This is a genomic window from Enterococcus silesiacus (assembly GCF_001886225.1).
Taxonomy (GTDB): Bacteria; Bacillota; Bacilli; order Lactobacillales; family Enterococcaceae; genus Enterococcus_L; species Enterococcus_L silesiacus.
The window spans coordinates 57,672-115,342 of sequence record NZ_JXLC01000002.1 but is presented as its reverse complement, the minus strand read 5'-3'; the positions used below and the strand labels follow the sequence as shown (position 1 = coordinate 115,342).

Sequence of the window (57,671 nt, the reverse complement as noted above, 5' to 3'; positions counted from 1 at the left end):
TAAAATGTCTGAATAGTGCAAGACATTTTATAGAACTTGAAGTCTGTTTATTTCTTCTTATGCTTTTTCATCTCAGGAAAGCTCCCTGTACTTTTAAAGATTCGCTGCTCATCTTCATTGGCAAAACGCCCCAACACAGAATGTGTAGGAATGATATTCATAAACGCATTCTCATCCACTTCATAAACGATCTGCTCCAAATCATATAATTCATAACGTGTGATTACCATCATGATCATCCGTCCTTCGACACCAGAATAACCACCCATTGACGGCAGCAGCGTCATCCCTCGAATCATTTGTTTTGAAATTGCTTGCGTCACGATTTCTGGTTGAACTGTTACGATCATTGCTGTTATCTTTTGATGACTTGTATGAATTGTATCGACAACTTGAGTCATACAATAAATAGAAATAATCGTATATAACGCGCTTTCCCAATCAAAAACAAATCCTGCAATTGCCACAATAATTCCATTTAGCATAAACATATAATTTCCAACTGTTTTCCCAGTTGTTTTTGACAGAACCAATGAAATAACATCCATTCCGCCAGTTGTAAAGCCCATCTTAAGTGACAGCCCTGCTCCGATCCCAATCAATACACCTCCAGCAATGGCATTCATCAAAGGATTGGTCGTAATCACTTCGATCGGAATCAAGATCGTTGTTAAAGAAACCCAAGCAACATTTAAAAAGCTGTAAATCGTTGATTCTTTGCCAAGTTTCATAAAACCTAAAATAAAAATAGGAATGTTTAATAATAAAATAAAAAGACCTGTATCCATTGTAATCCCAAGATGCGTATACAATAACGTTGCAATGACTTGCGCAACACCATTCATTCCAGCTGAAAAAACTTTTGCCGGAATCAAAAAAAAGTTCAAGCTGATTGCTACTAAAATTCCAGTAACAAAAATGACAGCAAACTTTTTCAATGTTTCACTTTTTTTATATGAAATAACCCATTTGCTCATCCGAAACCTCCCAATCTTCTGGAAAGCCATAACTATTCTTTCCAGCTCCTATGTTTTATTATCTACCATAGAATCCCTCGCATTAGAATAACAGGTCACTTAAAAAAAGAAAAGAAAAAAAGCCGCAAATGAGGATTATTTTATTCTACTATTTTGACCGTACAAACAATCTGATGATTCAAGTGCAACGCTCTTTTTTCAAATTATTTTTATACTTGTTTCTTCCCAATTTAATGGTACTATGAAAGTAAGAAATAATGAGAGGAGATTAGCAAATGGCAGCAAAAGAAGCAAGCTTTGATGTAACATCTGAAATGAATATGGAAGAAGTCAAAAACTCGATCCAGATTGCCCTAAAAGAAATCAAGAATCGCTTTGACTTTAAAGGATCGATCGCAGATATAAAAGTAGAAAACAATAAATTAGTGGTGGTCGCAGAAGATGATTACAAGATCGAGCAAGTAAAGGATGTCTTGTTCAGCAAGCTAGTCAAACGAGCAGTTCCTATCAAAAATATCCACTTTTCAACAAGTGAAAAAGCACTTGGCGGTTCTGCCCGTCAATATGGCGATTTGATCAGTGGCATCGACAAAGATAACGCTAAAAAAATCAACGTTGCCATCAAAAACTCTGGGATCAAAGTGAAATCACAGATTCAAGAAGATCAAATCAGAGTAACCGGAAAAAGTCGTGATGATTTACAAAAAGTAATTACCTTACTTAGAAATTTAGATTTACCTGTTGAATTACAATTCACGAATTTCCGTTAATAAAAAGTATAACTAGTCGAAAAAATTGCTTTCTCAACTAGTTATACTTTTTTTATTCACTTAAAAAATTGACCAATTCTTGCTGATTTTTCCCACTATTTAACCCTACAATCAATCTAATTCGAGCTTTAGGTCCATTTAACCCTCTAGAAAAAACAATACCCATTTTCTTTAAATTAACGCCGCCGCCTTCATAGTCATAAATATCCTCAGCGATCCCATTAGAACAGCGGGAAACTAAAACAATAGGCATCTTTCTGGCTAAAAGTTTCTCTAATGCAGGTAATGTCTCTGGTGGAAGATTTCCAGCGCCTAATGCTTCGATTACAATACCATCTGTCCGATCATTGTCGACTAAATCAAATAAACTACCGTCCATACCAGCGTAGGCTTTGATTACATAAACCTCCCCCGCTACTTTTTGAATATCACAGACTTCCTGAGGACAAACTTCACTTGCAAAAAAAGTTCGTTCTTTGGCAATCATGCCGATTGGGCCGAAAGTCGGTGTGCGGAACGTTGCAACATTTGTCGTATGAGTTTTCGTCACATAACGAGCTGTATGAATTTCATCATTCATCACAACAAGTACACCTTTACCATATGATTCATCTGAACAAGCAGTCCAGACTGCACTAATAAAATTATATAAGCCATCTGTTCCGATTTCATTACTTGACCGCATTGCACCAGTTAAAACGATAGGAATGTTATTTTCTAACGTAATATCTAAAAAGTAGGCTGTTTCTTCCAATGTATCTGTTCCATGAGTGATGACTACACCATCAATATCTTCAGTATAGGCTTTTTGGATACGTTGCTTTAATGCTAGCATTCGTTCTAACGTCATATGAGGAGAAGGAATGTTGAAAATTGGTTCAACGATTAAATTTACTTTTCCTGCTAATAATTCTTCTTGGTTCAACAATGGATTCAAGTGATTCGTTGTTACATTCCCATCTGCTTCTTTTGACATCGAAATCGTGCCGCCCGTATGTAACACTAGGATTGTTTTCATTTTTAGTCTCCTATCATTTCTTATTCAGATAATTTTATTGCTATTTCCGCTCAAAAAAGAGCCGATAAACAAAACGTCGGCTTTTTTTAATCATTCTATTCACTTAAAAACATACTAATCACTACTTGTTCTAGTATACCAGTAAGAACTGTTTTTTCCTATCAACATCTTTTTCAGTTTCATTGCCAAAATTGCTGCAATAGCCGTTTTGTTTGTTCCGTTGAATAAGCAGTTTGAACCTGATTCCAATGCGGCGGAAAAATACGCTGAACTGGTCTCGATGAAAAACGTTGATCTAACAGCAAGACTATTCCCTTATCATCTGTGTCTCTAATAACTCTTCCTGCTGCTTGTAAGACTTTATTCATTCCAGGAATTTGGTAAGCAAATTGAAAGCCTTGCTGATTTTCTTGATCATAATAGCCTTTGATCAGTTCTTGTTCATGATTGATTTGCGGCAACCCTACGCCAACAATTGCGGTACCGATTAAGCGGCTGCCTTTTAAATCAATCCCTTCTGAAAAAATCCCACCTAAGACACAAAAACCAACCAATGTTTCTGACGGTTCCAAGACAAAGTCTGCTAAAAAAGCTTCCCTTTCTGCTTCATTCATCATACTTGCTTGGATCTTCGTTTTCACCTGAGGATTCCTTTGCCGAAACAGATCATAAATAATATCCATATAAGAATAGGAAGGAAAAAACACAAAATAATTACCAGCTTTTTGCTGGACCATATTCGTCAGACTTTCAATAATTTTTTCATAACTATTTTCACGTTCTTTGTAAGTTGTCTGAATATATTTTTCAATCACTAATAATTGATTTTCTTTTGGGAAAGGACTCGGGATACGATAACGTAAACTTTCCTCTCCCCCACCTAAAATTTTTTGATAATAATCCAGTGGTGTCAAACTTGCCGAAAATAAAATACTAGCCTTCCCCTTATCTAACTTTTGTTGCAAAAGATAGCTCGGGTCGATGCAAAATTGTTTGACTGTAATATCATGATTCTGACAATTCACATAGGTACAATAATGATCATCGTACCCTTCACTAATTTTAGTATAATTCAATAAATCAAAATAAACTGCCAAGATTTGATTTATTTCAGTATGCTCCTGATTTTCCGGAAGCCATTCTTTGATTTTTTCAGCCAAGGAATACGCTACTTTAACCAAAGAATCAATTGGTGCATTCTGATGGATAAATTCTTTCCCTTCCTCATCGCAAACTTGTTTGATTTTGTCAAATTCTTTTTCGATTTTGTTAAGTGCCCGAATCAATTTTGTCTGCTTTTTATCAAGGGCTTTTTTTAAAGATGATACTTTACTTTTAGACAAAACAGCAGAATACATTTCTCGCGATCGATTTACTAAATTATGGACTTCATCTACTAAAAATATATTCTCTTTAACTTCTGTCTGCTCCTCAAAAAAGCGTCTTAAATAAACAACAGGATCAAATAAGTAATTATAGTCACAAATCACTAAATCACACCATAAGCTCACATCTAAAGATAGTTCAAAAGGGCATAAGGTATGCTTACGTGCGTAGCGTTCGATAACTTCGCGAGTAAATTGATTTTCATTATTTAACAAATCCCAGAGACCTTCATTCAGCCGATCATAATAACCATTGGCAAAGGGACATGCTTCTGGCGTACAATTTCGTTCTGTTAGGAAACATATTTTATCTTTGGCCGTTAAGGTAACACTTTTCAGCTGCAGTTCTTTTTGTTTCATTGCTTCCACGGCATCTTCCGCTACTTGACGAGTGATTGTTTTGGCAGTTAAATAGAAGGCTCTTTCTGCTTGCTCTTCACCGATTGCCTTTAATGTTGGAAATAACGTCGAAATCGTTTTACCTGTTCCCGTCGGTGCTTCGACAAATAATTTTTGATCACTTACTATCGTTTTATAGACTGCAACAGCCAATTCCCTTTGGCCAGTTCGATAATCACCATAGGGAAAAGGTAATTTTTGCAATGATCGATTCCGAATCTGACGCCAATTGGCTTTAAAAATCAGCCATTGTTCATACTTTTGAGTCAGATCATCAAAAAATTCTTTTAGCTCTTTTTTGGTAAATTCCTTTTCTTTTCGGGTAATTTCTTCGGTCGTTGTTTGATAATAGGTCAATTGTAATGTGATTTCTTCCAACTCTTCCTGTTGGCAATAAATATGTCCATAGCACATCACTTGATACCAATACATGTCTATTTGTTCTTCTAACAACTCTGAAAAAGCTGGCTCAGATGTTTTGATTTCATCGATTACTGTCCGTTTTTGGTCATCAATAAAAATGCCATCTGCTCGACCTTCGATTATGTATGTTTGTTGATTCAATTCTATGTCAATGGCTAATTTAATCTCTTTTTGATAATTCTCACCAGCTGTTTTTTGTAGCTTCCGATGAATTTTAGCACCTTCCAACGCAGTATGCTCACTACCTGTATAACGGGCATCAATGCTGCCTCTGCGTAAAATAAACTCCACTAATCTGCGGACTGCGATTCTTTGCGTGCTTTGCATGTTCAATCCCACCTATCATGTTTCTATTATAGAACATACATTCGTAAATTGAAAGTAGTGAGAACAACATAACATAAACTAAACAGATCTAACTCTTCTGTGACAATACCCAAATTCAAAAAATGAAATCTAATCAAGGTAAAAAGACTCTTGATCAGATTTCATCTTTTTATATGCTTTTTAGCCTATAAGATATAGACATATCACGTCGAATAATCACTATTTATTTTGACATACTCGTAACTTAGATCACAACCGATCACTTCAAAGTTTTCTGAACCTTGATGCAAATCTACGGTTAGATAGATATCTTCACTTTGTTCGATGTATTCACTGATTTGGCTAACATTTTGTTTTTCTTCTTTATTATTTGAAAAAATCGGATACATTCCATAATAAATTTCTACTTTATTCTGATCAAAAACCAAGCCGTCTGTTTTACCAAGAGCCATTGCAATTCGCCCCCAATTAGGGTCGTTACCAAATAATGCTGTTTTCACTAAAGGCGAGTTAATGATCGATTTTCCAGCTTGCTTTGCTTGTTTCTTTGTTTCAGCATTTTTAACTGTAACGAACATTGTTTTTGTCGCACCCTCTGCGTCTTTTACCACGTCTATTGCTAATTCTCTACAGAGTTGATTCAGTGCTTCTTGTACTTGTTCTTTTTCGACCTCATAATGACCACTGGCTAAAAATGCCACAGTATCGCTTGTACTTGTATCCGTATCGATGCTGATTGTGTTGAAAGATTGGTCGACAGTTTCTCTCAACATAGAGTAAATGTCTTCTTTCTCAACCTTTGCATCTGTCAAAACATAAGCCAACATTGTCGCCATATTCGGTTCGATCATTCCTGAGCCTTTGACGATTCCTAAAAGAGTTGCATCCCCAATTTTTAAACTACGAACTTTGATTCGCTGATCCGTAGTTAAAATAGCCTGTGCAAAATCAGTATAGGTTTCGTTCAGCTCGATCGGTTCCGTTTTTAAAAATCCCTCAATGACATCGATCGGTAATTGCGGCCCGATCATCCCTGTAGAAGAAGGTAGGATATCTTCCTTTTTGATCGTCAATTTATCTGATAAAGATTCTAAAATTCTATATTCATTTTCTCTACCTATCCTCCCAGTTGCAACATTAGCAATACCACTCGTCACTACAACTGCTTGCAATTCAGCATTTTTTACATGATCTTTTCCGATTGGTATGCATTCACCACAAAATGTATTCTTCGTGAAAACGGCTGCTGCATGACAAACTTCTTCAGCCACGATCAAACCAAAATCTTTTCTTTTTTTCTTGATACCAACATGTGTCCCGTAAAATTTAAATCCCTTTGGCACATCTTCATACTTCACCATCAATAACACCTTCCTATAGATAATTAACTTACCTTCAATAAAGAACTTGGTTTCCCGATTTTATAAAAGTATAAAGCAAAGGACGAAGTTAGTCAATGGATTTTATATCAAAAACAAGCATTAAAAAGGTTTTTTATACAAAATAAAAGACTTTTTCCGTATAATAACGCATTTTAATATTATTTTTATACAAAAAAAAACCCAGATTTCTCTGGGTGCTTTATACTCGATCAATTGATTAATTATTTTTACCAAAGATACGTAAGAACGCTAAGAATAAGTTAATAAAATCAAGGTACAATTGTAATGCAAAGAAAACGGCAATTCCAGTTCCAGCTTGTCCACCCGTTTCATTGTACACTTGGCGGATTCTTTGATTATCATAGGCTGTGATTCCTGCAAAAATCAACACCATCAAAATTGAAATGAAAAATGAAACTGCACCACTACGTAGGAAAAAGAAATTAATCACCATTGCAATAATAATTCCGATCAATGCGCTATACGCCGCATGTCCCATTGCTGATAGATCTTTCTTCGTAAACATTCCAACGAGTGACATCGCCCCAAACGTTGCAGCAGCACTGACAAACGCGCTTACCACAGTTGCTTGAGCGTACATTAGCAAGGTTGCAGATATTGTCACACCATTTAAAATGGAATAAACTAAAAATCCACTAACAGCTAAACTTGGATTCTTTTGAGCTTTTAGTCCTAAGAATAAAACTAAGCCAATTTGTAGAATCCATAATCCGAAAAATAACGCTGTTGAATGTAATAAGGTAACCAAAACGATCGGGTAAACTGTTAGAATCAGGTATGACACTAGCGCACTAACGCCAATTCCCATCGCTAAAAACGCATAAATTTTTGAATAAAACTTATTCAAGCCAACATTTACTACTGCTCCATTATTCATCTATATCTCCTTCTTTCTCCTCTAGTTCTGCTAAGGTCACTTGAGGGGGTTGCACCATTACGACTGCATCAAGTACTCGATCTTCTTCTTCATTCACAACTTCAATCGAAATCGTCACAACATCTTTCATCTTATCTACCTTGATCACTTCAAATTGAAACGTCAGTGTTTCATAATGAAAAACAGGTTCCACGAAGTTTACTGAAAAATTGACCACATGAGAGCCTGGTCCTGGTAAATGTTTTGAAATTGCACTGGTGATGATCCCCATCAACATGATCGAGGGAACGATCGGTTTGCTGTATTCTGTTTTTTGGGCATAATCATGTTGGATATATAAGGGATTGGCATCGTTGGTTAAGCCCAAATAAAGAAGTAAATCTTTATCTTCGATCGATTCGGTTAAAGACAGCGAATCGCCTTCCTCAATATCTTCGATGGTTTTGCCTAATTTTCTCGGTTTTCCGATATTCAAATTAGTACACCTCCACTAATGATAAGATAATTGTACCAAAATGACGACAAAAGGCAAGTTAAAAAGAAGAGGCTTCAACAAATCCTAAAAATAGATTGTTGAGGCTTCTTCTTCAAGTTTATTAATTGCTAGTATGTTTATTTATAAAACACTTCTTGTTGTATTACTTAACAACGTTTCATAAGCTTGTTCAAATTTTTGAACATCACCAGCACCCATAAAGACCATTACAGCATTTTCGTGATCTAATAGTGGAGAGACATTCTCTTCTTTGATAACTTGTCCGCCTTTTTGGATTTTATTGCCTAAATCTTCGATTTTAACATCGCCTTGTTGTTCTCTTGCAGAACCAAAGATATCACAAAGATAAACCGCATCCGCTAAATCCAACGCTTCAGCAAAGTCATCCATCAACGCAATCGTACGTGTAAAAGTATGTGGTTGGAAAACTGCGATGATTTCTTTATCTGGATACTTTTGACGGGCACCATCAATCGTAGCAATAATTTCTGTTGGGTGGTGTGCATAATCATCTACAATGATCATATCTGAAACTTTTTTCTCAGTAAAACGGCGTTTCACACCTTCAAAAGTCAACATTTCTTCTGCTACTTTTTTCATATCCAACTTTTCAAAGTAAGCAACAGCAATCACACCTAATGCATTCATAATATTGTGTTGGCCAAAGGCAGGTAACACAAAGTGTCCCACAAATGTATCCTGATGATAGACATCAAAAGAAGAACCTTGTGTTGTCCGTTTGATATTTTTAGCTTGAATATCATCATCATCTGCTAAACCATAATAATAAACGGGTACATCCGTTTTTAGCTGACGCAGATATTTATCATCACCATAGGCAAAAATTCCTTTTTTGACTTGTTTCGCCATTGTTTGGAACGCGGAAAAAACATCTTCAATACTCTTAAAATAATCAGGATGATCAAAATCGATATTCGTCATGATCGCATAATCTGGAGAATAAGCTAGAAAATGGCGACGATATTCACAAGCCTCGAAAGCAAAAAACTCAGCGTTGGGATCACCATGGCCTGTGCCATCACCGATCAAATAACTTGTTGGCGCGATGCCAGTCAATACATGAGAAAGTAATCCTGTTGTACTTGTCTTTCCATGAGAGCCAGTTACAGCAACGCTTGTATATGGTTGAATAAAACGTCCAATAAAATCGTGATATCGAATGATTTCAGCACCTAATTCTTTCGCGCGTACCAATTCTTCATGTGTGTCAGGAAAAGCATTTCCTGCAATAACGATCATATCTTTTGTAATATTATCAGCATTAAAAGGTAAGATAGTGATACCAGCTTTTTCTAAATCACGTTGAGTGAAAAAATATTCATCTACATCTGAGCCTTGCACATGATATCCTTTTTCAAATAATACAAGCGCCAACGAGCTCATTCCTGAACCTTTGATTCCAACAAAATGATGTAATTTACTTTCTTGATTGCTCATTTTAATCCTCTTCTCTTATATCCTATATAAAAAATAATGTTCTACTTCGTTCATTCGTACGTTCCTCATTATCATATAAAAATTGAAAATAATCAACCCATAATGACCCTGCTTTAAAGAGATCCTATAAATCTTTCTTGTGTGTACAAAGTAAGAAGCGAAGTAAAATTTATTTTTTGTTTTATTTCTTCTATTTCTATCTACTAAATACTGTTGTATAGACATTCACAACGTTATGGTATCGACGTAAAACCTACGCTCTGTTAGAAAAAATCAACGCTCTTTTTTCTAATGAAATCCCCTTATTATTTTAATCTTTCTAAAAAGATAACATTTCAGCGCTGTCTATACCACTTTTTAGCAAGGCCAGTGAAGGCCCGATTATTTAACGCATTTCCATGAAGATTTTAGGCGAAAAAAACAGTAAGTATTTTAAGAAAAATACTTACTGTTCTCAAGTTCCATACTAGAATCTTCAATAATTCCGCTTAGCGGCTTATCAAGGATGCTTTTCTTTTTTTCTTGCTCAGCTTCTGCTACTTTTTGACCGTAGGCCGTTTGAGTCTTCGCATTTTGTTTCGCAGTTTTCAATTCTTTTCTAGAGCGAGGTAACGTGTGACTGATATCCTCTTCTTTTCCGAAACGCTCCATATCAGGCTTAATCTGTTGATATTGACGTCTTGTTACAGGAATCTCTGGTGAGTCTTTTGGGATGTTAAACTTTTTAACGGTTGGATCTTCGTTCCCTTTTACTTGAAAAGCAGCTGGTTCATCATCAAAAAGTAAGTATGAACTTTTTTCCTTTTTCATCGCCGTTGCTAATTCTTGCTCTGTCAAAGCAGGCGTCGTGGTTTCTGGAATGACAGAAGCCGGAATATATTTCGGCACAAAATAGGAACGAGTATCATACGTAAAATCTTTTGAGAATGCTGCTTTATTTTGTTTAGAAGCCTGATTAGAACCAAATCCGTAAGCACTTCTTTTTGGCATATCGCCAAATAAATTATTTTTTTGCTTTGGGGACGTTGGTTTATTATGCGTCATCATATAATTTGGCAGATTAGATTTATGACGCGCTAACTCTGCCATCTGTTCTTGACTATGAGAAACGTGTTGGCTATTTGTTTGTGTGGGTTGTTTTTTCAGCACTGGTTGAACCGTGATTGGATCTATGACTGGCGCACTCTGTTGTACTTGTGTTCCTGATTTAGTGATCATCGGGTCTTCTTGAAACAGTGTTCGTTTATTTTCAGGAGTTAATTTCACACCTAAATCATCGTCATAAGCTGGAAAACGAAAATGTTTTCTTTTGATTTGAGTTGGGTTTTCCATTCGAGTCATTCCTTTATTCTACTTTCTGTCAATTCTACCATAAATCTGTGGAATTCTAAACAAATTACCTTACTTTTTCTGTTTTCTTGATACAATTTTAGGTAAACATTTCGTTTTCTGTAAAAATGAGCCGTTGAAACAAAGTTACTGCTTCGTTTCAACGGCTCATAACATGCTTATTTCTAAGGGTAAATACGATTTAATAGACGTGGGAATGGACTTGCTTCACGAACATGTTCGATTCCAGCCAACCAAGTCACCGTACGTTCTAAACCTAAACCAAAACCTGAATGAGGAACAGAACCATAACGACGTAGATCTAAATACCAAGAATATTCTTTTTCATCTAGATTATGGTTACGAATTTGCTCTAACAAGTAATCATGGTCAATGGCTCTTTCAGAACCGCCGATGATTTCGCCATAGCCTTCTGGCGCGATCATATCCGCACAAATCACGACATCGTCACGAGTTGGATGTGGTTTCATGTAGAACGCTTTGATTGCTTTTGGATAATTTAAAATAAAGACTGGACGGTCAAATGAATTGGCAATAAATGTTTCATGTGGTGAGCCAAAATCATCGCCCCACTCAATATCATCAAACCCGTTTTTCTTCAATAACTCAACTGCTTCATCATAAGAAATACGTGGGAATGGTAGTTGTGTATATTTTTTCAAGACTTCTCTATTTCGTTCTAACACATCTAAAGCATGGTCGCAATTGTCCAATACACTTTGAACTAAGAAAGCCACGTATTGTTCTTGCACCTCTAAACTTTCTTCTTGGTGCATAAAAGCCATTTCTGGTTCGATCATCCAAAACTCGATCAAGTGACGACGTGTTTTAGATTTTTCTGCTCTAAAGGTTGGGCCGAATGAGAACACTTTACCAAAAGCTAACGCTGCCGCTTCCATATATAATTGTCCACTTTGAGATAGATAAGCTTTTTGATCAAAATAGTTTGTCTCAAATAAATCAGTCGTGCCTTCAGCTGTGCTTGCAGTTAAGATTGGTGGATCGATTTTAACAAAATTATTGTTGTTGAAAAACTCGTACGTTGCACGAATAATTTCGTTACGGATTTGCATGATTGCATGTTGACGTGAAGAACGTAACCATAAATGACGGTGATCCATCAAAAAGTCAGTTCCGTGTTCTTTTGGTGTAATTGGGTAGTCATGACTTTCACCAATCACTTCAATCCCTGTTACACCAATTTCATAACCGAATTTTGAACGGCTGTCTTCTCTAATTTCACCTGTGATCCAAACAGAGGTTTCTTGTGTTAGGCTTTTCGCTAATTGGAAGACTTCTTCCGGTACTTCACTTTTCACTACAATTCCTTGAAAATAAGCTGTTCCATCACGTAATTGTAAAAAAGCAATCTTTCCGCTTGAACGTTTATTGGCGATCCAAGCCCCTATTTTGACTGTTTCCCCTACATGATTTTTTGAATCAATAATTTGAATTTGTTCCACGATTGTCTCTCCATTCATCTATTCTTTTACCTATCCCGAATTAAGTCATTTATTTAGTTGATTTGCTTTCGATAAATGCGGCAATCCGCTTGACTGCTTCTTTTAATGTGTCTAAATCAGTTGCATAGCTGATCCGCACATTTTCTGGAGCCCCAAAACCAGCACCTGTTACCAGTGCGACTTGTGCTTCTGCTAATAAATCATCTACCCATTTAGTCACGTCGGTATAGCCGCACATCGTTAACGTTTCTTTGATATTAGGAAACAGATAAAATGCGCCATGCGGTTTTTCCATTTTGAATCCTGGCAATGCGGCAAATAAAGGATAGATTTCATTTAAACGGGCTTCAAATGCCTGTCTCATGATCTCAACCGTGTCTTGTCCGCCTACTAAAGCTTCGATTGCCGCATATTGACTAACTGCGGTTGGATTACTTGTCGATTGTGACGCAATATCATTCATCGCAGAAATAATCGTTTCATCTCCGACGGCATAGCCGATTCGCCAGCCTGTCATTGCATAGCTTTTAGAAACACCATTAATAATAATTGTATGCTTTCTGATTGCCTCAGATAATGTTGCCATCGGTGTAAAGGTCGCGCCATTGTAGATAAGTCGACCGTAAATATCATCTGATACGATCAAAATATCATTTGCGACGGCCCACTCACCAATTTTGCGTAATTCATCTTCAGAATAGATCATTCCTGTAGGATTGGAAGGAGAATTTAAAATCAATAATTTCGTCTTAGCCGTTTTTGCTTCTTCCAATTGTTCCACAGTCACTTTAAACTCTTTTTCCTGAGCACATGAGATAAAGACAGGCACGCCTTCAGCTAACTTGACTTGTTCCCCATAGCTCACCCAATAAGGAACTGGAATGATCACTTCATCATTGGGATTCAATACTGCTTGAAAAAGAAGATACAACGCAAATTTAGCCCCATCTGTAACAATCACATTGTTTGCTTGATAGTTTAATTGATAATACGTTTCAATATATTTTACAACAGCTTCACGAAGTTCCTTGATACCAGCTGAAGGCGTATAATAGCTGGCCTTGCCACTTTCGATGGCTTGGATTGCTGCTTGCTGGATATTTTTAGGCGTCGTAAAATCCGGTTCACCTACAGTTAAACTCAACACATCTTTCCCTGCCGCTTTTAATGCATTAGCCTTCGCCGATGCTGCAAGGGTGACTGAGGGTTCTAATTTTTGTGCACGTCTTGATATGTTCATACTCTCACTCCTCATTTTTTATCAGATACTAGGACAAGCGTATTTAACTCCTAGTAATTCAACGGAGTAACGTCCTTTCCTGACCCTATTTATCCTTGTTTCATCAAGTAACTAAACATCAGTATGATTATTTTTATAAGTCTGTCTCGTCAGACATTCTTAATGATCATGATTTCCTCAGCCTTTTCAAATGATAACAGATAATAATTCAGTGAACTATCTTCGTTTTTAGTAACGACTTCCCATGTTGGTTTATCGTTATATAGACCTAAGCTGATTTTTTGAATATTTGACTCTTTATAATCGGTTTCAATAATCTGACGAATATGCCCTTCTTCCACACCATCCTTTTGATTCAGGACTGTCACCTTTTCTCCTGCTTTCGGGATGATTACAGCTAGCTCTTCTCCTTTATCGTTTTTACCAGTTACGCTAAAATAGGTTTCTTTTCTAGTAAACCAATAAAAGTTGTCAACCGACTCTAGCTGTGCATATTCTTTCGCGATTTCTGTGGCTTCTTTCTTCGCTTGTGTTCTTGGCTGCGTGGAGCGAATATAGAAAATAGTCATCACTACAATGATCACTAATAAAGCCGCAATGACACCTATTAGGATCTTAGTATTTCTTGTTTCCTTTTGGTCTTCTTGTTCTTGCAATCGCCTCGCCCTTTCCAAACTTACTGGCTACCATTATAGCAGAAAATCACTTTAATTTAATAGATAGTAGATAAATTTATTTATTTAAAAATTCTTTTAGCTCTAAAGCTATTGCCTCTAATGACTCTTCTTTCACAGATAACTCTTTTGGCAATGCTTTTAACATACGTTTTCCATATTTTGCAGTTACTAGTCGTCTGTCTAAAACAATCAGTGCACCTTTATCACTGTCAGAGCGAATCAAGCGACCTAACGCTTGGCGTAAACGTAAAGCTGCTTTAGGCAGTGCTTCATGAGTAAATGGGTTGACACCTTTTTCTTCAAGATAGTCGTAGCGAGCTTTGACAAAAGGACGTTTAGGATTTTCAAATGGCAAGCGTGTCACGATCAAAAGCGACAGCGCTTCTCCTGGTAAATCGACCCCTTCCCAAAAACTGTCAGCGCCTAGCAAAATACTATTTTTTGAATGAGCAAAGCGTTTTAAGATTTTTTCCCGACTCCCACTGATTCCCTGTGCTAACAGTTCTCTACCAGCGTTTAGAAATTGCGGATGTAAACGATAATAAACACTGGATAAAATATCATGTGAGGTAAATAAAACCAACATCGAACGATCTTGCTGTTGTGATAATTCTTGGATTACAGCTGCGATATACGCAGCAAATTCTGCAGCATCAGCCTGACTGATTGCAATGGCTTCAGTTGGTATATATAAGCGCGCGTTTTCCTCATAGTTATATGGGTCAGGTAATGTTTTAAACGAAACGTTCGTCAACCCAAGTTTATTTGGCAAATACTTTTTATCATTACCGAATTTCAATGTTCCACCCGTATACAAAATCCGCTGATAACGGTCATACCAAGTGGTCTCAGATAAAATACTTGCCTCTAGATCGTTGATTGCAAGCAAGCCATATCCTTGAGGCGTAGTACTATATTCTTTGATCCACCTTGGCTCCCATCTATTGACGTAAATATCAAAACATTCATAAAGGAATGCGATCCGTTCAAAAAATTGTAGTAAACTAACGAATATAATCCGCTCAGATGCTGTATACTTTTCCAATTCAGCAACAATCGACAGTTGCAATCTGGTTTGGATTTCCTGCATCTCTGTCAAAAGAATTTCGATCTTTTGAATCGAAGTTTCTCCATTTAACGACAAATGATCAAAAACTGGCTTCGTTAGCAGCATTGCTTCTAAATGTGATCGCTTCTCATCTTTGAACAACTGATTTATTTCATAAAACAAATCGCTAAACTCCTCAATCAAATCATTTAAAGCATTAGAATAAATCCGTAACAGCCGCTGTTCTTGCGTTTTAGTGTCAAAAATTTGATTGATTTGATCAAAGAGCTGATCTTCTTCCAAATAAAGCGCTGCTTGTTTTTTAAATGACACATAATTGAACTGACGATTGGCAATTTTCCCAGCGATCTCAGGCAAATGATGGGCTTCATCAATAATCAAATAGGAGCTCTTAGGCAAGAGCGGAATTTCTCTAAGGGTTTCTTGTGCTAAAAAAGCATGATTGACGATCAATACATTACTTTGTCGAACCTTTTTATAGAGAAAACGGACAAAATCTTCTTGGTACAAAGAATCTTGATCAGACAAAAAATCAATCCCACGATGCGCGACATCACGCCAAAAAATATGGTTAAAGTTCGTTAATTGTAATTCATCAAGATCCCCTGTCTCCGTTTCCACTAACCAAACTAAAACACCCATCTGGTACAAGGCATATTGTTTTTGCTGTACCGGATTTTTCAATGTAGCTTTAAACCGCTGCAGATCGATATAATGGCGATGACTTTTAATAATTACAGCGTTGATTGGCTTAGGACTAATTTGATTCGCTAACGGAATATCTTTTTCGGTCAATTGATTTTGCAAGACGATAGACACTGTGCTAATGATAACTGGATTGTCAGGCGTGGCTAAATAGCTAAGTGGAAATAAATAGCCTAAAGTTTTTCCAGTTCCAGTCGCCGCCTCAATAAATAAATTTTTATGTTCATCATTTGTGAAATGATCATACACTAAATTCATCATCCGGCTTTGTTCTGACCGGTAACCGATCACATCAGCAAAAACTTTTTCTTTGGCCTTTTTCTTTTGTGGAAAAACTGGGTTCCCATATAATTTTTCTTCAAATAGCGGAACTTCTTTTTTTCTTAAGGCTATTCCTGAAACAACATGCTGCTCTTTTGCCAAAGGCTGGATATCTTGCTTCATTTCTTCATATATGTGATGGATATAAGAGCTTGTATCCATTCCAGTTTGCTGACTCAATCGATCAATCGACTCCATTGTGATCAGCGGTAAGCGACGCATTTTAGCTTCAATCAGCAATAAAAGTTCTGCCGTTACTTGTGCATCACTATCAGCCTGGTGAGGATTATCATGGATCAACCCTAAGCTTTCAGCTAAGTCGCCTAAACGGAAACTTTTTTCTGTCGGCAGGAAAATCTGAGCTAACTCCACCGTATCAATGCCGGGAATCTTTAATTTAGGTGTGCCGCACCGCAGCAATTCCTGTGTTAAAAAGGAATAATCAAAATAGATATTATGAGCAACGAATATGGTATCAGCTAATAGGTTATAAATCGTTAAGGCCACATCTTCAAAATAAGGTGCTTTATGCACACGAGAATTACTAATACCTGTAAGTTGCTGTATCTGCTTAGAGATGGCCTGATTCGGATTGATATCAGTCGCAAAACGGGAAATGATTTTTCCTTCTTGGATCAATACACAGCCGAATTGAATAATCCGGTCAACCGTTGGATCGGTCCCAGTTGTTTCTAGATCAACTACTGCGTAGGTCTGTTTTTTCCTCATGGGCTTCCCGCCTTTCCTCTATCCTTGAAAATTATACTACAAAACCGAAGTTTTTTTTAGTCTTAGTTTGAAAGCCTGTCAGGTAGAGGTAATTTTGTTGTTGTTTTGACATACTCTTGTTCTTTTTAGGTGCGAATGCGAACTGCCTTTTCTACTCAATAAAAAAGGAGTCATTCTCTATTGTTTAGCAGAATAATTCCTTTAATTTGTATAGTCGGTTATTCTTATGAACAACGCTCAAACTATTTATTTGTCGATATTCTAATTCAAACGATTCCTCATTCTAAGCTACTGAACTTATCTTGTTATGAGATTTCTTCAAAACTCATATTCCTAACTCTTTCTGATCGTTTGTAAGAGAAGCTTACTCCTCTGTATTGAACAACACTCTTATTAATTCGTCGTACTTCTTAGGTTGATCATTACTACCATAAATCGACTTCGCCTCGCCATCTTTATATTTAATAGTTAACGACCATTGGTAGCCATCCATTATATCCTTATTAACATACTTTTCTTTCCAATTAGAAATCCTCATTTTGTTAATTTTCCCCTCAAATTTCCTTATATCACTGATTCTGTAAATTTCGAAATCACTCTCTGGAATATTCTCGATTTTATTCGGTACTCCACTTCTACTATAATCATTATTAATAAATATTTTTTTGGTAGCGTCTTCTATGTTTACTTCAACCGCTTTGGATAGTACACCAAAACTTGAAGTCATATATGAAATTTCTTTGATTTCTTTCCTTTCTTCCCTATTAGTACACCCTGAAAACAGCACAATAACTGCTAACATCACTATATACCTATACTTTTTCATTATTCCTCCCTTTTAGATGTTAGTTCTTCTGCTATATCAATACCTATACTTTTGAGCTTAGATTCCATTTCTTCCCCTAAATTTGGCAATGTTATTAGTGCAGTCATCTTCTAATCTTCTCCTTAAATCAACGAAAGAACGTTTAATTTATTACTTACTATTTTTCTTTTTCAATACTGTCTATTGGTACAGTAAATTCAATATAGTTAAACGGTCCAGATCCACCGCCATTAAATTCTAAATCATAATTATATCGAATAGTAATACTATCACCAATTTCAATCAATTCTCCGATGGTAAAGCTGCTCTTATAATACCCTTTTTCTCCTTTTGAAGCTGGTTTAGATTCGATTCCCCCTTGGCCTTGTTTGAAGTTTTTATTTTTACTATTGACCATCCAAATCTCCCCACCTTGCATATCAAAGGCTTCTGGAAAGTTCCTATTTTCAAATTCAAACTCTATTGTAATATAATTATATTTATTTTTAGAATTAGCATATAACTCTCCTTTTGCTCTTTTAGCAGAAATCTCGATCATTGGAGTAGCATTTTCTAAAATAACAGCTTTTTCATTTTCTTTGTACTGCTCTTTTTTGACAGTGTATTTTATTTCTCGCTTATTTTCTTTTTGCATACTAACGAACGTGCGCCCTTCTTCTACCAGTTTTCTTGCCTTTGATTCTTCTGTTGAGTAATCCTGTTTAGCACATGAAGTCACTAATAACGATGAGCTTAGGAAAAGAAAACAATAAATTTTTTTCTTCATAGTCTCTCCTTAGTTAAAAATTGATTATTTTTTATCTGTAACATTCCTTCTTTTATTAATCCATTTCTGATAAATCTTTCGTAATCATCGCTTTTCCTCCAACAAAAACTTGTCTAATTTCTCTGTCCTCAGCACTTATTTCAACGATTATCCGACCAGTCTGATCTGGACGTAGTCTTCCTTGTCTAAAGTGATACGTTTTGTCCCCGATGCTTTTATTTTCTTGGAATAGATAGCAGACCAGTGCTCCATTAGAAGTTCCTGTCGCGTATTCCTCTTCAATTCCCACAAAAGGAGCGAAGTTGCGGCAACTAATTGTCGTCTTATCTGGAACAAAGACATGATATCCAATAATATCTAATTGTTTTGAAATTGCTTCTATTTCACTTGAATTAGGCTTAATTGCCTGCAAAATAGTTGTATCTTTCACTGGAATCATTAAATCCTTCAGCCCTGTTGATACAATCTTCAATGGTAACTCTTCTGAAAAATCAGTAACAGCGATTCCTAAAGAACTAGCAATTTTTGCATAATCTAGTTTCTCTATGAAAAAAACTGGTAATGTTTGTTCCATAAAAACAGTGTCATCCTCTACTATTAAAATGGCTAATCTCCCAGCTTGTGTCTGGATCGTGTATTCTCCCACAGTCAGTTTGCCTAATTTCTTTAACAAGCTAAATGCGGCAATAGTTGCATGCCCACATAACGGAACTTCAGTCTGAGGCGTAAAATAGCGCACTTCAAATTCGTTAGCAGCTACGGGATGAACAAATGCAGTTTCAGCATATCCTAGTTTTTTTGCAAGCAGTTGCATTTGATCCGTCGACAAATGTTCGTCAGGTTTTAATAATTTTACACCAGCTAAATTTCCGCCCTTATCTTGATATGTAAAGCTGCTGAGCTCAAATAATGATTCTTTATTTCCCATTTTATCGTTCCTCCACCTAATTCTTATACTATTACTTTTTTAAACTCAATTTGAGCATTAACTGATGGGCAAATTTTTTAACCTAGCTGATTCGATAGAATAATATCTTATGCTTTTATTATTTTTTCTCGCATATTCAATTTCTTTTCTAGTACTCTCTCCAATGTAGCCATCAACATCAATCACAAAAACTTCATCTGCTATTTCGATTTTTTTATAATGTATCATGCCAAATAATTGCGCGTTTTCTTCTGTCATTTCAATGTTTTCATTTTGCTCAAAAAAACACGGGGTGATTACAGCTAAGCCTTCTTGAGTTAAAGTTGCTTCAACTTCTTTAAATTCTTTCATAAATTTTATCGAACCACACAATGTTACTACGGCTATATTATTCATAACTTTTCTTCTTCCTGAGCTCTTTTAAGAGTATCCAATTCATTTTCTATTAAACGATTTTTCTTATTATAGAAATAAAACGATAGTAAAAAAAATAAAAATGCAAACGGTAATATCAACACTCCCCACAAAGGAAATATCCATCCTACTTGATCAAATGCACTTCCTGGGAAAAACCTTACAATGACCAACGGTATGATGATGATTGATACATCAAAACCTAATACTGCTACACTTACCTTGAATAGTGTTTTTATCAATTAATGCCCTTCTTTCTGCTTGATTTAAGTAACTTAATGCGGCTTTTTATTAATCCTTAATCTAAAAAAACCATGCAGTATAAATGAAAGTCAGCAACAAAATTGATATTTTGTGTCATTACTTACAATATACTGGAAAATCTCACATTGCACTCAGATACAATAAACTTGTTAAATCTAAACTGAATTTAACAATGGTCAAAATATTCTTTACCATGCCAATTTTCTATATCTATTTTTATATTTTCAATTTATCAATCCTTTGTAGAATAATTATGCCAAAACAGATTTATTTATCATTATTGATATACATACTTGATGTTATTGTATAGACTCCAATTTTCTTTAATCTTTTATTCCAGATATTTTTTAACGGCTTAATTACGGAATCATGTGCATCTTCTACTAGTGTCACAGAATACCCTTGCTCCAATGCACCTTTACATGTTTTTTGAATACAAGCATTACTCATTAATCCTACAACCACAAATGAATCTAGTTTAAGATCATTCACTACTTTATTAAAGTTAGGAGATGTAAATGCATTCCCTTCTTTTTTATCTACGACAAAATCATCACTTAGTCGACTTAAAGAATTAGATAACTCTCCACAGCCTTCTTGTTCGATGAATATAACGGGTAGATTTTTCTCATGAAAAAAATCTATCATCCTATTTATTCTTCTCAAAAATTTTTCTTTACCATACAGTGGTCCAATTGTTTTACTTTGAATATCGATTACTAATAATGCTTTTCTCAAATTACTTTTCCTCCTATAACTCCTTGTTAGAAAGCTACTAAATCGTTCATATTATAAATCTCAATATAATTCTCCTTACCACGTTCTATCCAATTTATCTGAATAATACAAAATTGCTTTTTGGTAAGCTCTAACCTCATTATCTTCTGAAGTAGTAGCAATTAAATGCAACAACACTTCCATACCTTCTGAGTATTGTCCTAAGTTGTACAAGACCATTGAATAAAATACTTTAAAAGCATTATTTGTTTGAAATTTGTCTAAGCCACTCTTTAACGTTTTTTTGGCTAAATCGTATTTACCCAGAGTTCTATATGTACTGCCTAAACCAAGATAAGCTCCCTCTAAGTTTACACCTTCTAAACCATTTTGAATTGATTTTTCGTAATAATATACTGCTTCCGCCTCTCTTTCTATTATATCGAAACTCCAAGCAGTCTGATAATTTAAGTAAGGATCATCAATTTTATTTTCCAATAGTTCCAATAACAGCTGGTTAGACCCTTCTAAGTTACCTTCTTTCCTTAATCGTAAAGCGTTATTTATGTTCTTCTCCACTAATAATCCTTCTTTCTATTCTTTTTGAAAATCCCAATCGATTTTAGATTTGATTCAGCTACAAATTCATTTTTAACAAGGGGGTGTCGTTACTAATTAAAACATAGTAAACGAATAAAACAGTATTATAAGGATAGCGGAAAGAGAGATATGCGCTAACATACCTCTCTTATGTGAAACCGTTTAAAGCGGTAGCAAATTTTTCGTTATTTTTAAGCATGTCCACAATCAATTACTCAAAACTTATGAACTGATATTAAACTATATAAAATCACTATTCTACATTGATTAGTATATCATACTTGAGTTTTTTTAATTCATTTTTTTCTGAGGAGTTTTGATATATCTTATCTCTGCATAATCAATATACTAGTGGCAAAGCAACAATACATCGAAATCCATAAGTACATAAAAAGCTAGCATACTTTCTACTCCTATAATTTGGATTGAAGTATCCCCTAGAAAAGTTAATTGTCACAATTGAATTATACTTTAAAACATCATACCGAAAACACGAGTGCTGTCGATGTGTTACAATTGACATCTCATTTAAGTTAATTTTTAAATTAATTACTTTAAAAGGAGCTGAATAAATTTTTGTTAGAGAAATTTTTTTACAGTATATCTATTGTTAGTAATATTACTTTTGCTTTCTTTTCTTTCTTCGTCTTTGGTCCAACTAGTTTATTTATCTTTTTTACCATGATTTTATATTATTATTCCTTGCACTCCTATAAAAAAATATTATTAGCTATTTCATCCGTCATGATTTTCCTTATCTCGATTCCTGCTTTATTTTTTGGTGGACTTATATATATGTTTAAATTTTCTCCATCTGACGGAACGTTTCTAATTGGAAATGCTATTCTTGGAGTAGCTTTAATAGTCTATTCAATTGGAAATCCTATCTTAACTATGTTTTTAAACATTAAAGCAGCAAAAAAACGATTTAAAATTTAGTATACACTTTCTAGTATATCAAAATGAGGCAGAGGCATAACTCAAGGAGTTACATCTCTGCCTCTTAAAATCTGAATAAACGATGGTAAAAAAACTCCTTCTTATTTCTCGGAGATAAACACTTTTGAGCAGCTCGATTGAACATGCTCTACAAAAATAAAACACCTAAAAACTGGAATCTTATTTTTATTATGGAAGATCAAACTAGCGTCATTATTAACACTTAATTTGATTTTCTCCAATAATAGCGGTTGCACTGCGAAGTTCATGATTTTCTACCTCAATCTTTTTTAGAGAATGGAGAAGCCTTCTTCCTCAAAGACTGTCTCGAAAAAACGTTTATATTCGTCCACTCATTGGATGGTCTTCATTAAACTGTACTAAATCCCATAAATTACCATAAAGATCTTTAAATACGGCTACAGTCCCATAATCAGCCACTTTAGGCTCTCTAACAAATTCGATTTTATTTGCAATCATATTAGTATAATCTCTATAAAAATCGTCCGTACCTAAAAATAGAAATACTCGGCCGCCTGCTTGGTTGCCAATAAAGTCACGTTGAATCGGTTTCGAAGCTTTTGCTAATAAAATAGTTGTTCCTTTTGAATTCGGAGGTGATACCACAACCCATCTTTTCTCTTGTACTGGTTGATATGTATCTTGTATCAAAGTAAAATTAAGGCTTTGAGTATAAAACGCGATTGCTTCATCATAATCATCTACTACTAATGCGATGTGAACTATAGATTGCTTCATATAAAGAACTCCTTTTTTGAGCTTAGCGCCTTTGAATTTTTCAGTTTGAGCCTAGGCTTTTGTTGAAACGATCAATACGTTCCTTCTTCTCCTTGTGAGGTTAAAATCACAGGGCCGTCTTTTGTAATCGCTAGGCTATGCTCATACTGACAACTTAAACTCCCGTCTTTTGTTTTAGCAGTCCAACCATTTGGCTCCATACCCATTCTCCATGAACCAGCGTTGACCATCGGCTCTATCGTTATCGTCATGCCTTCTTTTAATCGTAACCCCTTACCATTTTCTCCATAATGAGCAAAAAACGGTTCCTCGTGGATCGTAGGTCCAATTCCGTGAGCGATAAAATCACGCACAACACTATATCCTTGTGCCTCAACATAGCTTTGAATTGCGTGACCAATGTCCCCAACACGCTTGCCAATTTGCGCTTGCTCAATCCCCAAATATAAGGCTTTTTTAGTCACTTCCATTAATTTTTGTGTTTCCTCTGTTGTGTTTCCTACTGCATACGACCAGCAAGAATCTGAAATCGCCCCATTTAAATCAATGCACATATCAACTTTGATCAAATCACCATCTTGAAGCACTTTTTTTCTCGGGAACCCATGACAAATTTCATCATTAATACTGCAGCACGTTGCATATTCATACTCCTCAAACCCAATCTGAGCAGCAATTCCACCATGGCTCTCAATATAATCTCGAACAAAGACTTCAATATCCCAGCTAGTAATCCCTGGTTTAATAAACGTTCGTAGTTGTTTATGCACATCCGCAAGTAAAGCACCCGATTCAGCCATTTTCTCTATTTCTCTTTTTGATTTTAATGTAATCAACTATCTTCCTCTTTTCTTTGGATTATGCATGTTCTTTTCATTTATTCTTTACGTTCTACTTGATATCCATTCCACTATTTCTATTTATTTTGGCAATCCAAAGTAGCTAGACAAACTCGATAAAACGTTCATAATAAGCATCATATTGCTTCTTTCTAACATTAAAATATCCCACCAGCTAATCCACCAATGCCAATCAATAAATTTAAAACCAACAAAAGTAGTTTCATTTCCTGACCTCTTTCAGTTGATTCTAGATTGCAACGATTCGTGCTGCGTCCTCAGCTTGCCTTTACAAGCACATTTTTGATATATTTTTAAAGTATCACAGCAAGTTAAAAGAAAAACTTGTTGGGAAAAGCACGTTATTATTGACTACCTTTTATTCGAACCTATACTCTACTTCGATTTTTTATTGGAATTTTGTACTGCTTTAAACAATGTTTGAAATTGCCCCTTAAATGTCATCGTTTGTTCGAAGATATCTTCTCCATCGTTTAACATTTTTACAGTCACCCAACCTAGCGTTTCTGTAATTGTACTTGCAACTGTGGCGTTAATGGCAGCACCTGTAACAGTGCCTACAGCTGGAATTAGTTTGATTATATTTCCGACGGCACTTTTGCCCAAGCCTACAACAACAATTTCTTTGCCTAAACTTTTGCCCATACTTTCGGACCAGGATTGCCCAAAAATTTTATGTAAACGAGCCATCATCGTTAATTGAACTGGAACAAGTAAAAATGCATCCGAAAAAGGGATTGGTGAACAACCTATAATTGCAGCAGTCAAAGAAGCCGCATGAATCGTTTTATGACATTTTTTACGGGTATCCTCATCCACACCTTGTAAAAATTCATCAAAAATACTATCAAACTGATTTTTGCTTTTAGCTAGGATTTGTTCAGCACGTTCTTTCGATTTTCCATAACTATTCAGAATAATGGAAGAAGTTTTTTCAGGAAATTTTTTGATTACTTCTGAAAAAAAAGAATCAAATTCTTTTTCATCTGGAGTCACACTATTCTGCTCTTTTTTCGTGCTCTCTTTTGACGCTTTTTTTGAACTTCTCTTCTTTTCATCTGTCGTCTTTTTCTTAAAAATGTTCTTCATGCAATAACCTCCATTACGATTAATCTTATAGCTTGAGTAAAACTTACTTTATATTCTCTATCATACATTAGAAACATTATTTAACCAAAAGACATCACTTTTCACTTTATAGCAACTCAGTCGATAAATCAGCATAAAAAATAGGGTGTAATTCATTATTATCTATCAAAATCGATCTATGATATTTTGACATGTAGCTATGTAAGCTATTTAAAAAGAAGACAAAAAACAGACTAGATCAAAACTATACAGTTCCATCTAATCTGTTAAAAACGATTCACTTTCTCGATACTGCTAGCTATTTCTCAACCGGCATCAAACTTAGATTCTGCATATATTGATCCATTAAAATATATCCTTCTAAGCGACGGAGTAAATCCACCGAGCAGCGGACCTTTTTGCCAAACAATGAACGACTATATGCGATTTCCCGCATTTCCTGCAAAAAGTCATCAAGAGAAGAAACTAATCCACCACAACTAAGACGCCCGCAGATCAAAACATCTTCTTTTCGTTGTCTTAAAACTTGTCCCCAAGAATAATTTAAATATTCCGCTTGGCTAATTTGAGCGAGTAATTCAGAACGAAGAATACTTTTTTTCTGTGGATTGCTTTTCTTTGCTCCTAAACGCATCCGCTTGTTCATGAAACACAAATAGATTTCATCTTCCAAATTTTCCATCTCACTCTTAGAGAAATTAGGAATCTTCGTTGGTGCTTCAAGTAGTTTGCTTGCTTTTAGGTGTTTAGAAAAACGCGGCCAATTGCTTGGTGTTACTTTTTTTACTTTTCCTTTTTTCAATACTAATAACTTTAAGTCTAACGGTGTTCTTTCCAGACCTTCTTGTTCTGCTTGATCTTTCGTATCGGTTTCAACAGGTTGTTTCGCTTGCTCCATTTGTTTGCGTTTTAATTTGATTGAAGTACGTTCTTTTTTTACAGGAGCAACCTGATCTGCTTGTTCCTTACTTTTTGCTTCTTGCGTTTGGTAAGTTGTAGGTTCGTCTATGACTTGGAAATCTTCTTCCATTGGTTTTTCCGCCAATTCGGGCGCCGACTTTTTTTCCGCGACTTCCTCTACTTCTTCCTTTGGCTCTGTCACTTGCTCAACCGGAGTTGGTATTTCAATTGTTTCAATAGTTGATTCCCCAACTGACGCCACCTTCACATTGACAGATTCGTCTGGAGTAGCGATTTCCTCTTGTGCTTGGTTTTCTTCGATCACTAAAGGTTGCGCTCTTTTAAGATGAATCGTTTGAATGCTTCTAGAAATGATTGGATCACTTTTCGCTGCATACATTTCGATTTTCCCATGATTGATCGTGTCAGTTAAATCCGTAATCATTTTACGCAGACGAAAAATCTCATTTGAGGTTTCAAGCATTTGTTTCATCATTCCCTGTATTTCACCAGAGTTCAATGTCGGCTCACCTTTATAGACTAGAGAACGGTCTTGTTTTTCAAGCGAGATTTCTTCGAACCATTGTTTCAGATTCATTCGCAGCTCTCTTCTGGTCGGCTCAAAACTTCCCATAAATAATGTATAATACATGGTCTCAGTTTCAACATACATATAAATCTTTTTAACTACTAGTTCTTCAAACTCTTCTGTTGCATCCCAGCTATCACAGATTGCGTCAAAAAAAGCTTCGCCTTCAGCTAAATTTTGATAATCTTTTGCTAGAGTTAACTTTCTAACTAAATAAAATGAATAAGGCGTATCTACATTATCAGCATAGACTTCACGGCCTAAATAATCGGGATCTACCTCTTTACAAAGATAAGTTGATCGTTCTTCTTTTTCTGATTGGCGTTGTCGCTTACTAATCGTTCTCACTTCCTCAATTTTTTTCCTTTATAAATCGTATCATTTTTTTAGAAAAAAGAACAGACTTCCCTTTCATTATACCGATAAAAACGGAAAAATGTTCTCATTTTTTTATAAATATGTGAAATTAAAAGAAAAACAATGGTTTTTATCTTGTTATAAAGAATATAAAGCAGGATTATTTGAATTAAAATTCATTCCATCATTTATCGAGATAAAAGAAAAGAGAGAGAAACACACGATTGCATGTTTCTCTCTACTATAGAGTTATTTAAGCTTTCTTTTTATCACGACGAGCAAGGGCTGGTAAAATCATTCCCAATAAAATCAACACAATCGGCGTGATGACATTCGACGCTAATTGGAAGAACCAAGCCTTGGGATCAGTATTAAAATCGATTTTTGGTACCATCCCTAAAATACAAGCAAATGCTGTAAACAAGAAGCACCATAAACCAAAGGCGAAAGCAATTTTTGGATTTTTAATAAACTTGTACTCTGACGTATAATTTTTATACGCTTTATTCAACATCATATAAGCAAAGAATACCCATAGATAACGCATTGGCATCACAACAGAATTTAAGTTAGTCAACCATTTGACTAATTCTTTGATATTATCGATACCAAACATTGGCAACACAATAATAATGCTAACCAAAATACCTGTTAATAGGTAGCCATTGACCAAAGTTCCTTTTTTACTTCTCTTGCGTAACGCTGCGGGCACGTAATCAGGATCTGCATCAGCTAAAAGAATTTGTAGTGGCGCATCTATTGAAAACGCTAGCGCTGAAATTTGTCCAATACCATTTGTGATGGCATAAATAATCATTAATAAATTCCCAACACCATAATACTCACCTAACAATTGGAAAGCTGTATAGGCACCATTAGCCATTAAATCTTCCGGAATATTATTACTTGCAAAAAGCATACCCATCGCAAATGAACCTAGTACCGCAGAAACTCCAACCATTGCAGCTAAGAAAATCATGCCTTTGGGAAATTCTTTTGCTGGGTTTCTCATTGAGTTTACGTATGGTGAAATTTTCTCAGCTCCACCAACGGCAAATACCAGCATGGAGACGGTCGTAAAGTAACTAAAATCAAATTTAGGTATGTACGTACTGATCTTATCCATGTGTGGTGTAGCAAATTCAACTGTTGAATTCATCATTGGTGCACCAACGGCTAATAAAATGAACAGCATAGACATTACAAAAATCGCTGTTCCTGCCATTCCTCCAATAACTTTTAAAGTCATCAAGCCTTTTGTCGATAGCAATAAGAATACTAGAAAAATAGCTAACGAAATCAATGTGATTCCAACCACAGAGAAATTATTTACAATGTCCCCGTTCCCTTGGATCGCCCAACCGAAAGCAATCAGAACTAATTGAGGCTTTTGAGCTAGATACGGGATGTGTACAACCCAATACGTCCACGCTGCATAATAAGCCAAGCGTTTCGTACTAGTATTTTGTACCCACGAACTAACGCCTCCGCTACTGTCTTTAAACGTTGAACCAAGTTGTCCTACGATCAATGCATAGGGAATAAAGTATAAGACCAAAATCAAAACCCAAGATGTCACAACAGAAATCCCTTGTTGCGCATAGTTATTCACGACATTACCTAAGCCCCAAACCATGTTGAAAGCGATCAGACCAACAGTAAACCATCGCAATTGCTTTTGTTCCATCAAAACACTCCTAATCATAATTAAGTATAAAATATCTTTTTAATCATAATCATTTTTATACATTTAAACAAGCTTTGTTCTGCATAATTATTGATTTTATCAGCAATTTATTAGATTAATCAGAAAACACTTATTTTTTCTAATAATCTAGTTTGATCATTCTGTTCACAAAACCTAAAAAAGTTGAAAAACACTATCATTATAGCGTTCTCAACTTTTTTATTTTAGTATTAATTTAAAAAGATACTTTCTAATTTTCACCGTTATTTAGTTTGATCCCCTATGTTTTGATACGAAATGTTTTTGGTGCTTTTTTATAGATAACAATGAAACCTACCAACACATAAACTAGACAACACAAGACAACGATTGTCACATAAAAATACCCTACTGAATGTAATTGGATATTCATATAAGAAATCCAGTAAAATACTCCTGAAATAATTTTATATAATGGACTCACAACTTCCATATCTCCTGTAAATGGCTGAATAATATAATAAACAAACAACTCATGAAAAGAAAATAGAAACGATAAAGCAATCAAAAGGAGCAATAACATACCAAAAAATTGCCAACTTAAAAAGAAATCATTCATCACTTGGAGAAGCATATAACCAATAAAAATCCCAGCAGAAACAATGCTATTGTAATAAAACGTTTGCTTAAAACGATAATTAAATCCCGCAAGAATCGTACTTGCTTCTCGATAAAAAGGATAGTACAGCATCGAAACATCACAATTGACAAAAACCATCTGTACTACTTTTTTCCCAAAGCTTGCCATATACATAACAAAAAATAAGTTAGGAAACGTCTTGACCAACTCTCCATTATCCGCTTTGTTAAAGAAACCAAATAAACTTGCAAGAATAATCAATACCCACGCTGTAACAATGAAATAAAAGCGAAACAACAATGCTTTATTCAAAATTGAGCGATATCGACTAAACAGTAAAGAATTTAAGTATTGACTGCCTGATAACTTCCGGGACACTTGATCTGAGGTAACCACTAATTTTTTTTGCATAGTCAAACCTTCTGCTAGATATTGATTCTGTTCCTGAGCGCTATCATTTAAGGTCTCCAAATTCAGACTGGTATGCTCTATCCAATAAAGTAAAAAATCGTTCTCTCGTTTAAACGTCAACAATAACCGCAAAATACCTATTAACAAAACAAACAACAAGACAATTCCCCACCAAGATAAAAGGATGGTCATTATCGGCTGAACTATTCTGAAGTACTCAATCAAACCACCAATAACAATTAGTGATAGACCAACGATTGCTCCAAATATTTTTCGCTTTACAGCCGAAAACTTCCAAATATAAACAATTCGACCCAATAAAGAGAAAAAGTAATTTCCTGCCAAGTAGCTGAAAAAAATAAAGAAAACAACTGACAGTTCTTGACCAAATAAACGACCAAAAACTAGTGCTGCTGGAAGGTAGGCAATTCCTTGATAGCCTACATCCAACAACATATCTCCTCTAACAACAACTGTTCTTGATAATAGAAATTCCTCATAAAAATCAATCGTCTTCTTATCAGGTATCATCGCAAATCGATTATAAAATCCTAAAAAAAGAACATTCAATACGAACCAGAGAAAAAGCCCATTTGCCAAAACACTCGGTTTGAATGCAATAAGTAATGCCACTACGTTTTCCTGCATCACAACACTCTCAATCAGTGCTGCTATACCAGTATACATAGCTAGCCAGATAAATTTATTAAAAGCACTAAACAGTAGACTTAATATAAAAGCGATAGTAGCAATAGCTTGTTTTACTGGATAGTACCTATAAAGAGCTATTGGAATTTTTTTACCAATCAAAGGTAGCTTTTTTAAATAGTAAATCAAGCCATTGACCTTTTTAGCAACACTAGTTAATTTAAAATAACTATAATTTCGGAGATACGTAAAAAATACCATCATCTTTTTACTCCTCCATGCTCTGAGTAGCCAATTCGTTATCATCTGATAACAGCTGAACTACTTCTTTTTCAAAATCTATGTCATGTATGCGCGCAGGATCAACAGCTACTAGTTTCTTGTGATGAAGCAATACAACTTCATCACACAAATCTTGAGCCAACTGTAAAATATGTGTAGAAAAAATCACGATTGAATCGCTTTTAGTTTTTAAAATTATTTCCTTCATCTCGTGCGCTGCAACAACATCAAAAGAAGTTAATGGTTCATCAAGCAGTAAAACAGGTGGTTGAACGATCAAAGAAACCAACATCTGCACCTTGTTTTGCATCCCGTGAGAATAATCTTTGAGTAAACGATCTTGATCGTCCAGCTCAATACCAACAGAAGTCAAATAAGATTGTGGTGATTTAGGCTCTTTAATTCGGTCTTTATTAATATCAATAAAAAATTTTACAAATTCTACCGCTGTCATAAATGCTGGTAAATGTGGCGTCGTATAAACGAAACCGATTTCCGTATTTTCATAATCTGCTTCTGTTTGACCATTTTTTTCAATGCTGATCATGCCATTATCAAGAGTTAGATTTTTTGAAATACAATTAAACAGCGTAGTTTTCCCCGCACCATTTCTACCCAGTAATCCATAAATTTTTCCCTTTTCAAACGTAAAACTCGCATGGTCAATAACTTGCTTTCCTTCAAAACTCTTACTTACATTTTCTAATACTAGCTTCATCCTTCAGCTCTCCCTACCAATTCTTCCAGCCCCTAAACCTACCCATAATTATTAAATCACAACCAACGACACTAAAGAAGATCTTACCTTTATCAAGCTTTGAATCCACCGACTAGGACATTTGTGTACAAGTATTTAGCAATATTGGCGCCGTTGATTCACTCTCCTTTATTTACCTAGATATCAACTTAATGATACATCTCGCTTTTTAAATAACTGCTGCATCAACAAATAAATAATCAAACTATAGATCAAAATACCACTAGCCATTTGCCAAAAATTCAAGTAGCCTGGATAATTATTAACCGCTTCAGTATTTTCCATAACCGTATTTTTAATATTCAGCATATTAAACGGATTCCATTTTAACCATTGATACTTTTGAATCACAACATTCAAAAATGAATTAATAATACTGCTACCAAACAAAACGCCTAACCCAACACCTACCGCTAAACTTTGTGAACGAATCGCAGCGGAAATAAACAACGTGATTGTGACGTACAAAAGAATCAGCAGTAAATTCGCCCCGGCATACGCAGCTGCAACAGTCAATGCATTCCAGCCATGATAACCTTTAACAAGTGCAAAAGGCGATTGGCTAGTAAGTAAGAGATTTGCCGAAATCAAACTGCTCAGATACAAAATGACGGTTCCAATCACACTATAAATCAAGCATACAACAAACTTTGAGAATAAAATCTGGCTTCTCGTAAAGGGACGAATCAATAAAAATTTAATTGTCCCACGGCTAAACTCTTCTGCAACGATAGATGCTGCAACAATCACAATAAACAAATTAAGAAATGAAGTCATTTCAGTCAAACTTGCAAATAGATCATTGGCTTTCATCATCGCTTCACCATTTTGAGAAGATGTTGTTGATTTGACTAATAAAGTGATGCCAAAGGTCATGACGATTAGTATGATCCACATAATCCAAGAGGATTTTTTCTTGATTAACTTAACCCATTCATTTTTTATCAATACACCCATCTTATAATCCCCCATCTTCTGTCCAGCGCAGGAAGTTTTCCTCTAAAGAATCGACGTGTACTTTTAACTCTTTGATGCCGATCCCTGCCTCAACTAATTGTTTGACTAAAACTGTTCTGATATCCTCAGTCAGCTCGATCTTTACATATTTTCCTTCTACAGCTGCACTATATTGTTGTTCAGTTAAAAACGTTAACGTCTCTTGCTGCTGATCTGTTTCCAGTAATAAAATCAATTTATTGTCTTCTTCTGGATTATTCATTGGGCCAACATAAGTGATTTCCCCTTTTTGAACAATCACCAAATCATCACATAATAATTCCATATCACTCAACTGATGACTCGAAATCAAGACTCCCACACCTTGTTTCTTCAATGATTCAATCATCTCGCGAAATTCCCGCATGCCTTTTGGATCTAGGCCATTCATCGGCTCATCTAAAAGTAACAAGTCCGGTTGGTGTAAAATTGCTTGTGCTACACCTAGTCGTTGACGCATTCCTAAAGAGTAGGTTTTGACCTTTTGATCGATGTTATTTTCTAGATGCACACTATGGATCACCTGGTCTAAAGCTTCATCCGTGATTATTTTTTGCGACATCCTTGCATATTGCTTTAGATTTTCCATTCCCGTCATATAATTATAAAATTCTGAATTTTCAACAATTGCGCCTACATGAGCCAGCGCTTCTTTAAAATTAGTTGCTAGCGATTGTCCATTGATTTGAATCGATCCTCCATCATGACTCATCAATCCGACTAACATCCGAATGATCGTGGTTTTACCAGCACCGTTAGGACCTAACAAACCAGTAACGCTCCCACTTTCAACTGTAAACGATGCTTCCTTGATGATCTTTTTCTTACCGACACGTTTTGAAATGTCTTTTACTTCTAAGACCTGTGTATTTTCCATACTTTACCTTCTTTCTGCCTCAATGTAATGCTTCAAAATAAAAATACTGACTATCGCACTGATCACAAGGAAAAATCCATCAAAAATCAAATCTTCTAGATACAACGAAACATATCCTACTGCGATTTTAAACTGATGGCTATCAATAAATGAGATCTTTCGATAACTATTTAATAATTGCTCACTGACCATTACTTCTGCCGCAAACAAAAGGAAAAAAAGCAGATACTTTGATACTCGCTGCAATTTGGCTGGTGCTTTCATGCTGATCAAACTACTTAATAAATACACTAACTGAACATAAATCGAGAGTGACAAGAAAAAGTAACTAGCCACTAAAAGATGCTTCCAGTACTCTTGAAAATTTGCCATATCTACTTGCTTGTCCAACAAAAAAACAAAACCGAATAGACATAAATAGTAGCTAAATAAAAAAATCGTGGTCGTAATCCAGCTAAACAAGATATTGCTGAAGTAAAATTTCGCTTCACTGATCGGCAGCAACCGATATTGACTATTTTTCCAGGCGCCAATTTGTCGATACATCTCCCAGATAAAATGAACAAACAAGAAGAACAATACTACGATTAAAACAAATTGAGAAATCCCCTCAAAATGGATATGCTGAATGCCTAATTTGTAAATAATAAATCCACTAACAAATAAAAATGCAAAGTTGCTAGACATCCAGAATGAGCGGCTCTCTTTCTGAAATTCATTCCACAGTTGCCACATTTATTGATCCCCCGCTTCCACATATCGATTGATCATCCAGATACTTAGACTAAAATAAAAGCAGGCTGTCACTAATTGTAGAATTACTCTAAAGTAGAGTTCTTGCTTTAAACCAAGTGTATTCATCTCTAGCCATTTTATGATGCCCAAATCAAAAACGGATAAATGCTCCATCAACATCGTAAAAATAATGAATAAAATAATTTCCAAAATCCAGCGGAATTTTTTTTGAATAAACTGCTTAATAGCAGAATAGATACAAACTAGAAATTGTATGATTAAAAACAACACTACTATATCAACAATTGCAGCTATCCCTTCGATCCAAGTTCCGTTTAAAGAAAACGGGATATTAAGTATCAGATAATTCATAATTATCCCGATAATCACATTTCCTATAAAAAAACTAACACCTACGATTGTGCTGAACACCAAGTTATAGAAATAAAGAGTTCTCGTACTAACAGGCAATAAGCGAAAATCCGTTGTCCGAAAAAATTGATAGATACGATTCGTTTCCAATACAAAGAAAAGCACGAAAAAAAGCATGATCGAAAAGGCTAAAAAGACAATGCTAAATTCGACAGAATGTTGATTTACATTATAAACATTCACAAGACCCAATAAAAAAGTCAACAGTAGACTCGCACTATAAACAAGAAAAAGTGTTTTTGAAAAAAATAGACGGAAGAACTTGGTCATATTTCATACACCTCCCGATACAAATCTTCTAAGTCCTTATGTTTTACTTCTTTGATTGTCTCTAAAGACTCATGAAGGATGATCTGTCCATCACGCAAAAACATCACTTCGTCAATAATCGTTTCGATTTCTCTCAGTTGATGCGTAGTGATAATGATTGTACTCTCTTCATCAAACCACTGGAGCAAGGATTGAATGATTTTTTCTCTTGATAGCAAATCCACTCCACTTAACGGCTCATCTAACAAATACAATTTTGCTCTTCTAGCCAGGGTCATACTTAAAGCAAACTTTTCAGCATTTCCTTTTGATAAATTCCCTAATTTTTCTGACTCGCTCAAGTTCATGAAACGTAACAATTCATAGGCTCTGCGCTTATCAAAATCTGCATAAAAGCGAGCATAAAATGAAATAACGTCTTCTAATTGTTGATTCGCTTTAAAATTATTTTGATCTTCTAAATAAGCCACAAAAGACTTTGTTTTGGTCCCAACGACACAATCATCGATTAAAATCTGCCCTTTAAAATTCAAAGCTAACCCGGAAAGTAAACGCATGATCGTAGTTTTTCCAGAACCATTCTCGCCGATCAACGCAATGATTTTCCCCGACGAAACAGAAAAATTCAAACGGCTAAAAATTTGTTTCATTCCTTTGCGGTAACTCAATTGCTCAATCTTAACTAATTCCTTCATCGTTATTGCTCCCTTTCAATATACTCTCCCAGTAAATCTTTCGCTTGTTCTTGTGTCCATCCAAAATTTTTCATTTCAGCTAAAAAATTTTCGATGACTTTTCCAACTGCTTGTGTTTGCAGTTGGTTGATTGTTTCAGTATCTTCTGTGACAAAGCGCCCCAATCCACGTTTAGAAAATAAAATATCTTCACGTTCTAATTCTTGTAAAGCACGTTGAACGGTATTTGGATTTGTGGCTAATTCGACCGCCATTTCTCTTACAGCTTTAATTTTATCCCCAGGTTCAAGCTTTCCAGAAACAATTTGCTGAATGATAAAGTCCATAATCTGTAAATAAATCGGCCGATCTGTATGGAAATCCATGGCTTTACCTCCAATTGATTTTCACCTTCACTAGTGTTCTAGTTCAATAGTACACTAGTTTTTAAAAAAGTGCAAAGACTTTTTAAGCAAAGTGAAAGCACGAACAAGATCACCCCACATGATTTTGCTCGTGCTTTTTTTATTCTATTTTATTAACTGTATACTCTTCGTTTTCTAGTAATGCAATCAAACCAGTCTTCCCGTATAGATGCCCTGCACCTACAATGATAAAGGTTTGCTTTTGATTTGGCAGTTTTTCTTTCAGCTTTTGTAGCCAATTTAAATTCCGTTTCTCTAAAATAATTTCTTTGAATCCTTCGTATTGATTCGCTTGAAAGACGGTATCAAAGTTTTCCTCCAGTTCACCTGAAATATACATAGTTAAAAGCTTTTCATTTTCTGTTATAGCATCTGATAATTCTGGTATATCTTCAATCCAGCTCGACTTTTTTGTTACATCCATTGTCGCTTCATTCATCAATTGATATTGTTCGGCAACTGTTTCAAATCCAGTATTTTTTATTTTACTTTTGCTCACTTCATTTCCGACGTTTATATTGACCCCTTGTAAAAAATCATTGGTCGTCACATATTGTCCTTGTAACATCGATAATAAGCCAAAATAATTCAAGTCTTTTACATCTTCCAATTTAAAATTATAAGAAGCTAATTTTTGGCTTAATCGTTCCTTTTCATCTACTGTTAAATCCGTCATAATATGTGGTTTTTTAGCCATTGCCTTTTGTGATAAAGCAGCTGTCGTCGGTGAATCAAATGAAGCAAAGGTGACTTCTGAAACTACTTCTGACGAGCTATGGATTGCTTCTATAATTTCATCTGGAAAGGGATACATTTCTTTTTTTCCAAAATGAATAGTACCTAATAAATACCCCACAGTTTGATTGTCCGAACGGATTTCATAAAAAGGCCAATCCACCTGCTCTTTTTGTTTCACTTGCTGTTTTTGATTCCCACATCCTGAAAAAATAAATAGAACGAAACTTAATAGACTAACCACTCTTACCCAATTTTTCATGTTCTCTCTCCTATGGTTGCGTTAATTTCCCAACTGCTTTTGAAATATCTTTTGCTAATGTAATGGCCGAGATCACTGATATACCATCCACCTGTGTCCCTATGACGCTTTGAACGTTTTCACTATTGATACCGCCTATTGCGACAACTGGTTTACATGCTTTTCCCTTCAATTCTGTCAGTTTTTTCAAACCAATCGGCTCCTCGGCATCTGCTTTTGATAGCGTACCAAAAACTGGACCAATGCCATAATAAGTGATGCCTGCCAATTCATTTGCTGTCAGAACCTCACGTTCGTCATGACAAGATAAACCAACAATTTTATTTGAAAAGAGTGCCAAAACCGTTTTGATTTCCTGATCTTTTTGCCCTACATGAACACCATCCGCATCAATTTCTAAAGCCAGAGCAATATCATCATTGATCAAGAAAGGAACCTGATATTGTTTGCATAGTTGCTGGCAAATTTTCGCCATCTTCTTTTTGGCATCAGGGTGTTCCAAACTGCCTTTGCCTTTTTCCCGATATTGAAAGCAGGTAATTCCGGCCCGCAAAGCTGACTCCAACACATCTGGTAAATAACCTGATTCGATATCTTGGGTTCCTGCAATAAAATAAATTGAAAGCATTTCTTTAGTATTCTTCATGTCTTTCGACCTTTCTGTATGCCCAATGATTCGTTGGTCCATTTCCAAAACCCACTTGAATTCCATCAGCTATCGCTGCTTGGATGAACTCTTTTGAAGTATGAACTGCCGATCTGACATCAACTCCTTTTGCCAGCTCGGCTGTAATGCAGGCTGAAAAGGTACAGCCTGTACCATGAGTGTTTTTAGTAGGGATTCTATCTGCCGCTAACCAATCTAGCTGGCCATCTTCCAGTAATAATAAGTCTGTTGATTGTGTCCCTTCAAGGTGATGTCCACCTTTTACAACAACGTTTTTGGCACCTAACACTTGAATCTTTTTCGCAGCTGTCAGCATCTCATCTTTTGTTGTAATCGTCATATTACTCATCACTTCTGCTTCAGGAATATTCGGTGTAATGACAAACGCTTGCGGTAGCAGTTCTTCAATCAGCGACCTGACAGCAGAATCTTTTAACAACGCATGTCCACTTTTAGCAATCATCACAGGATCAACAACCAAAGGACCAAAATCCGCTGCTTTTAAAAATTCTGATACTAAGTGCGTAATTTCAGCGGTAAAAAGCATGCCTGTCTTTACGGCAGAAATCTTGAAATCTTCTCTGACAACAACTAACTGATCTTGAATCGCATCCAAAGGAATATCATAAACCTTTTTAACGCCTTGTGTGTTTTGGATCGGTAAAGCGGTCAAGACAGATGTCCCGAATACTAAGCGTTCTTGAAAGGTTTTTAAATCCGCCTGCATTCCTGCGCCACCGCCACTGTCAAATCCCGCTATTGTTAATGCTTGGATGGTTTCATTCATTTCTTATTACTCCTTTCAACAGTTGCTTTTTGCTGAACCAATAAACTATCTAGACAAGACAATTGATCTAGTAAGTAGGTTCTAAATGAGCCCACAGAAACCTGCGTTAACTGCTCTGCTACTAACTCACCAGCCAAAGCGTACATCACACTAGCTGTAACAACACTTTCTAGCGACCGCTCTTTATCAACGGCTAAGAAAGCACCACAGATGCAGCCATGCAGACAACCGGCTCCAGTCATTTTAGTGAAATAAGGAGTGCCATTTTTCACAAGATAACTTTTTCTGCCATCTGTGATTGTATCAGTTGCTCCGCTGACAGCGATAAAGCAGTTCAGTTTTAGCGCTAGATTTTCAGCGATCTTTGTTACATCACCAGATCCAGTTCCTGCATCTACGCCTTTAGCTGACCAATCACTGCCTTCAATTGCTGCGATTTCACCAGCATTCCCGCGAATCAACGTCGGATGAACGTGGCTCAATAATTTTTCAACAGCTTGTTTACGATAACTTGTTGCTCCTGCACCGACTGGATCTAAAACGACTGGTTTTCCTAGTTCATTCGCTTTTTTACCAGCTAAGATCATCGCTGTTAGTTGTTCATCATTTAAAGTCCCCATATTCAAAACGACAACATCTGCAATCAAGGCTACTTCTTCCATTTCTGCAATTGTACTAGACATAAAAGGGGATGCTCCAATTGCCAACAACCCATTCGCAGAGTCATTTGCTACAACGATATTCGTAATATTATGCACAAGTGGATTTTTTAAGCGCAGCTCATCGATCAACTCATAGTTCATCATGTTTTAGCCCCCATTGTTGTTTTGTATAAGCCATTTCCCAAAAATTTAATTCTTCATAGCTACTTATAATAAAGGCTTGCTGCATAAGGGCACGTTCGTCAGGCGATACTTGTTCTGCTAAATAATCAGTCAATTTCCTTTGCCGAATTACAGCTGCTCGGTATACTTCACTGTCGTATGTTTCGATCCAGCGTTGATATAGTGGATCAGGCGAACCGCTTTCAATTAGTTCTTCCCCAATTTCTTGATACAACCAATAACATGGTAATAATGCCGCAGCCGTTCTAGCAAGGCTTTTTGATTCAAGCTCTCGATACATATGTGATGTATAATGATACGCAGTAGGCGCGATTGGTGTCTGACTGATTTCTTTTTCTGTCACATCCAGCTCTTTGAAAAATGTATTTCTCACTGAAATTTCTGCCGCTTCTAAACTTTTGACTCCTTCTAAAAAACAGGCTCTGACCTCTTGATCCATTGCCAGATCTGCCGCTCGTAAGTGGATTTTACTGAATTGTTCCAGATAGTAACGATCTTGAAGCAAATAAAAACGAAAAATTTCAGGTTTTAATGTTCCTGCCTTTAACTCTGAGATAAATGGATGTTCCTTACTTTCCCGCCAAATTGCTTCAGCAGATATTCTTATTTCTTCTGTAAAAGTCATGCAATTCCTCCTCGATTTTTTTGAGAAGAAGCTTAAAAACAGAAAAAAACTCTATAAAATGACAAAGAACCATTTCATAGAGTCGAGTCGTCGTATTCTATTTCTTAGACTACTTCCCTACGCGAGTCTCAACTCACAGGTTCAAAGGGTCCGTTCAAACGAACGTCTCAGTCAAAATGACTCCCCTAGTACTTGTCTAAAGTATAGCATATTATTCTGGTACTGGCTGTTAATAATTGGGTTTTATTACTGAATTTCTTCAAGCGGAATGTTTAAGGCGTCTGCTACTCTGGCACCATAGTCTTGATCTGCTTGATAGAATTGTTTGATTTCTAAAATCTGTATTTCCCGATTATCCACTTGACCCAGGTTATTTTTGATTGTTTGAACTAAACGTTCTTTTTCATCTTCTGGAAGCAAACGGTAAAGATCGCCCGCTTGTGAATAATGATCTGTTCCATATTCATAAGTACCCACTTGACCTTGTACATCAAATGGTGTAATCGCGGCAGTTTCATCTTGGACTGGTCCACCTTGACTATTAGGTTCATAGTTAACAGATCCACCTGGATTATTTGCTTGCATGAAACCATCTCGCTCATAATTATTAACTTTATTGAGTGATTTATTAACAGGTAATTGATCGTAATTAGCACCTAAGCGATAGCGTGCTGCATCTTTATAAGCAAATAATCTTCCTTGTAATAATTTGTCTGGTGATACTTCAATTCCTAGCACCAAGTTCGCGGGTGAAAATGAAATTTCTTCGACATCCGTAAAATAATTTTGCGGATTCTCATTCAATGTCATTTTACCGACTTCAATCAAGGGATAATCTTTTTGTGAAACGACTTTCGTTACATCAAATAAGTCATATTTGTAGTTCAAGCCTTCTTCATAAGGAATGATCTGTACACAAAGAGTCCATGAAGGATAATCCCCTACTTCAATTGCTTGAAATAATTCATCCATCAAATAGTCCGTATTTTCAGATGCAAGCTGTGCAGCAACTTCATCTGTGAGATTTTTTACCCCTTGATTTGTTCTGAAGTGATATTTCACCCAAAAAACTTCTCCATGATCATTGACCCACTTAAAGGTGTGGCTGCCATAGCCATGCATCGTACGATAGCTAGCTGGAATCCCACGATCAGCCATCAAAATCGTTACTTGGTGCAGTGATTCTGGCGAATGAGACCAAAAATCCCATTGCATGTATGGATCACGCAAATGAGTTTTTGGATCACGTTTTTGAGAATGAATAAAATCAGGAAACTTTAAGGCATCATTCACAAAAAAGACTGGTGTATTATTGCCGACAATATCATAATTTCCTTCTTCAGTATAAAATTTAACTGCAAAACCTCTAACGTCACGATAGGTATCGATATAACCTGATTCACCAGCAACCTGAGAAAAACGGATTCCTACCCTAGTTTTCTTGCCAACGCCATTAAAAAGTCCAGCTTTCGTATATTTGCTCATATCATTAGTCAGTTCAAATTCACCAAAAGCACCAGCACCTTTTGCATGAACAACTCGTTCAGGAATTCTTTCACGGTTGAAATGAGCCAACTTTTCCAATAGATGAATATCTTGAATCAAGACTGGTCCTCTTTTTCCAGCTGTTTGCGAGTGTTGATTGTTAGCGACAGGTTGCCCTTCACTTGTAGTTATTTTTTCAGTCATATTTTCACCTTCCTATATATATTCTTTACATTTCAATAGTAACTCTAATCAAAAAAATGTACAACTAAAAGAGAGCACCGCGAAAACTTTGGCTGTTTTCGTGTTGCTCTCTTTATATTTTCTAACTTTTAGTATAGATAGACCGAACTTCATTGCTCGTCAAAATGTTCTTTTTTCTCTTCCTTAACGGCATGAAGGCCTACTTTTATCTCTCGTCTTTTTTGAATCAAGACATAAACAAAGCCAATCAAAAATGGTAAAACAAAACTACCAAACCGGTATAATAGCAAAGATGACACTGCATCTACAGTTCCTACCAACGGTTTAAATAATAATAAATAAACAAATTCAAAAGGACCGATTCCTGCCGGAGTTGGAAAAACACCTGACAAGATAACTGAAAAGCTAGTAAAAGAAAGGACTAAAAGAAAATCGATATTCGGATGGTTCTCAACCAATACAACATACGGAATCACGTACCAGAACAGTAACTTAGCTACGTTCCAGCCAAAAATCCGAAGCATCGCTGAACGGTCTTTTGTAATCGTCTGAACCGTTTCTCTCAGTGAATAGATTTGCAAATTACATTTATCTACCCAATCTCGTAATCTTTTACGCTTAAAATGTTTATTTGTCCATTTGATCAAAAAAACTTGAAGGTTGAGACTACTAGACAAAACCAGTAGCGAAAAAATAATCACAAAGGTCAACCCGACTCCTACTAAAATAAAGGGAATCATTTTTGGCGCACGTTCATAAAATAAAGAAAATTGGAAAATTAGCCCCAAAACGGATAAAAAGATAACCGCAACTTTATACATGATCATGTGTAAAGCCGTCACGCCTACGCCTTGAGAAACAGCCAGTCCTTTTTTCTTATAGAAATAAATCTCAGAAAGCAGTGTTCCTGTTCCAAACGAGATTACACGATAAAAAGCGACATAACAAGAGGTGAAAAAACCATCTTTTGTTGTAAAATCTTTCTGAAAATAAGAGGCAATCTCTTTAATAGAACGTCCTTCTACAATCTGATAGACAACGCCCAACAAGATGACCAACGCCACAACAACCCAACTTGTTTTCATTAATTGTGCAAAGATATCGCTAAGTGAATTATCCATCACATAGATGATCACTCCGATAAAAATTGCCAGCAAACCGATATTCAGAAAAATCTTTGTTTTAGAATTGCTTTTCATAGTTTCTCCCCACTATAGTGTATTCACGATTATCTTTTATAACTAACATAAATAATTGCAATAGTCACAAGTGTACCAAAAATAAAAGCAAAATAAAAGCGTAACTTTCTTGTCTTATGATGAAAAATTTGCTGTGCCAGCAAACCGCCAATTCCACCACCGATCAATCCGATAAATAGAAGATCAAATTCTGGTACTCGCCACTTTTTCCTTATCGCTCTTTGTTTATCAAGATACATCGCAAAAAATTCAACCATATTTACAATAAGCAAATAGGCCCATGGTAAATGTTTCAACAAACCTGTCATTCTTCTTCCTCCCAAAATCATTCTCCTATAATAGAATACCTTGAAAGGCCACGCCATGTAAAGTTAATTCAACAATTACATAAGAACTTTATTCTATTACTATGTCTTTGGTACAAAAACAGTTAAGCCATGTTTCACGACTTTCATTTGAATCGGCAGTTCTTCACTTGGATCGCCATCAACACGTGTCCCAACTTTCTTTTCACTCGTACTTTTGATGTTTATTTCAGCCGCCGTTATATATTTAATATCAGGAAGCTCATAGATTTTGCCTAGAATAATCTTTGGTAGATAAAAAGCTAATTTAAAAATATTTAATTTCGGCAGAATAGTTAAATGAAACAAGCCATCATCAGGTGATGCAGAATCATCAAAATTGGTATAGCCACCGACAGAATTCGTCATCGTCACAGTCACAAGCTGTGTTTTCCCTCGCCATTGCTCATTTTCTGTTGTAACTTCTAAGTGATACCGTTTTTTCTTCGCCAATAATTTAAAAAAGTTCTTCACAAATATCAGCTTACCATATTTTTGTTTCTCTTCTTGGCTGATACGAGCTGCTGTATCGGCCAAAATGCCAATAGTCATTGTACTGACGATTACTTTTTGATTAATCATTCCGTAATCGATTTTTCTAGTTGCTCCACCAAGAATAATATCAGCTGCTGCTTCGAATTTCAGGGGAATTCCTAAAACTCTAGCCATGTTATTGACCGTTCCACCAGGCAAGAGGCCCACTTTCAGATGAGGCAACTCCTCTTTAAAATCTGCCACATTATGATTGATCGTACCATCTCCACCAATAAAGATCAGTGTATCGATATGTTCCGCTTGCGCTTTTTCAACCGTTTTTTTACTATCACAATCTGGACCCACTTGTTCTAATAAAAAATGCGTGTCCGTTTGTCCATGTTCCTTTGCATACGATACAAACTGTTCGGCTAATTCTCTGCCTTTGTCTTTACCGGATGTTTCATTAAAAAGAATCATTACATTTTCCACTTGAGTTCCTCCTAAAATTAAAAGCATCTCTAGCTAACGCATAGCACGACGACGTATTCAAATCCGAGCTAAAAATGATGGCAACATTTCACTTTGTTTTACCGTGTACCGAGCACCAATTTGTAGTGCGACAAGTCTTAGCTGAAAAAATAGCAACGCCTAACGTCATGGTGTTTCTCAGCATGTTTCGAAAATGAAGCAAACTCGCCCATCCTTGACAGAAAAACAGGAAGTAAGTCACTGCTTGTAACGTTACTCCCTATTCTCAAATGTCACTACTATTCTCAATAGTCACTCTCTTTACTGAGCGTTAGATTCCGCAATTTTCACAATAACATCCGTCGCTTTTTCCATTGCTTGTAATGAAACAAATTCAAAGCGTCCGTGCATGTTTTCGCCACCAGCAAAAATATTTGGCGTAGGAATTCCTAAATAAGAAATCTTTGAGCCATCTGTTCCACCGCGAACAGGTTCGATCAATGGTTTGATATCTAGCTCGATCATTGCATTTTTCGCTAGTTCGATTATACTCATATCTTTTTCGATGACTTCACCCATGTTATAATATTGATCAAAAAGATCTATCTGCACACGTTCTTGGTCAAATGGTTGATTGATGATTTCTTGAATCTTAAGAATCAACGCTTTGCGCGCTTCAAATTTTTCACGATCATGGTCACGGATAATATACGTCATTTTAGCTTCTTCCGGTGTTCCACTCATTTGCGCTAAATGGAAAAATCCTTCGTAACCATCCGTTTTTTCTGGGACTTCATTTTGAGGTAATTGATTATGGAAATCAATTGCTAATTGTAATGCATTGATCATTGTATTTTTAGCCGTTCCAGGATGAACATTTTTTCCTTGGATCGTCACTTCTGCTTGCGCTGCGTTGAATGTTTCATATTGTAATTCTCCGACTGGACCACCGTCCATCGTGTAAGCAAAATCTACATTGAAGTGTTCAACATCAAATTTATCTGCTCCAACGCCGATTTCTTCATCAGGACCAAATGCCACACGGATCGTGCCATGTTTGATTGATGGGTCTTTGATCATAATTTCCATTGCTGTCATGATTTCAGCAATCCCTGATTTGTCATCAGCACCTAATAGCGTTGTTCCGTCTGTTGTGATTAATGTTTGATTGGTATAATTTTTTAGATTAGGAAAATCGTTTGTATTTAAGGTGAATTTTCCTTCTTTATCTAATTGGATAGTTGACTCACCATCGTAGTTTTCAATGATTTGTGGATTCACATTGATTGCATTAAAATCGGCTGTATCCATATGGGCAATAAAACCGATGGAACGAACTTCTTTATCGACATTGCTTGGTAAAGTAGCAATCACAAAACCATTAGCTTCATTATAAATGACATCACTCATACCAATTTCTTCTAATTCTTTTTTTAGCGTTTGAGCAAACGCTACTTGAGTTTGCGTTGAAGGGGTTGTTTTACTGTTTGGGTTAGAGCGTGTTTCTGTCTTTACATAGCGTAAAAAACGCGGTAATAAATTTTCATACATCGTTTAATTCCCTCTTTCTTCTTTATCTAAATTGAAACGGATTTGTATTTACTTCAGATTCGATAAATTCGATATCCCAATTATAATCTTTTTTCCATTGATTGAATAGTTCTACCAACTTCGGTTTACATAATTGCTCAATATAATGTCCTGGATCGATTACTGATAAGCCTTCTGTTAGCATATCATGTCCTGTATGGTAATAAACATCCCCTGTAATATAAACATCTGCTTGTTTTTTAATTGCATCACGGAAAAACTTTTCACCGCTGCCGCCACAAATTGCAACGCGCTGAATCATTTTTGTTTCATCTTCTGCTACAATCCGCACACCATCTAAATCGAAGGTTTCTTTGACGACCGACACAAAATCTTTTAAAGAGACAGGTTTAGCTAAATGACCAACACGTCCCAAACCATATTCTTTGGTGATATTGTCGATCTGATAGACATCATAGGCTGGTTCTTCATAGGGATGAGCTGCTAGCATTGCTTGAATAACTGATGTTTCAATTATTTCTGGAAAAATTACTTCGATTTTTGCTTCCTGTACTACTTCTTCTTTACCGATCGTTCCAAGAGCTGGATTAGCACCTGTAACTGGGGTAAATCTGCCTGTTCCGATTAAGGAATAACTTGTATTGACATAATCGCCTTGAAGACCTGCTCCCGCTTGTCCGAGCACTTCACGCATCTTCGCAGCATCATCTACAGGCACAAAAACAGCTAATTTTTTGTAACCAATCGTATGGGTTTTGGTTAAATAAGTGGTATCTTGAATCCCCAATAGCTCACAAAACCAGTCATTTAAACCATTATCAATAATGTCCATATTTGTATGTGCCGCAAAAACTGCAATATCATGCTTCAGTAAGTCGGCATACATTTTCGTTTGTAGGTCATTTGTGTCTAAGCATTTCACTGGTCTAAAAATCGGAGGATGTTTGGCAATGATCAAGTCAACTTGCTTTTCGATTGCTTCAGCCACTACTTCTGGTCTCACATCTAGTGTAACTAAGACACGCTCCAATGGTTTGTTCACTGACCCAATCTGCAAACCGACAGGGTCACCGGCTTCTGCAAGCCATTGCGGACAATACGCTTCAAAACGGTCGATAAATAAAGTACCCTCAAGACTCATCTGGCAAAACCTCCTTGATTTCAGCAATTTCTTTTTCTATTTGTTGGATTCTAATTGTTTGATCCCCAGAAGCTTTAGTTAGTTGAGCTAAAATCGTTTCCCGTTGTTTCACTTCACTCTGCCATTTTTTATAAAAAATAGGCGATTGTTTTTTGAGTAAAACTGGCCCAAAAAGACGTTCTTTTGCTGAATAAGCAACTCTTGTCTCTCTTCTAGCAGCCACGATGATTTCATAAATTTTATTATTTTCTTCTAAAATATCTTCGTCAATAATTGTATAGCCATGGATTGTCAGCCAATCACGTAACGGCTTTTCTCCAATATTTGGTTGTAAAACTAAACGCTCATTGCCTTGCAAGCGCTGATTCGTCCAACCAGCCTCCAAAATATCACGAATCAACACACCACCCATGCCGCAAATCGTGATAGCGTTGATTTCGTCTGTTTTCTCTACAGCATCTAAACCATCTGCTAGGCGGACTGTGATTTGATCACTTAAACCATTTTTTCTCACTTGCTTTTTAGCAGCTTCAAAAGGTCCGGATACGACTTCTCCAGCTACCGCAAACTCAAGTTTCTTTTGTAAAACTAATGCTACAGGTAAATACGCATGGTCAGATCCGATATCTGCTAACCGGCTTTGTTCTGGGACTAATTCCCCCACGCGTGCTAAACGTTTTGATAATAAATTCTCATTCATTCGACATATTCCTCCGCGGTTATTATACCATTGAAAAAAGAGGTTGAAAACTTTGAAAGATATAATTTAGTTGCAACTCTATTTTAAACGAATTATATAGACTCATTCTAAAAAAGCGAAACAATCATCGGTCAAATGACTGACTAACGTTCCGCTTACTCATTGTACAATAAAACTTCTATTTGCTATTTTAGTTTTTAAACATTAAATCAATTTTTGCTTTTTTAAACTCTCAGCTGTTTTTGCAGGATAGTTTTGCTCTTTATAATAGTTGGTAAAACGACTTATCCATGGTTCAGAGGTATAGCCATTCTCTTTTGCATAGTCTTGGAGTTGTCGCTCATACGCTTTAATTTCCTCTTTTGTTGCTTTTTTATGTGCATTTTGGCCAGAGAAAACAGTCGCTTTTTCAGGTAAACGAGGTTTCGGCACAGCTGTTTGTAGTGGCTTTCCTATTGCCAAACCAACGAGTGGAAATCTGAATTCATTTATCTCCAAACAATCGATGATCTCTTTTGAGACTCTTCTAAGTCCACCGATCACACACGTTCCAAGCTCAAAACTTTCAGCTGCTACCAGGGCGTTTTCTAACGCTAACGAAGCGTCCGTTGTCCCGATAATGAGCGGCTCCAACTCATTTTCAAACGAAACTCCCTCATGCTCTAAATCATAACGACTAAAGTCAATACAAAATAATAAAAACAACGATGAACTTTCGATGATCTTCGCATTAGAACTATTTTCTTGGTCTTGATTCAACACCTCGATTAGTTTTCGTTTCTCATTCTCTTCTTGGAAAGTCAGTATGCTATACGCTTGACCATTCATCCAAGAAGGAGCCTGTTTGCTTGCTTTAATGATCTCATCTTGAACTTCTTTGGAAATGGTGTGATTTGGATCAAACTTTCTGACAGTCGCGTGATTTTGCAATACTTTTACAACCTGATTCATTTAAAATCATCCTTTCTTTGTTACATTTTCTATTGTAAAGCATTACTATAAAATATATAATACTGTTATATTTAAGACTACTGTCAAAAAGGATAGTGATTTCAATGAGAAAAACATATGAGCAAATGACAAAATGCAATTGTGCAACAGCAAATACGTTAGCCATCATTGGTGGAAAATGGAAAATATTAATTTTATATTATCTACTTGAATCCAATCGCCGCTTCAATGAATTGCAACGTCTATTAGATTCGATCACTCCACATACTCTTAGCAAGGAATTAAAAGAACTCCAAGAAGATGGATTGGTAAATAAGCAAGTATTACAAGCAATTCCTCCAAAAACAGATTATTCATTAACTAAAAAGGGGCAAGAGTTAGAAACAGTCTTATTAGAAATTCGAAAATTTGGTCAAAAATACCCTTTGACTAAGTAATGTTGTTCAGATGGCCTCATCTATTTATAGAAAAAGGCGCAAGATAATAATCAGTTTTCTGCTGACGATTGCCTTGCGCCCATCTTTAGATTTAATTGAAAAAAACTAGTCTTTTCTTTTTGCTTGTCTCAACTGCATTTCTTTTCTTAACTTCTTATAGGCTTTCTTGGAGCCACGTTCTAAGTCCCTGTTCTTTTTGCGCTCATGATAATTTTCAAATAAAGAATCTAAATCGTAATTTGGCGGATACAGCTCTTTTGCGCTACGGTCTAATTTTAATTGACGTTTGTGAACAGTAGCCTTTTTATCTTCCACGAAAATCACTACATCTTCTGTCATTTCTACCGGTTCAAATACTAAACCAATTTTCTTTTGCTCCGTCCACAAGACTCGATCCCCTTTTTCGTATGCTGGAAAAATTGCTTGTTCTTTTTGTTTTTTAACTTTTTGCAAAGACTCCGCTTTTTTCGTTGAATAGTTACGATCATGTAAATAGTTTTGAGCAAGTTCAACCACTTCTTTATCTAAGTTCATCTTGTTAGCGATCCAAAAAGCGTTACTTTCGCCGATTTCTCCTAAAATCAATTGATATTTAGGCAGTAAGTTTTCTGAATCAAACGCCATTGCAGCGGTTAAAAAATCTTCATGTTGTTCAGAAAAACGCTTGATTTCTCCGTAGTGGGTCGTTGTAATAAGAATACTGCCTTTTTTGTAGAAAGCTTCCATGATTGCGATTGCTAATGCTGCACCTTCGTTTGGTTCGGTTCCACTCCCGATTTCATCGAGCAAAATCAAGCTATTTTTTTTCGTTTTGGCAAGAATTTCAGAGATATTCTGCATGTGTCCTGAGAACGTACTTAACGCATTCTCGATGCTTTGCTGATCCCCGATGTCAACGAAGACCTGATCGAAAATAGCAATATTTGTTCCAGGATCTGCAATAATTTGGACCCCGATCATCGTCTGTAAAGCGATCAGTCCAACGGTTTTCAATACAACCGTTTTTCCTCCCGCATTCGGTCCAGTGATTGTCAGGCCTCGGTACTCTTTTCCTAGTGACAGATTCAAAGGAACAGCCGAGTCACCTAACAAAGTGTGTTTCACATTGACCAACTCAATGACTCCATCTTGATTGATTTCAGGTTCAATACCGTTGATTTCTCTACTATACTTTGCTTTCGCAAAGATCATATCATATTGTGCAACCACTTCTAAATTTGATTGAATGGCACTCATTTGTTCCGCAATCAAACCAGTCAGTGTCGATAAAATTTGATACACTTCTGTAGCTTCTTCCATTTTCAGCTGATATAATTTATCATTTAGCTTAGCTATTGTTGCTGGTTCAACAAAGACAGTCGTTCCTTTAGAAGACGCATCTACAACCGTTCCAGAAATTTGGTTTTTATACGTTGCTTTGATCGGCACCGTATAACGATCGTTTTTCTTGACGACGATTGCTTCTTGGATTTTCGGTTTATTTTGAGCATTTCTAAGAAATGAGCTTAATTTTAGCTCAATTTCTTTTTCACATTCTTGAATAGCCCGACGGATTTTACGAAGTTCACGACTGGCATCATTCTCCACTTGATTATTACGAATAACCTGATAAATTTCATCTTCAATCTCAGAAAAAAGCTGTAGCGATTCGCTATATCTAGCTAAAAGTGGTGCGATAAACTGATTTTTTTGCATGAATGATTGGATCAAACGACTACTCCTAAGAAAATCTGCGTAGCTGACTAGCTCATTTGGCTCTAAAATAAAGCCTTTTTCGACTTGGTTGGTTAGATGTTCAATGTTGTTTAAGCCCATAAATGGGACGTGTAGATTTGCTAGGAGCAAGGCCTTTGCTTCTGAGGTTTCTTGTAAACGTTTTTTGACAACAGCGATATGACTACTTGGCTGTAATCCTTTGATTCGCTCTTTTCCGTAGTAGCTGATTGCATAAGTCATTAGTTTTTCTTTGATTGTATTAAATTGCGTTTTATTATATGTTTCTTGATTCATTAGTATCTCCTTCTCTTTTAAGAGATACCTATCTTCTTTTGAATAGGTCAAAGAAATTCCCTGTAGCTGTTTATACGTTTTATTGATTAAGAAAATACATAAAAAAGGGATGAAGCGTCCCTTCATCCCTCATGAATCAATAAATAAAGATAGATATACTACAGTCTATCAGGTATTTTTATATGAGTTAAGATAGGTATCAACATAGGTATGCTAAAGAAGCCATCAAAAAATGGTTGTTTATTCTTCAGCTATTCATTTCCTCTAGTTAGATACTTACACTCACAAAAACACCTCTATGGCTTTCTTTGGCTATTCATTTCTCGCTAAAAGTATAACCTGATTCGCTTATAACGTCAACTATAATTTAAGTGGATTAACCATCTTTTGATATAAATCCAAGTATAATCGACTAGATTTTTCCCAGCTAAAATCCTTTGCCATTGCTGATTTCATCAATTGTTTCCAGTTTTTCTGATCATTCCAATACAAATCGATTGCCATATTTGTGCTATACATTAAGTAATAGGAACTAAAATCAGAGAAACCAAAGCCCGTTCCTGCTTTTGTGACTGGATTAAAGGGAATCACGCTATCTTTCAAACCGCCAATTTCATGAACGATCGGTAAAGTGCCATAACGCATGGCAATCATTTGGGACAAGCCGCAAGGTTCTGTTGCAGAGGGCATCATAAAGAGATCAGAACCAGCATAAATCAATTGTGCCAAATCAACATCAAACATGATCTTCGTCTTAAATTTAGTCGGATAATGATCAGAAAAATAGTCGAACGACTGTTCAATCCCAGGGTCACCGGTTCCAAGTAGTACCAGTTGCACATCTTTTTCCAAAAGTTTCGCTAAATCATCTAAAATCAAATGAAATCCTTTTTGAAACGTTAAACGACTGACGATACCGATCAACGGTACATCGTCTCGAACAGGCAACGCCATTTTCATTTGCAGTGCTTGTTTGTTTTTCTTTTTACCTGTAAGGTCGTGTATCGAAAAATTTGCAGGGATTGATTTATCTGTTTCTGGATTATTCATCTCATAGTCGATTCCATTTAAAATGCCGCTTAATTTTTCTTGTTCTAAGCGTAAAACGCCGTCTAGACCAAAACCAAATTCAGGTGTTTTGATTTCTTCTGCGTAAGATGGACTGACTGTATTCACTCGATCAGCGTATAAGATCCCAGTTTTTAAGTAATTAACGCCATCACCAAAACGGGCAGCACCATCATAATAACGATCAAGTCCCATACCAAAATAATCTGGCAATAAATCTTGGCTATAGGCCCCTTGAAATTCAATATTATGAATCGTTAACAAAGTCTTGATTGAACGATAGGCTTCGATCCATTGGTATTTTTCCTTTAATAAAAAAGGAATCATCGCTGTATGAAAATCATTGACATGGATAACATCAGGGAACAAGTCGATTTTCTCCAACATTTCAATGATTGCTAAAGAAAAGAAGGCAAAACGTTCACCGTCATCATCATAACCATATAGGTTTTCACGATCAAAATAATATGAATTATCAATAAAATAATACGTCACATCGTTCATCTCTAAACGCTTGATTCCACACAATTGATGCCGCCAACCAACCTCCACGTAAAAGTTGGTTAGGTCGTCACATTGTGTTTTAAATGTTTCCGGCATCTTGGTAAAATACGGCAAAACAACAGAAAGTTCCGCCCCTTTTTTAGCTAATTCTTTAGGTAGTGCACCTGCTACATCACCTAACCCTCCTGTTTTAAAAAAAGGGGCGCATTCTGCAGCTGCAAATAAGACCTTCATCACTCATTTCCCCCAATAACATCTTGTTCAACCACTTGATTCTTTTCAATCACGACAGGATTTTGTGCTGTACCAGAAATTTTGACACCAGCCCTGACCTTAACATTTTTATCTAATATGGCATATTCGACTATTGCATTTTCTTCTATTTGAGCATTTGACATCACGATCGTTTGTTTCACTTTGGCTCCTTTTTTAACAATTGATCTTCTTGAAATCAAACTGCTATCCAAGCTTCCTTCAATGATACAACCCGTTGCGCATTGGCTGTTTTTAACGCTGGAATGCTCTGAATAATAGGTTGGTACTTCGTTTTTGCGTTTTGTATAAACTTTTTGTTTTGTATACATTAATGAATTAAATTTTTGAGCATCGAGCATATCCATATTAGCCTGATAGTATGAAGGAACATCATCGATATTACTTAAATATCCTGTATATTCGTACGCTGTTGTCTGAGTATCCAGCATTTTTTCTCCTAGAAATTCAATAAGGCTTGTTGGACTGTTATTCGCTTGACCGATGATCAATTGTTCTATCAACCACTCCGTTTGAACAATAAAGATATCCATCGAAAGATTCAATTGTTTGTCTTTATCTAAAACCTGATCAAAGGCTTGAACACTTGTGGTATTTCCTCCTTTATTAACTTGAATGATGTGATTATTTGCGGATAGTTTTTCACGATCCATCCGTTTATATACAACAGTCATCTTGTTATTTTGTTTTTGATGTGTTTTCAAAACAGCTCGTAAATCAATTGCGCAAAGCATGCTACTTCCCAGCAAAACCGTATACTCAGCTTCTGATTTTTCAAGATAATCGATAATCGCAGAATAATAAGGCAGTCCTTGTGCCTTTTGCTTTAAAAAATCCTGATAGAAATAAACAAAATAACTATTTTTCAACGAATCTAAATTCCATTCTTTACCACCACCGATATGATCAAAAACAGAACGACTCCCCTTATCATTGAATATCATAAAAATCGAATTGATATTCGCATTAGCAATACTTGAAAGAGGGAAATCAATCAAACGATATTTACAATCAAAAGGTAAAGTATCTAACGGTCGCTCTTCAGTTAACGGTAATAATCCTTTAAACTCCGATACATTCCCTAGAATAGCACACATTTTTTTAGTCTTCATCGCTTTGCACCCCTATCACTTCAGAATACCCGATCACTTCAATGTCATTTTCTTTATACACCACGGCATTGTCGCCAATAATCGCATTCTCACCGATAATCGCGTTTTTGATTTTGACATTTTTCCCGATTGTAGCACCTGGCATAATCAAACTACTTTCGATCGTTGAACCAACCTTAACCTGAACATCCGTTGAAAGAATACTGTCTATGACCGTACCTGCTACATAACAGCCGTCAACGACTAATGAATTGCTAACAGAGGCGGTTTCTGTAATAAAATGAGGCGGAGAAATGGTGTTTTTTGAAAACATACGCCAACTTTTATCCCGCATCTGCAACTCGTTGTCCAAACTAATAAATTCCATGTTTGCTTCCCATAAAGATTCAATCGTTCCGACATCCTTCCAGTAGCCCTCAAAACGATAGGCATAAACATTTTCACCGGCATCTAAGTATGAAGGAATCACATGTTTCCCGAAATCAAGCATTTGACCATCTTTTGAATAGTTATTTAACAAGACATTTCGCAGGCGTCCCCAATTAAAAATATAAATCCCCATCGAAGCCAAATTACTCTTGGGTTCTGCTGGTTTTTCGTCAAACTCGATGATCCGATCATTCTCATCTGTATTCATGATACCAAAGCGTGATGCTTCTTTCAGCGGCACTTCAATAACAGCTACGGTCAATGACGCATTATTCGCAATATGTTCTTCCAGCATCGCTTCATAATTCATTTTATAAATATGATCGCCAGATAAAATCAATACATATTGCGGATCCGTTTGATCGATATAAGCAATATTTTGATAAATCGCGTGGGCAGTTCCTTCAAACCATTTTTCACCATCAGAACTAGAATAAGGTTGTAAAATCGTCACACCAGAATCAATTCCATCTAAGCCCCAACTTGCGCCATTGCCAATATGATTATTTAATTCAAGCGGCTGATATTGTGTGATGACTCCAACATTTTTGATGCCTGAATTGATGCAGTTACTTAATGTAAAATCAATAATTCGATATCTGCCGCCAAAAGGCACAGCTGGTTTAGCGATATTCTTCGTTAGCTTACCTAGACGTGTTCCTTGTCCTCCAGCTAAAATCATTGCCAACATTTCTGTTTTCATCTACTACGGGTGAACTTCCACCCTGCCCCCTTTCAAAAAATGTCTATTCTTTTTTTCAGTATTAGGATTTTACTATCTAATTTTTTCCGAAAATTGGTTTTTTATTCTTTTTATTCGCGTATTAATGACTTTTGGCTTTAAAATGATCGCCCCGAGAGCTGGGACAATGGTCTGAATTTGATAATCAAATTGTTTAAAAGGCTCTTTGCGTGTTTGACTTATTTGATTAGGTTCGATCCAGGTACCACCAAATTCTTTCATCTCAGTATTCAGTACTTCTTCATACGTTCCCTGGAATGGCACACCAACTGTAAAATTTTGCCTTTCTATTGGTGAAAAATTCAAGATAATGATCAAAAAATCTTTTTTTTCCTTCCCTTTCCGAATAAAACTTAATACGGTTTCTTCGTTATTATCGGCGTCGATCATTTCAATTGTTTCAGAACTATGATCTAATTCCCACAACGCTTTTTCCATCTTATAAAAGTGATTAAGCGTCTTTGTAAAATACTGCATGCTCCGATTCATCTCATCATCAAGATCGATCCATTCCAAGCTTTCATTTGACTTCCACTCTAAAAATTGACCCCATTCACTCCCCATGAACAGAAGCTTTTTACCAGGATGGGTCATCAAATAGACGTATAAATTCCGAAGCTGAGAAAATTGCTTATATCGATCGCCCCACATTTTATGCAGCAAACTTCTCTTTCCGTGAACCACTTCATCGTGAGATAGGGGCAAGATATAATTCTCATTCATCATATACATAAACGAAAAGGTCAATAGGTGAAAATTATATTTCCGAAACACAGCATCCATTGCATAAAAACGCAGCGTATCGTTCATCCAGCCTAAGTTCCATTTGTAATCAAAGCCTAAGGCACCACTTTCGACTGTTCCAGTTATTTTAGTTTCTGATGAACTTTCTTCGGCAATCATGATCACCTCTGGATGCGTTCGTTTGATCACAGCATTTAGTTTCTGTAAAAAGTAAAAACCAGCCCAATTACGATTGCCTCCTTCCTGATCAAAAAGTACAGGTCCCTCGTCATAATCAAGATAAATCATATTTGAAACAGCATCCACACGAATACCGTCGATATGAAAGGTTTCAATCCAATATAAAGCACTGGAAATCAAAAAGCTCTGAACTTGCGGTTTGCTTAAATCAAAATTAAGTGAGCCCCAACGAATATTCTTCGCCTGAATTGGATCAGTATATTCAAATTGTGGCGTTCCGTCATAATAAGCCAGCGCATCATCATTAATACAAAAATGTCCTGGCACCCAATCAACTATAACACCAATATCATTTAAATGGCATGTTTCCACAAACTCTTGAAACTCAGCAGCTGTTCCATAATACAAGCTTAGTGCAAAATAACCAATCAACTGATACCCCCAAGACTCGCCTAAAGGATGCTCCATCAAGGGCATAAACTCAATATGAGAAAATCCCATTTTTTTCACATATGGAATCAGTGTATCTTTTAATTTTTTAAATGTATAAGGTGTTCCATCCGCTTCACATTGCCAAGAACTTGCATGGACTTCATAAATAGTTAAAGGTCGCTTAAAATGATTAGAGCGCTTATTTTGATTTTGCCAATCATCATCACGCCATTTTTTTTCAGGTATCGTTTGAACCATAGCTGCAACATTAGGACGTTTCTCAAAACTCACCGCAAACGGATCGATTTTATACAACTCTCTACCCTCTATTTGCTTTACTAAATACTTATAAAAATCGCCCTCTTTTGCCCGTTGAGTGAAAATTTTCCAGACGCCAAATTGCTCTTCTTTTTCCATAGGTAAAGAACGATCCCAATTATTAAAATCACCAACTAGCCAAACTTCCTGCGCATTTGGCGCCCATACTCGAAACGTATAACCTTCTTGCTCTCCGTGAATGACCTGATGAGAACCAAAATAACGTTGACTATAGAAATTTTCTCCCGTTTGAAATAGTTCTATCTGGCTTTTCTCATTAGACATCGGTCTAGCCTCACTCTCTTAAAATAAACTATTTAGCCTTTTTTTACTTACGTACGAATGAGAAAGATAATATTTTTTTCACGATAAACAAAAAAGTTACAGAAAATTATTTTTTCTTTCTGAATTTTACAAAAGAAAATAGACTAAACTTTCTGAAACTATAACGGATTTCAAGCTCTCATTAGAATGAATGAACTCGGATCACTTCTAAAAATAGAGACTTTCTATCACTTATAAACTTTAGCAACGATTCATTATTAAATAAATATGAGTAACTCTCTTTCTTAAATCTAACAACAAAATGAAAAAAATGAAAGAAATAGGCCTCTGAATTGAAAAAAGAAAAAAACAGACAAAACCATTACTCACGGTTTTGTCTGTTTTTGGTATTAGTTTGCCAACCAGTTTCCTACTTCATTCAACGCATCAGTGATGCCAGCTGGATTTTTACCGCCAGCTTGTGCCATATCTGGACGGCCACCACCGCCACCGCCTACTTTTGGTGCGATTGTTTTGATTAAGTCACCCGCTTTTAGCCCTTTTTCATTGGCTGCTTTAGACATCGCTGCTAACAAGCTAACTTTGTCCTCTTGCGCTGTCGCTAAAACTAAAACATCTGACAATTCTTTTTGTTTCCATTGATCGGCCAATTGACGTAATTGGTTCATATCTTTTACATTTACTTGTGCCGCAATGTATGTCGTACCATTGATTTCTTTAATATCTTTGAAAATGTCTCCTGCTTGTTGGTTTGCTAATTTTCCAGCAAGTTGTTCATTTTCTTTTTG

The 57,671-nt window shown here is 36.0% G+C and carries 54 protein-coding genes and 1 riboswitch (1 of these 55 only partly in view); of the genes, 3 read left to right on the top strand and 51 right to left on the bottom strand.

Annotated elements, in window-relative coordinates; all coding sequences use genetic code 11:
• Window positions 1-47: 47 nt before the first annotated feature.
• A complete protein-coding gene (locus tag RV15_RS01710; RefSeq protein ID WP_071876338.1) occupies window positions 48-977 on the bottom strand; it encodes a YitT family protein in 930 nt (309 codons plus the stop codon).
• 275 nt (window positions 978-1,252) lie between these two features.
• Here RV15_RS01710 and RV15_RS01705 point away from each other — a divergent pair, with 275 nt between their 5' ends.
• Complete coding sequence (locus RV15_RS01705; RefSeq protein WP_071876337.1) at window positions 1,253-1,747, top strand: YajQ family cyclic di-GMP-binding protein; 495 nt, start codon at window positions 1,253-1,255, stop codon at window positions 1,745-1,747.
• 52 nt (window positions 1,748-1,799) lie between these two features.
• On the opposite strand, the gene RV15_RS01700 is transcribed toward RV15_RS01705, so the two are convergent.
• From RV15_RS01700 to RV15_RS01615, 18 genes are all read right to left on the bottom strand, one after another.
• Entirely contained in the window at window positions 1,800-2,765 is a 966-nt protein-coding gene (locus tag RV15_RS01700; RefSeq protein ID WP_071876336.1) for an asparaginase, read from the bottom strand.
• Between the two features lie 179 nt (window positions 2,766-2,944).
• Complete coding sequence (locus tag RV15_RS01695) at window positions 2,945-5,299, bottom strand: ATP-dependent DNA helicase (RefSeq protein WP_071876335.1); 2,355 nt, start codon at window positions 5,297-5,299, stop codon at window positions 2,945-2,947.
• Between the two features lie 203 nt (window positions 5,300-5,502).
• Window positions 5,503-6,660 (bottom strand): bifunctional glutamate N-acetyltransferase/amino-acid acetyltransferase ArgJ, encoded by a 1,158-nt coding sequence (gene argJ / locus RV15_RS01690; protein WP_071876334.1) that lies wholly within the window; start codon window positions 6,658-6,660, stop codon window positions 5,503-5,505.
• A 238-nt stretch (window positions 6,661-6,898) separates the two neighbouring features.
• Window positions 6,899-7,579 carry a Bax inhibitor-1/YccA family protein gene (locus RV15_RS01685; protein WP_071876333.1) on the bottom strand — a complete coding sequence of 227 codons (681 nt, stop codon included), beginning with the start codon at window positions 7,577-7,579 and terminating at the stop codon, window positions 6,899-6,901.
• Window positions 7,572-8,054 carry a MaoC family dehydratase gene (locus RV15_RS01680; RefSeq protein ID WP_071876332.1) on the bottom strand — a complete coding sequence of 161 codons (483 nt, stop codon included), beginning with the start codon at window positions 8,052-8,054 and terminating at the stop codon, window positions 7,572-7,574. The genes RV15_RS01685 and RV15_RS01680 overlap by 8 nt, the downstream gene beginning before the upstream one ends.
• A gap of 141 nt (window positions 8,055-8,195) precedes the next feature.
• Window positions 8,196-9,533: a UDP-N-acetylmuramate--L-alanine ligase gene (gene murC / locus RV15_RS01675; protein WP_071876331.1), complete on the bottom strand. Its 1,338-nt coding sequence runs from the start codon at window positions 9,531-9,533 to the stop codon at window positions 8,196-8,198.
• Between the two features lie 432 nt (window positions 9,534-9,965).
• Complete coding sequence (locus RV15_RS01670) at window positions 9,966-10,874, bottom strand: hypothetical protein (RefSeq protein ID WP_167364069.1); 909 nt, start codon at window positions 10,872-10,874, stop codon at window positions 9,966-9,968.
• A gap of 173 nt (window positions 10,875-11,047) precedes the next feature.
• Window positions 11,048-12,346, bottom strand: a complete 1,299-nt coding sequence (gene asnS / locus RV15_RS01665) for an asparagine--tRNA ligase (RefSeq protein ID WP_071876329.1) — start codon at window positions 12,344-12,346, stop codon at window positions 11,048-11,050.
• Window positions 12,347-12,395: 49 nt separating this feature from the next.
• Window positions 12,396-13,586, bottom strand: coding sequence for a pyridoxal phosphate-dependent aminotransferase (locus tag RV15_RS01660; RefSeq protein ID WP_071876328.1), 1,191 nt, complete (start codon window positions 13,584-13,586; stop codon window positions 12,396-12,398).
• Window positions 13,587-13,735: 149 nt separating this feature from the next.
• Entirely contained in the window at window positions 13,736-14,242 is a 507-nt protein-coding gene (locus tag RV15_RS01655) for a cell wall elongation regulator TseB-like domain-containing protein (RefSeq protein ID WP_071876327.1), read from the bottom strand.
• A gap of 76 nt (window positions 14,243-14,318) precedes the next feature.
• Window positions 14,319-17,087, bottom strand: a complete 2,769-nt coding sequence (locus RV15_RS01650) for a helicase C-terminal domain-containing protein (protein WP_071876326.1) — start codon at window positions 17,085-17,087, stop codon at window positions 14,319-14,321.
• Between the two features lie 364 nt (window positions 17,088-17,451).
• Window positions 17,452-17,889 carry a hypothetical protein gene (locus RV15_RS01645; protein WP_217265791.1) on the bottom strand — a complete coding sequence of 146 codons (438 nt, stop codon included), beginning with the start codon at window positions 17,887-17,889 and terminating at the stop codon, window positions 17,452-17,454.
• A 181-nt stretch (window positions 17,890-18,070) separates the two neighbouring features.
• Window positions 18,071-18,679: a hypothetical protein gene (locus RV15_RS01640; RefSeq protein ID WP_071876324.1), complete on the bottom strand. Its 609-nt coding sequence runs from the start codon at window positions 18,677-18,679 to the stop codon at window positions 18,071-18,073.
• A 55-nt stretch (window positions 18,680-18,734) separates the two neighbouring features.
• Window positions 18,735-19,607, bottom strand: a complete 873-nt coding sequence (locus tag RV15_RS01635; protein WP_071876323.1) for a PhzF family phenazine biosynthesis protein — start codon at window positions 19,605-19,607, stop codon at window positions 18,735-18,737.
• Window positions 19,608-19,664: 57 nt separating this feature from the next.
• On the bottom strand, window positions 19,665-20,003 hold the full coding sequence (locus RV15_RS01630; RefSeq protein ID WP_139242955.1) for a DUF4406 domain-containing protein: 339 nt from the start codon (window positions 20,001-20,003) through the stop codon (window positions 19,665-19,667).
• Window positions 20,000-20,263, bottom strand: coding sequence for a hypothetical protein (locus tag RV15_RS01625; protein ID WP_071876322.1), 264 nt, complete (start codon window positions 20,261-20,263; stop codon window positions 20,000-20,002). The genes RV15_RS01630 and RV15_RS01625 overlap by 4 nt, the downstream gene beginning before the upstream one ends.
• Before the next feature lie 289 nt (window positions 20,264-20,552).
• Window positions 20,553-21,023: a cysteine hydrolase family protein gene (locus RV15_RS01620; RefSeq protein WP_071876321.1), complete on the bottom strand. Its 471-nt coding sequence runs from the start codon at window positions 21,021-21,023 to the stop codon at window positions 20,553-20,555.
• 75 nt (window positions 21,024-21,098) lie between these two features.
• Entirely contained in the window at window positions 21,099-21,581 is a 483-nt protein-coding gene (locus tag RV15_RS01615) for a tetratricopeptide repeat protein (protein WP_071876320.1), read from the bottom strand.
• A 597-nt stretch (window positions 21,582-22,178) separates the two neighbouring features.
• On the opposite strand from RV15_RS01615, the gene RV15_RS18840 reads away from it, so the two are divergent.
• Complete coding sequence (locus RV15_RS18840; protein WP_217265790.1) at window positions 22,179-22,541, top strand: hypothetical protein; 363 nt, start codon at window positions 22,179-22,181, stop codon at window positions 22,539-22,541.
• Between the two features lie 339 nt (window positions 22,542-22,880).
• On the opposite strand, the gene RV15_RS01610 is transcribed toward RV15_RS18840, so the two are convergent.
• From RV15_RS01610 to RV15_RS01485, 26 genes are all read right to left on the bottom strand, one after another.
• The gene (locus RV15_RS01610) at window positions 22,881-23,300 is read right to left on the bottom strand and encodes a VOC family protein (protein ID WP_071876319.1); all 420 of its coding nucleotides are present in this window, start codon (window positions 23,298-23,300) and stop codon (window positions 22,881-22,883) included.
• 71 nt (window positions 23,301-23,371) lie between these two features.
• Entirely contained in the window at window positions 23,372-24,136 is a 765-nt protein-coding gene (map, locus tag RV15_RS01605; RefSeq protein ID WP_071876318.1) for a type I methionyl aminopeptidase, read from the bottom strand.
• A 399-nt stretch (window positions 24,137-24,535) separates the two neighbouring features.
• On the bottom strand, window positions 24,536-25,249 hold the full coding sequence (locus RV15_RS01600; RefSeq protein ID WP_071876317.1) for a YcjF family protein: 714 nt from the start codon (window positions 25,247-25,249) through the stop codon (window positions 24,536-24,538).
• A 298-nt stretch (window positions 25,250-25,547) separates the two neighbouring features.
• A complete protein-coding gene (locus RV15_RS01595; protein ID WP_071876316.1) occupies window positions 25,548-27,086 on the bottom strand; it encodes a hypothetical protein in 1,539 nt (512 codons plus the stop codon).
• Between the two features lie 262 nt (window positions 27,087-27,348).
• On the bottom strand, window positions 27,349-28,782 hold the full coding sequence (locus tag RV15_RS01590; RefSeq protein WP_071876315.1) for an amino acid permease: 1,434 nt from the start codon (window positions 28,780-28,782) through the stop codon (window positions 27,349-27,351).
• Window positions 28,783-29,062: 280 nt separating this feature from the next.
• Entirely contained in the window at window positions 29,063-30,724 is a 1,662-nt protein-coding gene (locus RV15_RS01585) for a hypothetical protein (protein WP_071876314.1), read from the bottom strand.
• A 4-nt stretch (window positions 30,725-30,728) separates the two neighbouring features.
• The gene (locus tag RV15_RS01580) at window positions 30,729-31,460 is read right to left on the bottom strand and encodes an ABC transporter ATP-binding protein (protein ID WP_071876313.1); all 732 of its coding nucleotides are present in this window, start codon (window positions 31,458-31,460) and stop codon (window positions 30,729-30,731) included.
• A gap of 183 nt (window positions 31,461-31,643) precedes the next feature.
• Window positions 31,644-32,456, bottom strand: coding sequence for an ABC transporter permease (locus tag RV15_RS01575; protein WP_071876312.1), 813 nt, complete (start codon window positions 32,454-32,456; stop codon window positions 31,644-31,646).
• Window position 32,457: 1 nt separating this feature from the next.
• The gene (locus RV15_RS01570) at window positions 32,458-33,372 is read right to left on the bottom strand and encodes an ABC transporter ATP-binding protein (protein ID WP_071876311.1); all 915 of its coding nucleotides are present in this window, start codon (window positions 33,370-33,372) and stop codon (window positions 32,458-32,460) included.
• Window positions 33,373-33,375: 3 nt separating this feature from the next.
• The gene (locus RV15_RS01565) at window positions 33,376-34,107 is read right to left on the bottom strand and encodes a hypothetical protein (protein WP_071876310.1); all 732 of its coding nucleotides are present in this window, start codon (window positions 34,105-34,107) and stop codon (window positions 33,376-33,378) included.
• Window positions 34,108-34,809, bottom strand: coding sequence for a hypothetical protein (locus RV15_RS01560; RefSeq protein ID WP_071876309.1), 702 nt, complete (start codon window positions 34,807-34,809; stop codon window positions 34,108-34,110).
• Window positions 34,806-35,504 (bottom strand): ATP-binding cassette domain-containing protein, encoded by a 699-nt coding sequence (locus tag RV15_RS01555; RefSeq protein ID WP_071876308.1) that lies wholly within the window; start codon window positions 35,502-35,504, stop codon window positions 34,806-34,808. Before RV15_RS01555 ends, RV15_RS01560 begins: the two co-directional genes overlap by 4 nt.
• Window positions 35,505-35,506: 2 nt before the next feature.
• Complete coding sequence (locus tag RV15_RS01550; protein ID WP_071876307.1) at window positions 35,507-35,869, bottom strand: GntR family transcriptional regulator; 363 nt, start codon at window positions 35,867-35,869, stop codon at window positions 35,507-35,509.
• 139 nt (window positions 35,870-36,008) lie between these two features.
• On the bottom strand, window positions 36,009-36,905 hold the full coding sequence (locus RV15_RS01545; protein WP_071876306.1) for a TraB/GumN family protein: 897 nt from the start codon (window positions 36,903-36,905) through the stop codon (window positions 36,009-36,011).
• A 10-nt stretch (window positions 36,906-36,915) separates the two neighbouring features.
• Window positions 36,916-37,551 carry a thiamine phosphate synthase gene (thiE, locus tag RV15_RS01540; protein WP_071876305.1) on the bottom strand — a complete coding sequence of 212 codons (636 nt, stop codon included), beginning with the start codon at window positions 37,549-37,551 and terminating at the stop codon, window positions 36,916-36,918.
• Entirely contained in the window at window positions 37,538-38,359 is an 822-nt protein-coding gene (thiD, locus tag RV15_RS01535) for a bifunctional hydroxymethylpyrimidine kinase/phosphomethylpyrimidine kinase (RefSeq protein WP_071876304.1), read from the bottom strand. The genes thiE and thiD overlap by 14 nt, the downstream gene beginning before the upstream one ends.
• The gene (gene thiM / locus RV15_RS01530; RefSeq protein WP_071876303.1) at window positions 38,356-39,165 is read right to left on the bottom strand and encodes a hydroxyethylthiazole kinase; all 810 of its coding nucleotides are present in this window, start codon (window positions 39,163-39,165) and stop codon (window positions 38,356-38,358) included. The genes thiD and thiM overlap by 4 nt, the downstream gene beginning before the upstream one ends.
• Window positions 39,152-39,829 carry a thiaminase II gene (gene tenA, locus RV15_RS01525; RefSeq protein ID WP_071876302.1) on the bottom strand — a complete coding sequence of 226 codons (678 nt, stop codon included), beginning with the start codon at window positions 39,827-39,829 and terminating at the stop codon, window positions 39,152-39,154. Before tenA ends, thiM begins: the two co-directional genes overlap by 14 nt.
• A gap of 97 nt (window positions 39,830-39,926) precedes the next feature.
• Window positions 39,927-40,026: riboswitch (TPP riboswitch) on the bottom strand.
• 49 nt (window positions 40,027-40,075) lie between these two features.
• Window positions 40,076-41,518, bottom strand: coding sequence for a catalase (locus tag RV15_RS01520; protein WP_071876301.1), 1,443 nt, complete (start codon window positions 41,516-41,518; stop codon window positions 40,076-40,078).
• Between the two features lie 149 nt (window positions 41,519-41,667).
• On the bottom strand, window positions 41,668-42,717 hold the full coding sequence (locus RV15_RS01515) for a lysylphosphatidylglycerol synthase transmembrane domain-containing protein (protein WP_071876300.1): 1,050 nt from the start codon (window positions 42,715-42,717) through the stop codon (window positions 41,668-41,670).
• A gap of 29 nt (window positions 42,718-42,746) precedes the next feature.
• Entirely contained in the window at window positions 42,747-43,025 is a 279-nt protein-coding gene (locus RV15_RS01510; RefSeq protein ID WP_071876299.1) for a DUF1294 domain-containing protein, read from the bottom strand.
• Window positions 43,026-43,124: 99 nt separating this feature from the next.
• Entirely contained in the window at window positions 43,125-44,027 is a 903-nt protein-coding gene (locus tag RV15_RS01505; protein WP_071876298.1) for a diacylglycerol/lipid kinase family protein, read from the bottom strand.
• Window positions 44,028-44,327: 300 nt separating this feature from the next.
• The gene (gene pepT, locus RV15_RS01500) at window positions 44,328-45,557 is read right to left on the bottom strand and encodes a peptidase T (RefSeq protein WP_071876297.1); all 1,230 of its coding nucleotides are present in this window, start codon (window positions 45,555-45,557) and stop codon (window positions 44,328-44,330) included.
• A gap of 22 nt (window positions 45,558-45,579) precedes the next feature.
• On the bottom strand, window positions 45,580-46,698 hold the full coding sequence (locus tag RV15_RS01495; protein WP_071876296.1) for a Nif3-like dinuclear metal center hexameric protein: 1,119 nt from the start codon (window positions 46,696-46,698) through the stop codon (window positions 45,580-45,582).
• A complete protein-coding gene (locus RV15_RS01490) occupies window positions 46,688-47,398 on the bottom strand; it encodes a tRNA (adenine(22)-N(1))-methyltransferase (RefSeq protein WP_071876295.1) in 711 nt (236 codons plus the stop codon). The genes RV15_RS01495 and RV15_RS01490 overlap by 11 nt, the downstream gene beginning before the upstream one ends.
• Window positions 47,399-47,602: 204 nt before the next feature.
• The gene (locus RV15_RS01485; protein WP_071876294.1) at window positions 47,603-48,349 is read right to left on the bottom strand and encodes a nitroreductase family protein; all 747 of its coding nucleotides are present in this window, start codon (window positions 48,347-48,349) and stop codon (window positions 47,603-47,605) included.
• Between the two features lie 104 nt (window positions 48,350-48,453).
• Here RV15_RS01485 and RV15_RS01480 point away from each other — a divergent pair, with 104 nt between their 5' ends.
• Window positions 48,454-48,786 (top strand): winged helix-turn-helix transcriptional regulator, encoded by a 333-nt coding sequence (locus RV15_RS01480; protein WP_071876293.1) that lies wholly within the window; start codon window positions 48,454-48,456, stop codon window positions 48,784-48,786.
• A gap of 105 nt (window positions 48,787-48,891) precedes the next feature.
• On the opposite strand, the gene RV15_RS01475 is transcribed toward RV15_RS01480, so the two are convergent.
• From RV15_RS01475 to alaS, 6 genes are all read right to left on the bottom strand, one after another.
• A complete protein-coding gene (locus RV15_RS01475; RefSeq protein ID WP_071876292.1) occupies window positions 48,892-50,796 on the bottom strand; it encodes an endonuclease MutS2 in 1,905 nt (634 codons plus the stop codon).
• A gap of 360 nt (window positions 50,797-51,156) precedes the next feature.
• Window positions 51,157-52,602, bottom strand: coding sequence for a glycogen synthase GlgA (glgA, locus tag RV15_RS01470; RefSeq protein ID WP_071876291.1), 1,446 nt, complete (start codon window positions 52,600-52,602; stop codon window positions 51,157-51,159).
• The gene (gene glgD, locus RV15_RS01465; protein WP_071876290.1) at window positions 52,602-53,753 is read right to left on the bottom strand and encodes a glucose-1-phosphate adenylyltransferase subunit GlgD; all 1,152 of its coding nucleotides are present in this window, start codon (window positions 53,751-53,753) and stop codon (window positions 52,602-52,604) included. Before glgD ends, glgA begins: the two co-directional genes overlap by 1 nt.
• Window positions 53,743-54,885, bottom strand: a complete 1,143-nt coding sequence (locus RV15_RS01460; protein WP_071876289.1) for a glucose-1-phosphate adenylyltransferase — start codon at window positions 54,883-54,885, stop codon at window positions 53,743-53,745. The genes glgD and RV15_RS01460 overlap by 11 nt, the downstream gene beginning before the upstream one ends.
• Before the next feature lie 72 nt (window positions 54,886-54,957).
• Window positions 54,958-56,883 carry a 1,4-alpha-glucan branching protein GlgB gene (gene glgB / locus RV15_RS01455; protein WP_071876288.1) on the bottom strand — a complete coding sequence of 642 codons (1,926 nt, stop codon included), beginning with the start codon at window positions 56,881-56,883 and terminating at the stop codon, window positions 54,958-54,960.
• A 389-nt stretch (window positions 56,884-57,272) separates the two neighbouring features.
• Window positions 57,273-57,671 carry the end of an alanine--tRNA ligase gene (alaS, locus tag RV15_RS01450; RefSeq protein WP_071876287.1) on the bottom strand. It continues 2,241 nt past the right edge of the window, so only the last 399 of its 2,640 coding nucleotides appear in the window; its start codon lies beyond the right edge, outside the window — the gene reads right to left on this strand; it ends in the stop codon at window positions 57,273-57,275.

Excerpts from the sequence above, each read along its gene's own strand:
- RV15_RS01710 (WP_071876338.1), bottom strand. The coding sequence starts at position 977 with ATGAGCAAATGGGTTATTTCATATAAAAAAAGTGAAACATTGAAAAAG.
- RV15_RS01705 (WP_071876337.1), top strand. The coding sequence starts at position 1,253 with ATGGCAGCAAAAGAAGCAAGCTTTGATGTAACATCTGAAATGAATATG.
- RV15_RS01700 (WP_071876336.1), bottom strand. The coding sequence starts at position 2,765 with ATGAAAACAATCCTAGTGTTACATACGGGCGGCACGATTTCGATGTCA.
- RV15_RS01695 (WP_071876335.1), bottom strand. The coding sequence starts at position 5,299 with ATGCAAAGCACGCAAAGAATCGCAGTCCGCAGATTAGTGGAGTTTATT.
- argJ (WP_071876334.1), bottom strand. The coding sequence starts at position 6,660 with ATGGTGAAGTATGAAGATGTGCCAAAGGGATTTAAATTTTACGGGACA.
- RV15_RS01685 (WP_071876333.1), bottom strand. The coding sequence starts at position 7,579 with ATGAATAATGGAGCAGTAGTAAATGTTGGCTTGAATAAGTTTTATTCA.
- murC (WP_071876331.1), bottom strand. The coding sequence starts at position 9,533 with ATGAGCAATCAAGAAAGTAAATTACATCATTTTGTTGGAATCAAAGGT.
- RV15_RS01670 (WP_167364069.1), bottom strand. The coding sequence starts at position 10,874 with ATGACTCGAATGGAAAACCCAACTCAAATCAAAAGAAAACATTTTCGT.
- RV15_RS01660 (WP_071876328.1), bottom strand. The coding sequence starts at position 13,586 with ATGAACATATCAAGACGTGCACAAAAATTAGAACCCTCAGTCACCCTT.
- RV15_RS01650 (WP_071876326.1), bottom strand. The coding sequence starts at position 17,087 with ATGAGGAAAAAACAGACCTACGCAGTAGTTGATCTAGAAACAACTGGG.
- RV15_RS01645 (WP_217265791.1), bottom strand. The coding sequence starts at position 17,889 with ATGTTAGCAGTTATTGTGCTGTTTTCAGGGTGTACTAATAGGGAAGAA.
- RV15_RS01640 (WP_071876324.1), bottom strand. The coding sequence starts at position 18,679 with ATGAAGAAAAAAATTTATTGTTTTCTTTTCCTAAGCTCATCGTTATTA.
- RV15_RS01635 (WP_071876323.1), bottom strand. The coding sequence starts at position 19,607 with ATGGGAAATAAAGAATCATTATTTGAGCTCAGCAGCTTTACATATCAA.
- RV15_RS01630 (WP_139242955.1), bottom strand. The coding sequence starts at position 20,003 with ATGAATAATATAGCCGTAGTAACATTGTGTGGTTCGATAAAATTTATG.
- RV15_RS01610 (WP_071876319.1), bottom strand. The coding sequence starts at position 23,300 with ATGAAGCAATCTATAGTTCACATCGCATTAGTAGTAGATGATTATGAT.
- RV15_RS01600 (WP_071876317.1), bottom strand. The coding sequence starts at position 25,249 with ATGAAGAACATTTTTAAGAAAAAGACGACAGATGAAAAGAAGAGAAGT.
- RV15_RS01590 (WP_071876315.1), bottom strand. The coding sequence starts at position 28,782 with ATGGAACAAAAGCAATTGCGATGGTTTACTGTTGGTCTGATCGCTTTC.
- RV15_RS01585 (WP_071876314.1), bottom strand. The coding sequence starts at position 30,724 with ATGATGGTATTTTTTACGTATCTCCGAAATTATAGTTATTTTAAATTA.
- RV15_RS01580 (WP_071876313.1), bottom strand. The coding sequence starts at position 31,460 with ATGAAGCTAGTATTAGAAAATGTAAGTAAGAGTTTTGAAGGAAAGCAA.
- RV15_RS01575 (WP_071876312.1), bottom strand. The coding sequence starts at position 32,456 with ATGGGTGTATTGATAAAAAATGAATGGGTTAAGTTAATCAAGAAAAAA.
- RV15_RS01570 (WP_071876311.1), bottom strand. The coding sequence starts at position 33,372 with ATGGAAAATACACAGGTCTTAGAAGTAAAAGACATTTCAAAACGTGTC.
- RV15_RS01565 (WP_071876310.1), bottom strand. The coding sequence starts at position 34,107 with ATGTGGCAACTGTGGAATGAATTTCAGAAAGAGAGCCGCTCATTCTGG.
- RV15_RS01560 (WP_071876309.1), bottom strand. The coding sequence starts at position 34,809 with ATGACCAAGTTCTTCCGTCTATTTTTTTCAAAAACACTTTTTCTTGTT.
- RV15_RS01555 (WP_071876308.1), bottom strand. The coding sequence starts at position 35,504 with ATGAAGGAATTAGTTAAGATTGAGCAATTGAGTTACCGCAAAGGAATG.
- RV15_RS01550 (WP_071876307.1), bottom strand. The coding sequence starts at position 35,869 with ATGGATTTCCATACAGATCGGCCGATTTATTTACAGATTATGGACTTT.
- RV15_RS01545 (WP_071876306.1), bottom strand. The coding sequence starts at position 36,905 with ATGAAAAATTGGGTAAGAGTGGTTAGTCTATTAAGTTTCGTTCTATTT.
- thiE (WP_071876305.1), bottom strand. The coding sequence starts at position 37,551 with ATGAAGAATACTAAAGAAATGCTTTCAATTTATTTTATTGCAGGAACC.
- thiD (WP_071876304.1), bottom strand. The coding sequence starts at position 38,359 with ATGAATGAAACCATCCAAGCATTAACAATAGCGGGATTTGACAGTGGC.
- thiM (WP_071876303.1), bottom strand. The coding sequence starts at position 39,165 with ATGATGAACTATGAGTTGATCGATGAGCTGCGCTTAAAAAATCCACTT.
- tenA (WP_071876302.1), bottom strand. The coding sequence starts at position 39,829 with ATGACTTTTACAGAAGAAATAAGAATATCTGCTGAAGCAATTTGGCGG.
- RV15_RS01520 (WP_071876301.1), bottom strand. The coding sequence starts at position 41,518 with ATGACTGAAAAAATAACTACAAGTGAAGGGCAACCTGTCGCTAACAAT.
- RV15_RS01515 (WP_071876300.1), bottom strand. The coding sequence starts at position 42,717 with ATGAAAAGCAATTCTAAAACAAAGATTTTTCTGAATATCGGTTTGCTG.
- RV15_RS01510 (WP_071876299.1), bottom strand. The coding sequence starts at position 43,025 with ATGACAGGTTTGTTGAAACATTTACCATGGGCCTATTTGCTTATTGTA.
- pepT (WP_071876297.1), bottom strand. The coding sequence starts at position 45,557 with ATGTATGAAAATTTATTACCGCGTTTTTTACGCTATGTAAAGACAGAA.
- RV15_RS01495 (WP_071876296.1), bottom strand. The coding sequence starts at position 46,698 with ATGAGTCTTGAGGGTACTTTATTTATCGACCGTTTTGAAGCGTATTGT.
- RV15_RS01490 (WP_071876295.1), bottom strand. The coding sequence starts at position 47,398 with ATGAATGAGAATTTATTATCAAAACGTTTAGCACGCGTGGGGGAATTA.
- RV15_RS01485 (WP_071876294.1), bottom strand. The coding sequence starts at position 48,349 with ATGAATCAGGTTGTAAAAGTATTGCAAAATCACGCGACTGTCAGAAAG.
- RV15_RS01480 (WP_071876293.1), top strand. The coding sequence starts at position 48,454 with ATGAGAAAAACATATGAGCAAATGACAAAATGCAATTGTGCAACAGCA.
- RV15_RS01475 (WP_071876292.1), bottom strand. The coding sequence starts at position 50,796 with ATGAATCAAGAAACATATAATAAAACGCAATTTAATACAATCAAAGAA.
- glgA (WP_071876291.1), bottom strand. The coding sequence starts at position 52,602 with ATGAAGGTCTTATTTGCAGCTGCAGAATGCGCCCCTTTTTTTAAAACA.
- glgD (WP_071876290.1), bottom strand. The coding sequence starts at position 53,753 with ATGAAGACTAAAAAAATGTGTGCTATTCTAGGGAATGTATCGGAGTTT.
- RV15_RS01460 (WP_071876289.1), bottom strand. The coding sequence starts at position 54,885 with ATGAAAACAGAAATGTTGGCAATGATTTTAGCTGGAGGACAAGGAACA.
- glgB (WP_071876288.1), bottom strand. The coding sequence starts at position 56,883 with ATGTCTAATGAGAAAAGCCAGATAGAACTATTTCAAACGGGAGAAAAT.